Annotated in this window: 37 protein-coding genes and 1 tRNA gene; 18 read left to right on the top strand and 20 right to left on the bottom strand. The window is 66.4% G+C overall.

Going from position 1 to position 46,543, the window contains the following annotated elements; all coding sequences use genetic code 11:
• Positions 1-61: 61 nt before the first annotated feature.
• From pepQ to rph, 7 genes are all read right to left on the bottom strand, one after another.
• The gene (gene pepQ, locus N5E02_RS07130; RefSeq protein ID WP_065185332.1) at positions 62-1,393 is read right to left on the bottom strand and encodes a Xaa-Pro dipeptidase; all 1,332 of its coding nucleotides are present in this window, start codon (positions 1,391-1,393) and stop codon (positions 62-64) included.
• A gap of 75 nt (positions 1,394-1,468) precedes the next feature.
• Positions 1,469-1,843: a PilZ domain-containing protein gene (locus tag N5E02_RS07125; protein WP_005418979.1), complete on the bottom strand. Its 375-nt coding sequence runs from the start codon at positions 1,841-1,843 to the stop codon at positions 1,469-1,471.
• Positions 1,840-4,119: a DUF1631 family protein gene (locus N5E02_RS07120; protein ID WP_164230433.1), complete on the bottom strand. Its 2,280-nt coding sequence runs from the start codon at positions 4,117-4,119 to the stop codon at positions 1,840-1,842. The genes N5E02_RS07125 and N5E02_RS07120 overlap by 4 nt, the downstream gene beginning before the upstream one ends.
• A gap of 202 nt (positions 4,120-4,321) precedes the next feature.
• Complete coding sequence (gene hemW, locus N5E02_RS07115; RefSeq protein WP_164230431.1) at positions 4,322-5,548, bottom strand: radical SAM family heme chaperone HemW; 1,227 nt, start codon at positions 5,546-5,548, stop codon at positions 4,322-4,324.
• Positions 5,549-5,604: 56 nt separating this feature from the next.
• Positions 5,605-6,201, bottom strand: a complete 597-nt coding sequence (gene rdgB / locus N5E02_RS07110) for an RdgB/HAM1 family non-canonical purine NTP pyrophosphatase (protein ID WP_164230429.1) — start codon at positions 6,199-6,201, stop codon at positions 5,605-5,607.
• Entirely contained in the window at positions 6,198-6,587 is a 390-nt protein-coding gene (locus tag N5E02_RS07105; RefSeq protein WP_065185328.1) for a VOC family protein, read from the bottom strand. The genes rdgB and N5E02_RS07105 overlap by 4 nt, the downstream gene beginning before the upstream one ends.
• Positions 6,584-7,309 (bottom strand): ribonuclease PH, encoded by a 726-nt coding sequence (rph, locus tag N5E02_RS07100; protein WP_053461298.1) that lies wholly within the window; start codon positions 7,307-7,309, stop codon positions 6,584-6,586. The genes N5E02_RS07105 and rph overlap by 4 nt, the downstream gene beginning before the upstream one ends.
• Before the next feature lie 124 nt (positions 7,310-7,433).
• Here rph and N5E02_RS07095 point away from each other — a divergent pair, with 124 nt between their 5' ends.
• The gene (locus N5E02_RS07095) at positions 7,434-8,294 is read left to right on the top strand and encodes a YicC/YloC family endoribonuclease (RefSeq protein ID WP_005418965.1); all 861 of its coding nucleotides are present in this window, start codon (positions 7,434-7,436) and stop codon (positions 8,292-8,294) included.
• Between the two features lie 57 nt (positions 8,295-8,351).
• On the opposite strand, the gene selD is transcribed toward N5E02_RS07095, so the two are convergent.
• The 9 genes from selD to fdnG all read right to left on the bottom strand — a co-directional run bounded on the left by selD (position 8,352) and on the right by fdnG (position 19,028).
• Entirely contained in the window at positions 8,352-9,431 is a 1,080-nt protein-coding gene (gene selD / locus N5E02_RS07090; protein WP_164230427.1) for a selenide, water dikinase SelD, read from the bottom strand.
• Positions 9,432-9,457: 26 nt separating this feature from the next.
• Positions 9,458-9,553, bottom strand: a tRNA-Sec gene (locus N5E02_RS07085).
• A gap of 24 nt (positions 9,554-9,577) precedes the next feature.
• Positions 9,578-11,509, bottom strand: a complete 1,932-nt coding sequence (gene selB, locus N5E02_RS07080) for a selenocysteine-specific translation elongation factor (protein WP_164230425.1) — start codon at positions 11,507-11,509, stop codon at positions 9,578-9,580.
• Positions 11,506-12,930, bottom strand: coding sequence for an L-seryl-tRNA(Sec) selenium transferase (gene selA / locus N5E02_RS07075; protein WP_164230423.1), 1,425 nt, complete (start codon positions 12,928-12,930; stop codon positions 11,506-11,508). The genes selB and selA overlap by 4 nt, the downstream gene beginning before the upstream one ends.
• A gap of 3 nt (positions 12,931-12,933) precedes the next feature.
• Positions 12,934-13,917 carry a formate dehydrogenase accessory protein FdhE gene (gene fdhE / locus N5E02_RS07070; protein ID WP_065185325.1) on the bottom strand — a complete coding sequence of 328 codons (984 nt, stop codon included), beginning with the start codon at positions 13,915-13,917 and terminating at the stop codon, positions 12,934-12,936.
• Complete coding sequence (locus N5E02_RS07065) at positions 13,898-14,113, bottom strand: hypothetical protein (protein ID WP_134955450.1); 216 nt, start codon at positions 14,111-14,113, stop codon at positions 13,898-13,900. The genes fdhE and N5E02_RS07065 overlap by 20 nt, the downstream gene beginning before the upstream one ends.
• A 274-nt stretch (positions 14,114-14,387) precedes the next feature.
• A complete protein-coding gene (locus N5E02_RS07060; RefSeq protein WP_005418959.1) occupies positions 14,388-15,035 on the bottom strand; it encodes a formate dehydrogenase subunit gamma in 648 nt (215 codons plus the stop codon).
• Entirely contained in the window at positions 15,032-15,949 is a 918-nt protein-coding gene (fdxH, locus tag N5E02_RS07055) for a formate dehydrogenase subunit beta (RefSeq protein ID WP_053500839.1), read from the bottom strand. Before fdxH ends, N5E02_RS07060 begins: the two co-directional genes overlap by 4 nt.
• 10 nt (positions 15,950-15,959) lie before the next feature.
• The gene (fdnG, locus tag N5E02_RS07050; RefSeq protein WP_139727597.1) at positions 15,960-19,028 is read right to left on the bottom strand and encodes a formate dehydrogenase-N subunit alpha; all 3,069 of its coding nucleotides are present in this window, start codon (positions 19,026-19,028) and stop codon (positions 15,960-15,962) included.
• Between the two features lie 290 nt (positions 19,029-19,318).
• Here fdnG and gmk point away from each other — a divergent pair, with 290 nt between their 5' ends.
• The 15 genes from gmk to N5E02_RS06975 all read left to right on the top strand — a co-directional run bounded on the left by gmk (position 19,319) and on the right by N5E02_RS06975 (position 39,759).
• On the top strand, positions 19,319-19,984 hold the full coding sequence (gene gmk, locus N5E02_RS07045; protein WP_005410878.1) for a guanylate kinase: 666 nt from the start codon (positions 19,319-19,321) through the stop codon (positions 19,982-19,984).
• Between the two features lie 110 nt (positions 19,985-20,094).
• The gene (rpoZ, locus tag N5E02_RS07040; protein ID WP_005410877.1) at positions 20,095-20,394 is read left to right on the top strand and encodes a DNA-directed RNA polymerase subunit omega; all 300 of its coding nucleotides are present in this window, start codon (positions 20,095-20,097) and stop codon (positions 20,392-20,394) included.
• A gap of 106 nt (positions 20,395-20,500) precedes the next feature.
• The gene (locus N5E02_RS07035) at positions 20,501-22,663 is read left to right on the top strand and encodes a bifunctional (p)ppGpp synthetase/guanosine-3',5'-bis(diphosphate) 3'-pyrophosphohydrolase (RefSeq protein WP_005418955.1); all 2,163 of its coding nucleotides are present in this window, start codon (positions 20,501-20,503) and stop codon (positions 22,661-22,663) included.
• 180 nt (positions 22,664-22,843) lie between these two features.
• Positions 22,844-23,230 (top strand): RidA family protein, encoded by a 387-nt coding sequence (locus N5E02_RS07030; protein WP_005418954.1) that lies wholly within the window; start codon positions 22,844-22,846, stop codon positions 23,228-23,230.
• A gap of 7 nt (positions 23,231-23,237) precedes the next feature.
• Positions 23,238-25,349, top strand: a complete 2,112-nt coding sequence (recG, locus tag N5E02_RS07025) for an ATP-dependent DNA helicase RecG (protein WP_005418953.1) — start codon at positions 23,238-23,240, stop codon at positions 25,347-25,349.
• Between the two features lie 331 nt (positions 25,350-25,680).
• The gene (locus N5E02_RS07020; protein ID WP_065179092.1) at positions 25,681-26,619 is read left to right on the top strand and encodes a nucleoside hydrolase; all 939 of its coding nucleotides are present in this window, start codon (positions 25,681-25,683) and stop codon (positions 26,617-26,619) included.
• A gap of 88 nt (positions 26,620-26,707) precedes the next feature.
• Positions 26,708-26,950, top strand: a complete 243-nt coding sequence (locus N5E02_RS07015; RefSeq protein WP_005418951.1) for a type B 50S ribosomal protein L31 — start codon at positions 26,708-26,710, stop codon at positions 26,948-26,950.
• 296 nt (positions 26,951-27,246) lie between these two features.
• Positions 27,247-28,524 carry a citrate synthase gene (locus tag N5E02_RS07010; RefSeq protein WP_005418950.1) on the top strand — a complete coding sequence of 426 codons (1,278 nt, stop codon included), beginning with the start codon at positions 27,247-27,249 and terminating at the stop codon, positions 28,522-28,524.
• Positions 28,525-28,762: 238 nt separating this feature from the next.
• Entirely contained in the window at positions 28,763-29,125 is a 363-nt protein-coding gene (locus tag N5E02_RS07005; RefSeq protein ID WP_005418949.1) for a NirD/YgiW/YdeI family stress tolerance protein, read from the top strand.
• Positions 29,126-29,404: 279 nt separating this feature from the next.
• Positions 29,405-29,902: a CS1 type fimbrial major subunit gene (locus N5E02_RS07000; RefSeq protein ID WP_134970379.1), complete on the top strand. Its 498-nt coding sequence runs from the start codon at positions 29,405-29,407 to the stop codon at positions 29,900-29,902.
• A gap of 58 nt (positions 29,903-29,960) precedes the next feature.
• Entirely contained in the window at positions 29,961-32,687 is a 2,727-nt protein-coding gene (locus tag N5E02_RS06995; protein ID WP_279946119.1) for a TcfC E-set like domain-containing protein, read from the top strand.
• Positions 32,684-33,817, top strand: a complete 1,134-nt coding sequence (locus tag N5E02_RS20935) for a CfaE/CblD family pilus tip adhesin (RefSeq protein WP_345782200.1) — start codon at positions 32,684-32,686, stop codon at positions 33,815-33,817. The genes N5E02_RS06995 and N5E02_RS20935 overlap by 4 nt, the downstream gene beginning before the upstream one ends.
• 18 nt (positions 33,818-33,835) lie before the next feature.
• Complete coding sequence (locus N5E02_RS06985; protein WP_111128210.1) at positions 33,836-34,546, top strand: pilus assembly protein; 711 nt, start codon at positions 33,836-33,838, stop codon at positions 34,544-34,546.
• A 65-nt stretch (positions 34,547-34,611) separates the two neighbouring features.
• Positions 34,612-38,943 (top strand): ESPR-type extended signal peptide-containing protein, encoded by a 4,332-nt coding sequence (locus N5E02_RS06980; RefSeq protein ID WP_279946117.1) that lies wholly within the window; start codon positions 34,612-34,614, stop codon positions 38,941-38,943.
• Between the two features lie 69 nt (positions 38,944-39,012).
• Entirely contained in the window at positions 39,013-39,759 is a 747-nt protein-coding gene (locus tag N5E02_RS06975) for a hypothetical protein (protein WP_279946116.1), read from the top strand.
• Positions 39,760-39,804: 45 nt separating this feature from the next.
• On the opposite strand, the gene N5E02_RS06970 is transcribed toward N5E02_RS06975, so the two are convergent.
• The 4 genes from N5E02_RS06970 to N5E02_RS06955 form a co-directional block, all read right to left on the bottom strand.
• Positions 39,805-40,665 (bottom strand): IS3 family transposase, encoded by an 861-nt coding sequence (locus N5E02_RS06970; protein WP_065179067.1) that lies wholly within the window; start codon positions 40,663-40,665, stop codon positions 39,805-39,807.
• Entirely contained in the window at positions 40,662-40,955 is a 294-nt protein-coding gene (locus N5E02_RS06965; protein WP_065179068.1) for a transposase, read from the bottom strand. The genes N5E02_RS06970 and N5E02_RS06965 overlap by 4 nt, the downstream gene beginning before the upstream one ends.
• 400 nt (positions 40,956-41,355) lie before the next feature.
• Positions 41,356-42,000: a hypothetical protein gene (locus N5E02_RS06960; RefSeq protein WP_049411389.1), complete on the bottom strand. Its 645-nt coding sequence runs from the start codon at positions 41,998-42,000 to the stop codon at positions 41,356-41,358.
• Between the two features lie 189 nt (positions 42,001-42,189).
• Positions 42,190-44,613 carry a penicillin-binding protein 1A gene (locus N5E02_RS06955; protein WP_111128205.1) on the bottom strand — a complete coding sequence of 808 codons (2,424 nt, stop codon included), beginning with the start codon at positions 44,611-44,613 and terminating at the stop codon, positions 42,190-42,192.
• A 219-nt stretch (positions 44,614-44,832) separates the two neighbouring features.
• Between N5E02_RS06955 and N5E02_RS06950 the strand changes: the two genes are divergently transcribed.
• Both N5E02_RS06950 and N5E02_RS06945 read left to right on the top strand, forming a co-directional pair.
• A complete protein-coding gene (locus N5E02_RS06950) occupies positions 44,833-45,891 on the top strand; it encodes a pilus assembly protein PilM (protein ID WP_014038321.1) in 1,059 nt (352 codons plus the stop codon).
• Positions 45,891-46,543, top strand: a 653-nt coding sequence (locus N5E02_RS06945; protein ID WP_279946115.1) for a PilN domain-containing protein, incomplete at its 3' end; no start/stop codon positions are given. The genes N5E02_RS06950 and N5E02_RS06945, both read left to right, overlap by 1 nt.

The raw sequence follows: 46,543 nt of genomic DNA, 5'->3' as shown, positions 1-46,543 counted from the left end.
TGCATGGCCCACCCGCCCCACCAAGCGCGGCTTTTGCTCCAAGCGTCAAACCACGAGGGGCTCAGCCGTTCGCCGCCGCAAACGCCGGCCGCGTCAGGTTGTCCGCCTCGCCATCAGTGCACAGCACTTCGTCTTCGATGCGGATGCCGCCATACGGACGGAAGAAGTCCACGCGGTCCCAGTTGATCGCATCGCCGTGGCCGGCGTCCTTCACTTCGTTCAACAGCATGTCGATGAAGTACAGGCCCGGTTCGATGGTCACCACCATGCCCGGTTCCAGCACGCGGGTCAGGCGCAGGTACGGGTGGCCCGCCGGGCGCTCGATGCGGCCGCCTTCGTCGCTGGCCGCGAAACCGGCCACGTCGTGCACCTGCAGGCCGATCAGGTGGCCGATACCATGCGGGAAGAACGCGGCGCTGACGCCGGTCTCCAGCGCGGTCTGCGGCGAGACCTTGATCACGCCGAAGTCCTTCAGTACGCCCATCAGCGAAAGATGTGCGTCCACGTGCAGCTGCTTGTAGTCGCAGCCCGGGCGCACCGCTGCGCACATCCGCTGCTGGGCGGCGTCGACGGCGGCGATCATCGCCGCAAACTCGTCGTGGCTCTGCGCGGCGTAGGTACGGGTGATGTCGCTGGCGTAGCCGTGGGCACTGGCGCCGGCATCGATCAGGAAGCTGCGCAGCGGCTGCGGTGCCTTGCGGCCCAGCTCGGTGTAATGCAGCACAGCGGCATGTTCATTCAGCGCCACGATGTTGCCGTACGGCAGCTCATTGGCATCCTGGCCGACTGCCTGGCAGTACGCCATGTGGATGCTGAACTCGTCGGCGCCATTGCGGAATGCGGCCTCCGCAGCGCGGTGGCCGCGCACGCCCAGCACCTGGGCCTGGCGCATCAGTGCGATCTCATACGGTGTCTTGCTGCCGCGGTGCCATTCCAGGTAGTTCACCACCGGCGCCGGGTTGTTCGGTACGTAGTTGCCCAGCGCGCTCTGCGGCTCGCCGAGGATCGCGCAGCGCGATGGATCGGCCGGCAGCAGCGCCAGCGCGTCTTCCGGCTTGCGGATGATGTGGATGTCGAAGTGATCCACCCACCAGCCGCTGGGGGCATCCGGCACCACGTGCCAGTAGTCGAAGGGCTGGTGGAAGATCACCGCCGGGCGCTTGCCGGGGCTGAACACGATCCAGCTGTTGGGCACGCGGGTCAGCGGCAGCCAGGCCTTGAACTGCGGATTGACCGCGTACGGGTAGTCGCGATCATCGAACACCTGGTAGTGCAGAGTGCCGCTGGGCACCACCAGGTGGTCGAAGCCGCCGCGGGCCAGCGCCTGTTCGGCACGTCGGCACAGCACGGCCAGGTGGTCGGGATACAGGGCGCCGGGGTCTTGCTGGATCATTGCGGTGGCTCGACACGGAAAACGGCCCTAGATTCTGCCGCATAGCGGGAAAAACCGCTGTGCTGGAACCGGCACTCAGGCCGTCGAAACCGGCCCCTCGTCGCTGTCTTCGCCCACCCACTGGCGCAGCAGCTGCCGATGCTCGCGCGACAGGGTGAGGAAGCGGAAGCCGGTCCAGCTCTGTCCGGGGGCGTGTGCGGGTTCGCTCCACAGCAGGTGCACGCCCACGTCGATGTCCTGGTGGCGGCCATCGCCCAGCGGCAAGGGGAAGCGCAACTGGTACAGCGCATCCTCGCGCAACGGTGCGCTGGCCAGCATCAGCATGCCGGTTTCGGAGATATTGCCGAGCCGGCCGACCACGCTTTCGCGCATCTGGTCGGTGACCGGTACCAGGTCCGAGACCTGGCGGCGCGGCGCGCGGCGGGTATCCTGCGGCGGTTGGGTGATCATGCGGAAGTCTCCTGCGTATGGCCGGCCGCCAGTGCACGCAATGCGCCAAGGCTGGCCTCCCAGGCACGGTCAACCAGCCGGGCCTTGTCCTCAGTGACCAGCTGCGCCTGGCCGGCACTGATCTGCCGGGCCAGCGTATCCAGGTCGGTATCGGCGATCTTCTGCCCGCGCGGATTGACCAGCAGGGCGTGGCCGGTCAGCAGGCTGTACCAGGACAGGCGCTGGCGGCGCAGTGTGCCATCGCCGGTATCGATGTCGAACCAGCTGCCGAAGGGCAGGGAGGACAGCTGCTGGTAAGCGGCTTCCTCGGCACTGCTGCGCGGTGTGGCCGGCGTCGTGCCGGCGGCCGTACCGGCGTGCTCGCCCAGGCGCGCGCGTGCCTTCAGGCGGGCACTGAGTTCGGTACGCGAGGTGCTCTCGTCCTCGCCGCCAGGCGTGGCCAGCCTGCGTGCGACGGCGGCGGCTTCCTCGGCGTGGTAGCCGACCTGCAGCAGGGCGGCCTCGACCTCGGCAGCAAGCGTTGCATCGGTGCCGCCGGGTGCATCAACGGGTTGCGCGGTGATGGCGGCGATGCGTTGGGTCTGCTGCAGGCGTTCCTGCCACTGCGGTGAATCGTCGCCGTGGCGCAGGCGGGTCAGGGTGAGGGCATCGGCCCAGGCCTGACGCAGCAGGGTCTGCACGAAGCGGGGCGGCTCCTGCGCGTCGCAGCACTGGTCGATCTGTGCACTGGCCTGTCGCCGCGCGAGTTCCAGCCGCTCCTTGCCGCGTGCAGCTTCCACATGGCGGCGCTCGGCCAGCTCGGCGCGATGCGCTGCGGCACGCTGATGCTGCTGCACGTCCTCGTTCGCGCTGGCGAAGGCCTCCGGCGCCCGCGCATCCTGGCCCAGCAGGCCCTGCACGCTCTGTGCCATGCGCTGCAGCAACTGCGGGTCGACATCATCGTCGGCCAGCCAGTTGGCGCCGACTTCGGCAATCTGGTTGAGCAGTTCGCGCGCGGGGTGCTCGTCGCGCACGAAGAAGCCGGGGTCGGCCATTGCCGCACGTGCCAGCGGCACCTGCAGGCGCGCCAGCAGGGCGGCCGGCACCGGGTCCGGACGCTGCTGCTGCTGCACCTGCTGCATCAGCATGCGCAGCAGGTCGAGGCTGTCGCGGTCGTGGCTGCCCAGCTGGGCCTGCGTGCCATGCTCGCTGCGCAGTTGCGCCACCACGGCTGCCTGCAGGTCGGCTACGCCGGTGGCGGCGCTGGACTGCGCCTGCAAGCGTGCGAGGACCGCATCCACGGCCGCGCTCGGCACTGCATCGCGATCCGCAGGTGCTGCGCTGGCATGGCGTGCCTGCTGCAGCAGCGCATGCAGCGCGCTGCCCGTGGAGGTGGTCAAGCCCGGCAAGGCCGCGCCGGCCGTGCTGTCATCCTGGAAAGCGTCCTGCACCAGGCTCGACCAGGAGCCGGCCGGTGCCGATCCGTTCCAGCCGGTCAGTGGCGCGGCGGCACGCTTTGCCGGCTGCGTGGCGCGACCACCGCCCACCGACTGGGTGATGATCCGCCGGGTGCTCGATGAACGCGCCAGATAGGGGGTGTAGACCAGGCCGGGCAGCACGCCATGCTGGGCCAACAGGGCATTGGCACGGTCGAGGATGTCGCCCAGGCGTTCCAGCACCTGGCGTTCGAAGCTGCGGTACAGCGCCAGCTGAACGTCGACAGTGAGCGAATCCTGTTCGGCAATCCGGCGCAGCATGGCGCACAGTGCCTGTGGTGCCAGCGGCAGGGTGTCGGCCTCGAAGGCCGGTGCCGCCGCCAGTACGCCCAGGCGTTGGCCCAGCAGGTTCAGCGTGTTGGTCGAACGCAGCGTCTCCCGCCGCACCATCTCGGTCAGCAGCAGGTCGCGGTCCACTTCATGTTCATCGACCAGCGACAGCCCGAGCATGCCGGGCAGCGGCGGCGGCGTGGAACCTGGGTTGAAGTGGGCCGTGGGTTCGCGCAGCCGTATCAGCGCATCGGCCACGGCATCAAGCATGCGGTCAGCGAAATGACCGGAAAAGGCATGCAACTGGCCGCGCTGGGCCATCAGCTCCGCCTGCAGCTGCGGATTGCGCGCGCGATCCGCGTCGTGCAGCAGCGTCTGCTCCAACGCTTCGACGGTCAGGATCAGCGGCGCGGCCAGCGTTTGCCGGCACAGGCCGATCAACGCGCCCAGCAGCTCACGCACCCGCGGTGGCAGGTCGCTGGCGGCCAGGCGGGCTTTGTCGGCAGAGGTAATGGAAAAGACAGCTGACATCGGCGAGCGGTACCCGGATTCCCGCGGATCGATCTTGTGAATCTACCGTGTCGGCCGCAGTCGGCGCTACTTTAGGGTGAACGTGTCTCGCGTCCGCTGGGGAGGGGCGACGGATGAACGGTGGTGCCGGTCGCGGGCCGGCAGCGCTGTCTCCACCGGAGTGCCGACCAGCGGCCGGCACTACCCGCTACGGCGGGAAGGTCTATTCCTCCAGGAACAGGCTGACCACATCGTTGGTGAATCGACGGCCCAGCTCGGTTGGCTTTACGTGGCCGTCCGCCACATCCAGCCAGCCGCGCTGCACGGCCTCGGCCAGGGGCGCATCCAGCACGCTGCGCGGCAGCCCGGTGCGCGACTCGAAATCGCGCAGGCCGAAACCTTCGTGCAGGCGCAGCAGGTTGAGCATGTACTCGAACGGCAGCCGCTCCGGCGCGATCACGTCGTCACCACCGAACGAGGCCGGGGTGCCCGCGCTGTCTAGGTAGGCCTGCGGGTGCTTCAGTTTCCAGCGGCGCAGCACGTGTTCCTCGGCACCGGAGCTGATCTTGCCGTGCGCGCCAGCGCCGATGCCCAGATAGTCACCGAAGCGCCAGTAGTTCAGGTTGTGCGCACTCTGGCGGCCAGGGCGTGCGTAGGCGCTGACTTCGTACTGGCTGAAACCGGCCTGCGCCAGCAGCGCCTGGCAGTGCTCCTGCATGTCCCAGGCATTGTCTTCATCGGGAATGCCCTGCGGCGGCCGCGCGAAGAACACCGTATTCGGTTCCAGGGTCAGCTGGTAGTGCGAGATATGGGCTGGTTGCAGTGCAAATGCACGTTCCAGATCGGCCTCGGCACCGGCCAGGGTCTGTTCCGGCAGCGCGTACATCAGGTCGATGTTGAAGTTGTCGTAGCCCGCGTCCTGCGCCATCTTCACCGCGCGCTCGGCTTCGCCACTGTCGTGGATGCGGCCCAGGCGCTTGAGCATGGAGTCGTCGAAACTCTGGATGCCGAAGCTGAGGCGGTTCACGCCGGCCGCGCGGTAGCGGTCGAAGCGGCCATGCTCGGCGGTGCCCGGGTTGGTTTCCAGGGTGATTTCGGCATTGGGCGCGAAGCGCAGGCGTGCGCTGGCCTGCTGCAGGAAACGGTCGATTGCTTCCGGCGGGAACAGGCTGGGGGTGCCGCCGCCGAAGAACACGCTGTGCACCACCCGGCCCCAGACCAGCGGCAGGTCCTGGTCGAGATCGCGCAGAAGCGCATCGATGTAGCCATCGAACGGCAGCTCGCCCTTGGCCTGGTGCGAATTGAAATCGCAGTAGGGGCATTTGCGCACGCACCACGGCAGGTGCACGTACAGCGACAGCGGTGGTGGCACCAGTCGCGGCGGGCTGTCGTGGTCAGCGGAGCAGGCTTCGCCCGGCAGGTGGTTGCAGTGGTCGTGGTCGTGCGGCATGGGCTTGTTCGGTAGTGCCGGCCACTGGCCGGCTTCCCTGGTTCGATCGGGTGGCGTCAGTACAGCGTCGCCAGCTGCTGCTTGAGCTGGTGCAGGGCAATGGCACGGTGGCTGATGGCATTCTTCAGTGCCGGCTCCATTTCCGCGGCGGTCAGGCCGTGGGTGGTGTCCAGGAATACCGGGTTGTAGCCAAAACCATTCGTGCCACGCAGCTCGCGGATGATCTGTCCTTCCCAGCGGCCTTCACAGATCAACGGCTGCGGGTCGGTGGCGTGGCGCAGCAGCACGATCACCGCATAGAAGCGGGCGCTGCGCTGGCCGTCGGGAATGTCGGCCATCGCGTCCAGCAGCTTGGCGTTGTTGGCCGCGGCGTTGGTCGGGTGGCCGGCATAGCGCGCGCTGTACAGGCCGGGCGCGCCGCCGAGTGCGTCGACGATCAGGCCCGAATCATCGGCCAGTGCCGGCAGGCCGGTCGCTTCGCAGGCCGCGCGTGCCTTCAGCAGCGCATTCTCGACGAAGGTCAGGCCGGTCTCTTCCACGTCGCCCAGGCCCAGTTCGGCGGCCGAGGTGATCTGCAGCGGCAGGCCGGCGAGGATCTCCTGCATCTCCACCAGCTTGCCGGCGTTGTGGCTGGCCAGTACCAGTTTCTTCATTGACGGGGCTCCAGCAGGTCCCAGGTGTTGCCATACAGATCGCGGAACACCGCGACCGTTGCATAGGGTTCTTCGCGCGGCGCTTCCAGGAATTCGACTCCCGCGGCAAGCATCGCCGCGTGGTCGCGGTGGAAGTCGTCGGTGTTGAGGAAGAAGGCGACGCGGCCACCGGTCTGGTTGCCGATGCGGCTGCGCTGCGCCTCGTCGCTGGCACGGGCCAGCAGCAGGGCGGCGGCGCTGCCGTCGGTCGGGCCGACCACCACCCAGCGCTTGTGGCCCTGGTCGATGTCCTCCAGCAGCGCGAAGCCGAGCTTGGCGGTGTACCAGGCAATGGCTTCGTCATAGTCGGCCACCACCAGGGTGGTCAGGGCAAGGCGCCGGTTCATGCCGACAGCGCCGCCTGCTGCGCGGCCAGCAGCTCGGCCACGCCCTTTTCGGCCAGGCCCAGCAGCGCGTCCAGTTCATCGCGACGGAAGGCGTGGCCTTCGGCGGTGCCCTGCAGCTCGATGAAGCCGCCGCCGTCGTTCATCACCACGTTCATGTCGGTGTCGCAGTCGCTGTCTTCGGCGTAGTCCAGGTCCAGCACCGGGGTGCCGCGGTACACGCCCACCGACACCGCCGCCACTGCGCCCAGGATCGGGTTGCGCTTGATGTCGCCGCGCTTGATCAGCACGTTCACTGCATCGACCAGGGCCACGTAGGCGCCGGTGATGGCGGCGGTGCGGGTGCCACCGTCGGCCTGCAGCACGTCGCAGTCCAGGGTGATGGTGCGCTCGCCCAGCGCGTTGCGGTCCACGCAGGCACGCAGGCTGCGGCCGATCAGGCGCTGGATCTCCAGCGTGCGGCCGCCCTGCTTGCCGCGGGCCGCTTCGCGATCACTGCGGGTATGGGTGGCGCGCGGCAACATGCCGTACTCGGCGGTGACCCAGCCTTCGCCCTTGCCGCGCAGGAAGCCCGGCACGCGGTTCTCGACGCTGGCGGTGCACAGCACGCGGGTTTCACCGAAGCACACCAGCACCGACCCTTCGGCGTGGCGGGTGAAGCCGCGTTGGATGACGACCGGGCGGAGCTGGTCGGGCTGGCGGCCGCTGGGGCGGGAATCGGACATGGTGCGGGTTCCGTAATGGCGAGGGAGTACGCCGCCACGCCCGCGGCCTTCACGGTGCGGGCAAGGGGGCTCTGGTGAGGGCGCTAGGGTACCATTCCCCCTTTGCACGCACCGGACACATTCCATGATTCGAAGCATGACCGCCTATGCCGGCGGCGAGCGGGTCACCCCGTGGGGCACGCTGGGCTGCGAGCTGCGCTCGGTCAACCACCGCTTCCTGGAGGTCGGCACCCGCCTGCCCGAGGAACTGCGGGCGCTGGAACCGCAGCTGCGCGAGCGCATCGCCGCGCGCCTGAGCCGCGGCAAGCTGGATCTGGTGATGCGGTTGCGTGCGCCGGAAGCAGCGGCCAACCTGCAGGTGGACGAGGCCCTGCTGGGCCAGCTCGGCCGCCTGGCGCACCGGTTGACCTCCGATTTCCCCAACCTGCAGGTCAGCTTCACCGAGCTGCTGCAGCTGCCCGGCGTGACCCGTGGCGAGGCCACCGATGCCGCGGCCCTGCAGGCCGAGGCACTGGCCCTGCTGGACCAGGTGCTGGACGGCTTCGTCGAGGCGCGTGAACGCGAAGGCGGCAAGTTGTCGGCGGCCATCAGTGAGCGCGTGGACGGCATCGAACGCATCGCCACCGAAGTGCGCACCTTGATTCCGGCCATTCGCGACGGCCAGCGCGCCAAGCTGGCTGCACGCCTGGCCGACCTGCCGCACCCGGTCGACCCCGGCCGCGCCGAGCAGGAACTGGTGCTGTGGCTGCAGAAGCTGGACGTGGATGAGGAGCTGGATCGCCTCGGCAGCCACATTGTCGAGATCCGCCGCGTGCTCAGGCAGCGCGAGCCGGTCGGCCGCCGCCTGGACTTCCTGCTGCAGGAGTTCAACCGCGAAGCCAATACGCTGGGCTCGAAGTCGGTGGACAGCCGTACGTCCAATGCCGCGGTGGAGCTGAAGGTGCTGATCGACCAGATCCGCGAACAGGTGCAGAACATCGAGTGATGTTGCATCCAGCATTACAGCCGGGGCGCCTTCGGGCGCCCTTCTCATTACAGCGTCTCAGCGGACGCTGACACCCGGCAGGCCCGCGCTCAATCGCCCCACGACGGCTGCCTGGCCGAACCCTGCGTCGTGGAAGCAGGCCAGCACCGCGTCCACCGCTTCCGGGGCGCAGGACACCAGCAGCCCACCGCTGGTCTGTGGGTCGGTCAGCAGCGGCTGCCAGTGTGCCGGCAACCCATCGGCGAAACGCACCTCCGCACCATACGAGGCCCAGTTGCGGTTGGACGCGCCGGTCAAGCAGCCGCGCTGCAGCAGCTCCAGGGCCTGAGGCAGCAGCGGCACCTGTGCGCTGTCCACCTCCGCAGCGACACCACTGGCGCGACACACTTCCAGCAGGTGGCCGAGCAGGCCGAAACCGGTGACATCGGTCATCGCGTGCACACCGTCCAGCGCGGCCAGGGCCACGCCCACGGTGTTCAGGCGGGTGGTCGACGCGATCATCTGCTGGTAGCCGTCGGCGTCCAGCACTTCTTTCTTCAGCGCCGACGAATACACGCCCACGCCCAACGGCTTGCCCAGCACCAGCACATCGCCGGCGCGGGCATCGGCATTGCGCCTGAGCCGCTGCGGGTCGAGCACGCCGATCGCGGCCAGGCCATAGATGGGTTCCACCGAATCGATGCTGTGGCCTCCAGCGACCACGATGCCGGCATCGGCGCAGGCACGCTCGCCGCCCTGCAGGATGCCGCGGATGGTCTCCTGCGGCAGCGTGTTGATCGGCATGCCGACGATGGCCAGCGCGAACAATGGTCGTGCCCCCATCGCGTACAGGTCCGACAGCGCGTTGGTGGCGGCGATGCGGCCGAAGTCGAACGGGTCGTCGACAATCGGCATGAAGAAATCGGTGGTGGCGACGATTGCCTGGCGGTCATCGAGGCGGTACACCGCGGCGTCGTCGCTGGTCTCGCGGCCGACCAGCAGTTCGGCCGGTGCCGGAAGCGCTGGCACGCCGCGCAGCAGTTCGGACAGCACGCCCGGCGCGATCTTGCAGCCGCAGCCGCCGCCGTGTGCCAGCGAAGTCAGTCGTTGCGGGGAATCGGCCGTTGAAGGGGCGGGGGACTGCGCGTGCGTGGCCATGCCGACATCTCCTGCGGAAACACCAATGGCGGAAGGCAGCAGGAGTCGAACCTACCAGGGAACGATCGACGCCCCCTACTGGGTTTGAAGCCCAGCCGCATGCCCGGACGCGCATGCCTTCCGAAAGTACGGCGGCACCGGTGGGCTCAGTCGCGGGCTGCGTTCCACTGCAGGTCGCCGCGCGGCCGATGCTGGTCACCGACGCGTCGAGTGTAGCCAACGCGGTTGAAGAACTCCAAGATCTGGATGCTGCGCTTGCGGCCCAGGCCGATGGCATCGCGGAAGGTGGCCGCATCCACCGTGCCGGTGGCCTGCGACAGCTGCGCGACGATCGCGGCCAGCTCGGCAATGCGGGCCGGTGCATAGAACAGGTCCGGCACTACCTGGAACAGTTCGCCACGCGCGGTAGCGCGGCGCAGGACGGCGCGGACCTCGTCTTCGGCCAGACCAACGTCGGTGGCCAGCGTGCGCACCCACGGTGGATCGAAGCGACCGGCGTGCAGCTGCGGCAGCACGCATTCGAGCAGAAGTCGTTCGCGTTCCGGTGGCGCATGGTCATGGCCGGGCAGGCGCCACCAGGCGCCCACGCGCTGCACGCTGCCGTCGTCCAGCAGGCCTTGCAGCAGGGCATTCCACAGGCTCGCTGCAAGCGCGGGCAGCGTACTGCGCTGCAGGCGCCCGCTATCAACACCGGGTTCGTCCGGACGTCGCTCGTGCCAGCTGCGCAGCGACGTGATCACCTGTTCGCGAAGCGCCTGCCAGTGCGAAGCAAGGATGACCACCGTGTCTTCGCGGGTGACGATGCGCCGCGTGCCCGCAGGAAGATCGATCCGGTCGGCCGCGCGCCGGCAGTAGCGTTGCAGGGCGGCCATGGCTATGCCGAAGGAAGCCTGCTGCAACAGCGGGCCGATTCCCGCACCTGTGGCCAGCTGCTCCAGTGCGCCCAGCCAAGCGAGCCGTGCCTGGCTGCGCCGGCGCCGCTGTGGCGGGTCCGGATCGAGCACGATGCCACCACCCAGCGTGCGGATGGCCGCTGAATCACGGGCGATGAAGCGATCACCGCACATCGCGCAGACCGGTGCATCGAACACCAGTTGCACCAACTGTCCGTCGCCGTGATCGACGTCCTCCAGCAGCACCACATGGGCCTGCCGGTGCATCGTGCCCCAGTGGATGTGCAGCGGCGCCCAGTCGCGCAACGGTGTTGCCAGTGCGGAAAGCCGCAGGCGTACGTCGACGCGACGGGTCGCCAGCAAGGCGCGCGGGTCGGCGATCCAGTCGCCACGGTGGATGTCGTCGCGGGCGATGGCAGCCAGGTTCAACGCACAGCGCTGCCCGGCCATGGCGTGTTCGCTGGCCTGGTTCTGCGCGTGGATGCTGCGTACGCGCACGTCAGTGGCGGCCGGCATCAGCTGCAGATGCTCACCCACGGCAGCGATGCCGCCGTGCACTGCGCCGGTCACCAGCGTGCCGTGGCCGGCCAGCGAGAACACGCGGTCCACCGGTATGCGGAACAGCTCGCTGCGCAGTTCGGCCTGGCGCGTGCTGGCGTTGTCCGACGCCCACGCGTGCAGCTGGGTACGCAGCGCGTTGATGCCAGAATCGTCGGGTGCGGTGCTGTTGCAGGCGAATACGGGGGAATCCTGCAGCGGCGTTCCGGCCAGCAGCGCGGCGATCTCGATCTCGACCCGGGCGATGCGCGCGGCGTCCACGCGGTCGATCTTGGTCAGAGCGACTGCACCGCGATCCACGCCCAGCAACTGCAGGATCGCCAGGTGCTCGCGAGTCTGCGGCATCACACCGTCGTCGGCGGCGATCACCAGCAGGGCGACATCGATGCCGGTGGCGCCGGCCACCATCGTATGCACGAAGCGTTCATGGCCCGGCACATCGACGAAGCCCAGCGTCGCCTCGGCACTCCCGCCGCCTGTGCTTTCCACCGGGACATAGGCATAGCCCAGCTCGATGGAGATACCGCGCGTGCGTTCTTCCTGCAGGCGATCGGTTTCGATGCCGGTCAGTGCGCGCACCAGGCTGGTCTTGCCATGGTCGATATGCCCGGCGGTGCCGACGATCATGCCTGCAGCGTGCTCCATTGCGCGAGGAAGGCGGCTTCGTCGGTGGGTTCCAGGCAGCGCAGGTCCAGCCACAGCGCGTCATCGGCAATGCGGCCAAGCACCGGCCGCGGCAGCTGGCGCAAGCGCTTGGCCAAGCGATCCAGCCCGCCGCGGCGCGCGCTGGTAACGCGCAGTCCGGCGCTGGCCAGCTGCGCCTGCGGCTGCGCGCCGCTGCCGATCTGGCTGTACATCGAGGCCCGTTCAAGCGCGTAGCCGGCGGTCAGCGACGCGCGCATCGGCTGCAGCAGGCGGTGTGCCTGCTCGTCGATGTCATCCCGCAGGCGCGAAAGGCTGCGCAGGGTCGGCAGCCGCAGTGCCAGCCGTTCCGGTTCGCGGTACAGGGCCAGCACGGCTTCCAGTGCGGCCAGGCCCATCTTGTCCATGCGCAGCGCCCGCTTGAGCGGATTGCGGTTGATCCGCGCGATCAGGTCGGCGCGGCCGGCGATGATCCCGGCCTGGGGGCCGCCCAGCAGCTTGTCGCCACTGAACGAAACCAGATCGGCGCCGGCCGCCAGTGCTTCCTGCACGGTCGGCTCGTGCGGCAGGCCGAAGGCCGCCAGATCGCACAGGCTGCCACTGCCCAGGTCCACCACCAGCGGCAGGCCGTGCTCGTGCGCGATCGCAGCCATCGCCGCAGTGTCGACCTTGGCAGTGAAGCCGGTGATCGCGTAGTTGCTGGCATGCACTTCCATCAGCAACGCGGTACGTGCGCCGATGGCATGGGCGAAGTCGGCCGGGTGGGTACGGTTGGTGGTGCCCACTTCCAGCAGTCGCGCGCCGGCGCTGCGCATCACATCGGGAATGCGGAAGGCACCGCCGATCTCCACCAGTTCGCCGCGCGACACCACCACCTCGCGGCGGTTGGCCAGGCTGTTGAGCAGCAGCAGGACCGCCGCCGCATTGTTGTTGACCACGGTGGCGGCTTCGGCGCCGGTCAGTTCGCAGACCAGCGCCTGCACCCGTGCATCGCGGTCGCCGCGGCGGCCGCGGATGATGTCGAATTCCAGATCGACCGGCGCTGTCATCGCGCGGGTGACCGCCTGCACGGCGGCATCGGGCAACAGCGCGCGGCCCAGGTTGGTGTGCAGCACGGTGCCGGTCAGGTTGAACATCGGCTGCAGCTCCAGGCGTGCGTCGGCCGCCAGTGCGGCGCCGAGCGCCGCGACCAGCGACGGGCCGTTGATGGCCTGTTCGAGGCGTTCGGCCGAGAGCTGCGCGGCGCTGATACGGTCGCGTAGTTCCTGCAGGTGCGCGCGCAGCAGTTGGGTGATGCGGCTGCGGCCGTGGCGTTCGATCATGGCCGACAACGCAGGCAGGCGCAGCAGCCGGTCCAGCGAAGGCAGGGCGGCGGCCGATGCCGGCGTGGCGTGCGTGCGTGGCATAGGTCAGTCGCCGTCGGATTGCCACAGCAGCGGGTTCTGGCTGGCGCGCGCATAGCCTTCCTCGGCCAGCAGCAGGTCCAGCGCCAGCGTGCCGAGGTCATCGGCCACCGGCTCCAGTGACGGATCTTTCTCCAGGTACAGGATCTTGCGATAGCTGTGGCAGTGGTCGCAGGTCTCGGCGCGCACCGCACTCTCGCGCACTGCCTCGCCGCTGTCACCGTCCACCTCGGCCAGGGCGCGATAGGCAATGTCCTTGCCGGCGGCGCCGCACTGGCTGCACTGCACGCGCACGTAATGCCACTGGCAGGCACACAGCGAGCACGACAGGTAGCGATAGGCGGCGTAGGGCGGGCGCGCCTGCACCACGCTGGCCACCGGCAGCGTGCCACAGAGCGGGCACAACTCTGGCGCATCGGCCAGCGGCTTCAGGTCGGTCGGATGGAAGCTGGCGGCGAGCACCGCCCAGTACACCTGCAGCGCGTTCATCACCAGCAGCGCAGCGACGGCGTCGACCGAGGGCGCGTCATCGCGTTCCAGCACCGCATGCGCCTGTGCATCCAGCCACGCATCATCAGCGGCGGCGACGCGCTGTAGTTCCTGCCGGGTTTCCACAGGCAGCCCGGTTTCGTCGGCACAGTGCCGGCACAGGGTGCGCAGCCAGTCGCGCCAGCGCCCATCCAGTTGCAGTGTGTTGGCCGGCCGCAACGGCATGCCGGCGCTAGCCGCCGCGCTCGACTGCTGCGCGCGCGCCTGTGCCTGAAGCCCCTCGCGTTGCTGCGGCGTCAACTCATCCAGCAGTGCCTGCTGCGCATCGGCCAGCGCCGCCAGCAGCTGCAGGTAGCCACCGATGGCACTGTGCGCGGCCAGGCTGCGCAGGCGTGCCGCGCGCGTAGCGAACAGTGACCCGGTATCAGGCAGGATGATGCGCGGCACATCGCGCGAGGCGAGCGTCTCGATCTCACCGGGTTCAAGGATGCGTTGCGCCATGTAGGGCCAGCCAGAAGAACCAGGCTCCATCCTCGCTGTTGTCGGCGCTGGCGTCCAGCGTGTTGCCGGCCATTTGAAAGGTTGGGGTCAGATCCGTTTTCCACAGGAAAACGGTTCTGACCCCATCGGTTGGTTGAAAGTGGATCCCGAGCGTTGGTCGGGATTCGATCAGTGCCGACCAACGGTCGGCACCCACCGACAGATCGCGGCCAACTGTCGAAGGCGGGGTGGGTCCGGTTGCGGGAGCGTGAGCCGCATGGATGCGGCGACCGAGCTTACATGGGTGAGGGCGCTTTGCTTGCGAAGCACTGCTTCGCAAGCGCCCGAACGCACAGCCGCCAGCGGCTGGGCCGGGCCCCGGAGGGGTATTTGCAGCGTCTCCCGCAACCGGATCCACCCCGCCATCCCACGGATAGCCGCTGTTGCTGTTGCCTTGGCTTGAAGCAGGTGCAGGGCCGCAGGCCCTGCAGCTACCCCTGTTCCCGCCGCCCGCGCAGGATGTCCCGGAACCACTGTCGGTGGTGCTTGTACGCCCACCCATAGGTCACCTTGCCCTGGGTCATCGCCCGCACCGACCCCTTGATCCAGATCGCCGCATAGATGTGCACCACGATCGCGCAGATCAGCACCCAGCCGAACAACGCATGGGCGAGCACCGAGAAGCGGATCACCCCGATCGGGAAAAAATGGCTGAAGTACTGCCGCCAGATCACGAAGCCGGTCAGCAGCAGTGCCGACAGGCAGCCGATGATGGCCCAGAACAGCAGCTTCTGGCCGGCATTGAAGCGACCGACCGGCGGCAGCTTTTCATCCTCGTTGCGCAGTACATCGCGCATGCCGCGCATCCACGCGCGGTCGTCGGCGGTCGGCAGATTGTCGCGCCACATGCGCAACGCCAGCAGCGCAAAGCCCACCACCATGGCCAGGCCGATGAACGGATGCAGGATGCGCGTCCACGGTCCGCCACCGAACAGCTGGGTCAGCGGGAACAGGGCAGGGTGGAACAACGCCAGCCCGGACAGCGCGGTCAGCACGAAGCAGATCGCCACGATCCAGTGGTTGATGCGGGTCGGCGCGCGGTAACGGATGATCTGCCGCGGGTGCGGGGCGTACTTCATGGCCGCTGCTCCTCTTCGATCTTCTTCGCCTCGTGCTCGGCTTGTTCTTCTTCCTCGTCATTGACCGTGTTGCGGCCGATGCCGATGTAGTGCAGGAAGCCAGCAAAGGCCGTGGCGGCGATCGCCAGCACGCCCAGTGGCTTGGCTACGCCCTTCCAGACTTCCACCATCGGGCTGATGCGCGGGTCCTTGGGCAGGTCGGCGTAGAGCTCGGGCTTGTCCACATGCTGCAGCACGTACATCACGTGGGTACCGCCGACGCCCTGCGGGTCGTACAGGCCGGCGTTTTCATAGCCGCGTGATTTCAGGTCTTCCACGCGTCCGGCGGCGTGCTCGGTCATCGCCTGTTTGCTGCCGAAGGTGATCGCCCCGGTCGGGCAGGTCTTCACACAGGCCGGTTCCTGGCCGACCGCCACCCGGTCCGAACACAGCGTGCACTTGTAGGCCTTGTGGTCCTTCTTGGAGATGCGCGGTACGTCGAACGGGCAGCCGGTCACGCAGTAGCCGCAGCCGATGCAGTTCTCTTCCTGGAAGTCGACGATGCCGTTGGCGTACTGGATGATCGCGCCGGGCGACGGGCAGGCCTTCAGGCAGCCCGGGTCGCTGCAGTGCATGCAGCCCTCCTTCCGGATCAGCCACTCCAGCTTGCCCTTTTCGTCCTCGTACTCGCGGAACTTCATCACCGTCCACGACTGTTCGCTCAGGTCGGGCGGGTTGTCATAGCTGCCAACGCAGCTGCCCACTTCGTCGCGCAGGTCGTTCCATTCCATGCAGGCGACCTGGCAGGCCTTGCAGCCGATGCACTTGCTCACATCGATCAGCTTGGCGACCTGGCCGGTGTGCGCGCCCCGCGCCTCCGGCGAGGGCGTGGTGGTGGCCGAGCGGCGGATGATGTCCAGCGATTGCAGTGGCATGGCGTGTCTCCTACACCTTCTCGACCTTGACCAGGATGCACTTCGACTCGGGCGTCTGCGAGTTGCCGTCACCGATGGCATTGGTCAGCGTATTGGCGATATATCCGGGCTTGGCCGCACCGAGGAAGCCCCAGTGGATCGGCACGCCCACCTGATGCACGGTCTTTCCATCGATCTGCAGGGCCTTGATCCGCTTGGTCACCATCGCAACGGCTTCGATATGGCCACGCTTGGAACTCACGCGCACGCGGCTGCCGTTGGTGATGCCCAGCTCGTCGGCCAATGCCGCACCGATCTCGACGAACTGCTCGGGCTGGATGATGGCGTTGAGCTTGCCGTGCTTGGTCCAGAAGTGGAAATGCTCGGTCAGGCGGTAGGTGGTGGCCACATGCGGGAACTCGTCCGGCGAACCGATCTGTGCACGGTCGCTGGCGAACACGCGTGCCGCGGGGTTGTTCAGCGTCAGGGCCTGGCCGGGGCTGAGCGGATTGCTGCGCAGCGGGGTATCGAACGGTTCGTAGTGCTCCGGGAACGGGCCTTCGGCCATGCCGGCCTTGGCGAAGAAGCGGGCGATGCCTTCCGGGTTCATGATGAACGGGCCCATCCCGCCGGCAGGATCTTCATCGGCCTTGAAGTCCGGCACGTCCACGTTGCCCCAGTTCTTGCCGTTCCAGGCCAGCAGCGTGCGGCGTGGATCGAACGGTTGGCCAGCCACGTCGCACGAGGCGCGGTTGTACATCACGCGGCGGTTGGCCGGCCACGCCCAGGCCCAGCCCAGCGTGTTGCCGATGCCTGTCGGGTCACTGTTGTCACGCCGCGCCATCATGTTGCCGGTCGGGCCCCAGGCGCCGATGTAGATCCAGCAGCCGGAGGACGTGCTGCCATCGTCGCGCAGCTCGCCGAACGCGGCCAGTTGCTCGCCGGCCTTGCGCACCAGCTTGGTCGGGTCCTTCGGATCGAACACGTCGGCCAGCGCCTTGCCGTTGTATTCCATCGCCAGTTCTTCCGGCGTCGGCAGCTCCGGGTTGGAATACTTCCAGGCCAGGTCGCGTACCGGCTCCCACCACGCACCGCCATCCTTCTCGTACATCGCTTTGATGCGATGGAACAGCTCGGACATGATCTCGATGTCGCTGCGCGCTTCGCCCGGCGGGTTGGCCCCCTTCCAGTGCCACTGCAGCCAGCGCGAGGAATTCACCACCGCGCCGTTCTCCTCGGCGAAGGAAGTGGTGGGCAGGCGGAACACTTCGGTCTGGATCGTGCTCGGGTCGACGTCGTTCAGTGCGCCGTGGTTCTGCCAGAAGGCGATGGTCTCGGTTTCCAGCGGATCCATGCTGACCATGAACTTCAGCTTGGAGAACGCACTGATCAGCTTGCCCTTGTTCGGCGCCGAGGCCAGAGGATTGAAGCCCTGGCAGATGTAGCCGTGGATCTTGCCCTCGTTCATCAGCTCGTACGCCTGCAGCATGTCGTACGGCTTGTCGAGCTTGGGCAGGTAATCGAAGCACCAGTTGTTGTCGGCGGTGGCGGCATCGCCCCACCACGATTTCATCAGGCTGACGTGGAACTTCGGGTAGTTCTGCCAGAACGACATCTGGTTGGCGCGCAGGGGCTTCTGCGTGCGCTTGGCGATGTAGGCGTTGTAGTCCTGCTCATCCTGTTTCGGCAGCGTCAGGTAGCCGGGCAGCAGGTCGGACATCAGGCCGATGTCGGTCAGGCCCTGGATGTTGGAGTGCCCGCGCAGCGCGTTCATGCCGCCACCGGCCACGCCGATGTTGCCCAGCAGCAGCTGCACCATGGTGCCGGCACGCACGTTCTGTGCGCCGATCGAGTGCTGCGTCCAGCCCAGCGCGTACAGGATGGTCATCGCCTTGTCCTTGCCGGCGGTGGACGCGATCATGTCCCACACCTGGCGGATGCTGTCGGCCGGCGTGCCGCAGATGCGCTCGACCATCTCCACGGTGTAACGCGCGTAGTGTTGTTTCAGCAGGTTGTAGACGCAGCGCGGATCCTTCAGCGTCGGGTCGCTGCGCACGAATCCATCGTCACCGTAGGCATAGTCCCAGCTGGAACGGTCGTAGCTGCGCTTTTCTTCGTTGTAGCCCGAATACAGGCCGTCCTTGAAGGCGAACTCGTCCTTCACCAGGAACGACATGTCGGTGTAGTTCAGCACGTACTCGTGCTGGATGCGGTCCTCGGTCAGCAGGTAGTTGATCAGGCCGCCCAGGAACACGATGTCGGTACCGGTGCGGATCGGCGCGTACACATCGGCAACCGCGGCCGAGCGGTTGAAGCGCGGATCGACCACGATCAGCCGGGCCTTGTTGTGGGCCTTGGCCTCGGTCACCCATTTGAACCCGCACGGATGCGCCTCGGCGGCGTTGCCACCCATGATCAGGATCAGGTCGGCATTCTTGATGTCGACCCAGTGATTCGTCATCGCACCACGGCCTAGCGTCGGGGCAAGACCTGCCACCGTCGGGCCGTGTCAGACACGTGCCTGGTTGTCGAATGCCAGCATGCCGAGGGAGCGGACGACCTTGTGGGTCAGCACCGCGGTCTCATTGCTGGTGGCCGAGGCCGCCAGCATGCCAGTGGTCAGCCAGCGGTTGACCGTCTGCCCGGCTTCGTTCTTCTGCACGAAGTTGGCATCGCGGTCTTCCTTCATCAGCCGCGCGATGCGGTCCAGCGCATCGTCCCAGCTCAGCCGCTTCCACTCGTTCGAGCCCGGCGCGCGGTACTCGGGGTAGAGCAGGCGCGACTTGCTGTGGATGATGTCGGCCAGGCCGGCACCCTTCGGGCACAGCGTGCCGCGGTTGACCGGATGGTCTGGGTCGCCCTCGATGTGGAAAATGCTCGGCTCGGCGTTCTTGGCGCCATCGCCGAGGCTGTACATCAGGATGCCGCAGGCCACCGAACAGTAGGTACAGGTGTTGCGGGTCTCGGTCGCGCGGGTCAGCTTGTATTGCCTGACCTCCGCGAGCGCGATGCCGGGCGCGAAGCCCATCAGTGCCAGGCTGGAGCCGACCAGGGTTGTCCCGGTCACTTTCAGGAACTGGCGGCGGCTCATCGATGGCATGCCGTTCTCCTGGGATGGCGGGGAGGCGCAGGCCTCCGGGCTGTCGTTGGGTACGGGCCGGTTATAGCACAGGCCCCCGGATGCCCATGTGGCACAAGGCGCGGCGCCTGCCGGACGGGCCCGGAAAGGGCCTGCTCTGGTAAAGTTGCGTGCCCGCCCCCTGGGGAAGCGTCTGCCGGGCCTGGTTCCAGGATGTTCCGCGCAGCCCCCGCCGTCCTGGCGCGATCCTCCGCGCCGGATCTGGAACACCGAGGAAAAATTTTGCGAAATCAACCAATTGGGTTCCGCGCATGAGCGCCCCGTCGAAGCCGTCGGACGCCGTTGCGCGCGGCACGCTGTACATCGTGGCCGCCCCGTCCGGCGCCGGCAAGAGCAGCATCGTCAATGCCACCCTGGCCCGTGACCCGCAGATCGCCCTGTCGATCTCCTTCACCTCGCGCGCGATGCGCCCCGGTGAGGTGAACGGCCAGCATTACCACTTCGTCAGTGCCGAGAAGTTCGAGCAGATGATCGCCGCCGGCGACTTCTTCGAGCACGCCTGGGTGCACGGCGACTGGAAGGGCACGGCCCGGCAGTCGGTGGAGCCGCAGCTGGCCGCCGGCCAGGATGTGCTGCTGGAGATCGACTGGCAGGGCGCGCAGCAGGTGCGCCAGCTGGTGCCGGGCACGGTCACCGTGTTCATCCTGCCGCCGTCCAAGCAGGCCTTGCAGGACCGCATGCGCAAGCGCGGCCAGGACAGCGAGGCGGTCATCGCCCAGCGCCTGGGCGCGGCCCGCGATGAAATGCTGCACTTCAACGAGTTCGACTACGTCATCGTCAACGAGGTGTTCGACACTGCCGTGGACGAGCTGTGCGCCATCTTCACTGCCAGCCGCCTGCGCCGGGAGGCCCAGAAGGTCCGCCACGCCGGCCTGATCCAGGCGCTGCTGACCCCCGATCCGGGTGCAACTGACTGATTCCAAAAGAATCGGGTAGGGGTTGGCTTGATTTTGTCCAGCCCCTGCCAGTACACTCCGTCCCCTTTCCCTCATTCGACTGAGCGGCCGACCGGTCGCCGGGAGCCCGTATGGCCCGCATCACCGTAGAAGATTGCCTGGAAGTCGTTAACAACCGTTTCGAACTGGTCATGATGGCTTCCAAGCGTGCCCGTCAGCTCGCCAACGGCGTGCAGGCCACGCTGGACAACAGCGAGACCGAGGACAAGCCGACCGTGCTGGCGCTGCGCGAAATCGCCGCCCGCAAGATCGACAACGCCCTGATCGACGAAGTCGAGAAGGCCGAGCGTGAGCGCGCCGAGCGCGAAGCACTGGAGTGGGCTGCCGCCGAAGTGGTGGCCGACGAAGACATGTCCAAGAACGACGATTGATCGCATCGATCAACGTAATCGTTGGATACACCGAACAGCCCGCCCCGTGCGGGCTGTTTCGCATTCAGGATTTGCCGTAAACGTCGCGCTGGAATAGGCTTCGGGCATGAACCCAGGCCCCACTGCCAAGGTCGCCGCAGCCCCCACTGCCGCCGTACCCGACTACGTCCTCCAGCTCGAACGCGCCGCCCATTACCTGCCGCCGGAACAGCTGCCGCTGTTGCGCCGTGCCTGGGAAGTCGGGGCCTCCGCGCACGCTGGGCAGACGCGCAAGTCGGGCGAGCCCTATATCACCCATCCGGTGGCCGTGGCCCAGGTGCTGGCCGAACTCGGCCTGGACGTGGAAGCGCTGATCGCCGCGATCCTGCACGACACCATCGAAGACACCCCGCTGACCCGCGAGGCGCTGGCCGCCGAGTTCGGCGAAGCCGTGGCCGAACTGGTCGACGGTGTCACCAAGCTGGACAAGCTGAAGTTCCGTGACCGCCAGGAGGCGGCCGCCGAGAGCTTCCGCAAGATGCTGCTGGCGATGTCGCGCGACCTGCGCGTGATCATGATCAAGCTGGCCGACCGCCTGCACAACATGCGCACGCTGGGCGCGCAGAGCCGCGAAGCGCGTGGCCGCATCGCCCGCGAGACGCTGGAGATCTACGCGCCCATCGCCCAGCGCCTGGGCATGAGCCTGGTCAAGAGCGAGCTGCAGAACCTCGGGTTCAAGGCGCTCTACCCATGGCGCCACGCCATCATCGAAAAACACATCCGCAGCCAGCCGGTGGTGCGCCGCGAAGCGATGGCGCAGGTGGAAGTGCAGCTGTCGCAGCGCCTGGCCAAGGAGGGCATCGAGCATCGGCTGATCAGCCGCATCAAGACCCCGTGGAGCATCTACAACAAGATGCGCGACGAGAACAAATCCTTCGACCAGGTGATGGATGTGTTCGGCTTCCGCCTGGTCGTGCGCAGCGTGCCCAGCTGCTATCACGCGCTGGGCTCGGTGCACGCCACCTTCAAGCCGCTGGATGGGCGCTTCCGCGATTTCATCGCCATTCCCAAGGCCAACGGTTACCAGTCGCTGCACACCGTGCTGTTCGGGCCGTATGGCTCGCCGATCGAAGTGCAGATCCGTACCGAGGAAATGGACCTGATCGCCGAACGCGGCGTGGCCGCGCACTGGACCTACAAGTTCGGCGGCGATTCGCCCAACAGCGCACAGAGCCGTGCCCACGCGTGGATCGTCGAGCTGATCGACTCGCAGCGCGCCGCCGGTTCCTCGCTGGAATTCCTCGACAACGTCAAGGTCGACCTGTTCCCGGACGAGGTCTACCTGTTCACCCCGAAGGGCAAGATCCTGGCCCTGCCGCGCAACTCCACCGCGCTCGATTTCGCCTACGCCGTGCATACCGACGTGGGCAACATGGCGGTGGCTTCGCGCGTGGACAAGAAACTGGTGCCGCTGCGCACCAAGCTGGTGTCGGGCCAGTCGGTGGAGATCATCACCGCGCGCTCGGCCACGCCGAAACCGCAGTGGCTGGAATTCGTGGTGACCAGCAAGGCACGCACCGCCATCCGCCACCAGCTCAAGCAGCTGGAGCACGAAGATGCCGTGCAGCTGGGCCACCGCATGCTCGACCGCGCGCTGGAAGCGATGGATTCGTCGCTGGAGCGCCTGCCGAAAGGCCGCTTGGATGCGTTCCTGGCCGAACACCGCTTCCCGCGCCTGGAAGCGCTGCTGGCCGAGGTCGCACTGGGCAACTGGATGCCGACCCAGGCCGCGCAGGCGCTGATGGCCTACGCCGAACTGCGTGGCGGCCCGCATTCGCGCCACCACTCGCAGGAGAAGATCCTGATCAACGGCAGCGAGCGCGGCGTGGTCACCTTCGCCGGCTGCTGCCAGCCGATTCCCGGCGACGAGATCATGGGCTACCACACCGCCGGCAAGGGCATCGTGGTGCACCGCATGGACTGCCCGAACCTGGCCGAGCTGCGCAAGTCGCCCGAGCGCTGGGTGCCGATTGGCTGGGACACCACCGTCTCCGGCGACTACGACACCTCGCTGGTGGTGGAAGTGGAGAACGGCACCGGCGTGCTGGCGCAGCTGGCCGCCGCCATCGCACAGAGCCATTCCAACATCGAACGCGTGGACTACCTGGACCGCGACTTCAACGCCGCCGTGCTGGCGTTCAACATCCAGGTGCGCGACCGCAACCACCTGGCCGAAGTGATGCGCCGCCTGCGCCGCCTGTCGGTCGTGCAATCGGTACGCCGCCAGTAGGTCCTGCGCGTACCGGTAGTGCCGGCCGCTGGCCGGCAACCCATGGATCCGCGACGGCATCGCGATTGCCGGCCAACGGCCGGCACTACCGAGGCGGCGCGGTAGATCCACGCCATGCGTGGATGCACCCCCAGCCGGTACAATCACCGCTCTGTTTTCCCCCAAGCACCGGAGCGACCCATGTCCCGCCAGATCATCAACACCGAAAAGGCCCCCGCCGCCATCGGCCCGTACTCGCAGGCCGTGCGCGCCGGCAACACCGTGTACTTCTCCGGCCAGATCCCGCTTGACCCGGCCACCGGCGACATCGTCGGCGCCGGTGACGTCGAAGCACAGGCCCGCCGCGCCTTCGACAACCTCAAGGCCGTGGCCGAAGCGGCGGGTGGCTCGCTGGACAAGGTCGTGCGCCTGGGCCTGTACCTGACCGACCTGGGCGAGTTCGCCAAGGTCAACGCGGTCATGCAGGACTACTTCCAGGCCCCGTACCCGGCCCGTTCCACCATCGAAGTCTCCGGCCTGCCGAAGGGCGCCAGCTTCGAGGTCGACGCGGTGATGGTCATCGACTGACCGCCACGTGGCACGCAAGGCGGCGGTCACCCCGGTCCTGTCACCGTCCGGCGAAGCATCCCTGGCGATGCTTGCCGGCGTCGGTCCGGCCGTGGCCGCCAAACTGCAGGCACGTGGCCTGGCCACCCTGCAGGATCTCTGGCTTCACCTGCCGCTGCGCTATGAAGACCGGACCCGGCTGACCCGCATCGAAGACCTGCGCAACGGCGTGCCGGCGCAGGTGGAAGGGCGGGTGGTCGCGGTCGAGCGTGGCATGCGCTACCGGCCGATGCTGAAAGTGGCGGTGGAAGACGAAGGGCAGGGCACCCTGGTGCTGCGCTTTTTCCACTTTCGCCAGCAGCAGGTCGGGCAGTTCGCGGTCGGCACCCGGCTGCGCTGCTTCGGCACGCCCAAGCCCGGCCACCTCGGCCTGGAAATCGTCCATCCCAGCTACCAGGTGCTGGGCCGCAACGACGATCCCGAACTCGGCGACCGCCTCGACCCGGTGTATCCCACCGTCGAAGGGGTCGGCCCGATGACCATGCGCAAGCTGATCGGCCAGGCGCTGGACCGCCTGCCCGAGGAAAGCACGCTGGAACTGCTGCCCAACGGTTGGCTCGATGGCCTGGGCCTGCCGCCGCTGCGCAGCGCGCTGCTGACCGTGCACCGGCCACCGCCGGATGCCGATCTGGCCGCGTTGGCGGCTGGTACCCACCCGGCGCAGCGTCGCCTGGCGATGGAAGAACTGCTGGCCCATCACCTCAGCCTGCGTCGCCAGCGTATTGCATTGCAGGCGCACCATGCGCCGCCGCTGGCCGGCCCCGGAAAACTGGCCAAGGCGCTGCTGAAGCAGTTGCCGTTCGCGCTGACCGGCGCGCAGGCACGCGTGTTCAAGCAGATCCGTGAGGACCTTGCGCGGCCCAGCCCGATGCTGCGGCTGGTGCAGGGCGACGTCGGCTCCGGCAAGACGGTGGTGGCCGCGCTGGCCGCCATGCTGGCGGTGGAGCAGGGCAAGCAGGTCGCATTGGCCGCCCCCACCGAGTTGCTGGCCGAGCAGCACCTCAACAATCTGCGTGGCTGGCTGGAACCGCTCGGCGTGCGCATCGCCTGGCTGGCCGGCAAGGTCACCGGCAAGGCGCGCGCCAAAGTGATGGAGCAGGTCGCCAACGGCGAAGCGCAGGTGGTGGTCGGAACCCACGCGCTGATGCAGGAGGCGGTGGTGTTCCAGGACCTGGCGCTGGCCATCGTCGACGAGCAGCACCGCTTCGGCGTGCACCAGCGCTTGGCGCTGCGCGACAAGGGCGCGGGCGGCAACAGCGTGCCGCACCAGCTGGTGATGACCGCCACGCCGATTCCGCGCACGCTGGCGATGTCCGAATACGCAGACCTGGATGTATCGGCCATCGACGAACTGCCACCGGGCCGCACCCCTGTGCAGACCGTGGCCTTGAACAATGACCGTCGCCCGGAACTGATCGAGCGCATTGCGCTGGCCTGCCAGGAAGGGCGGCAGGTGTACTGGGTGTGCACGCTCATCGAGGAAAGCGAAGAACTGGATGCCACCCCGGCGCAGGCCACCTATGAATCACTGCAAGCGCTGCTGCCGGGCGTTCGCGTGGGGCTGGTGCATGGCCGCCTGAAGGCTGCTGAAAAGCTGGCGACGATGGTGGCGTTCAAGGCCGGCGAGATCGACCTGCTGGTGGCGACCACGGTCATCGAAGTCGGTGTGGACGTGCCGAATGCTTCGTTGATGGTGATCGAGAACGCCGAGCGCCTCGGCCTGGCCCAGCTGCACCAGCTGCGTGGCCGCGTGGGCCGCGGTTCGGCGGTGTCGCGCTGCGTGCTGCTGTACCAGGCACCACTCTCGCAGATGGCGCGTGAGCGCCTGCAGACCATGCGCGAAACCAACGATGGTTTCGTCATCGCCGAGAAGGACCTGGAACTGCGCGGCCCCGGCGAACTGCTCGGGACGCGCCAGACTGGCCTGGCCGGTTTCCGCATTGCCGACCTGGCCCGCGACGCTGGCCTGCTGCCCGGCGTGCATGAATTGGCCGAGCGCCTGCTGGCCCAGCAGCCCGCGTTGGCCGATCGCGTGGTGCAGCGCTGGATCGGCACCGCTGTGCGCTACGCCTCGGCGTAGGCACCCCGGGGTCGGAGCCCTTTGCGCAGCAATGGCCTCTGACCCCATTTCCGGGACGCTCATCCACGCACGGCGTGGATCCACTGTAGAGCCGAGCCCACGCTCGGCTGCTGTGCGCGCTGCGCGCGGGAGTCGAGCATGGCTCGACTCTACAGAGAGCTCTTCCCCGCCAGCCGCGGGAAACCCGTTTTTGACGTTGCTGTCGAAGTTGCCGGCCAGCGGCCGGCACTACCGCGGGTGCAGGGCGCAGCCCTGCCAGAACCCCAACCCCCGTACTTGCAACGGTCATCATCCCGGTCCACACTTCGTTGCCGATCTGAAGACGGCAACGATGACCCACAAGATCCCCCTGTTGATCGACACCGATCCCGGTGTGGACGACGCCCTGGCCCTGCTGATGGCCTTTGCCGATGAACGGCACGACGTGGTCGCCCTGACCATCGCCGCCGGCAATGTCGGCCTCGAATACACCGTCCGCAACGCCCTCAAGCTCTGTGACATCGTCGGCCGCCCCGACGTACCGGTGTTTGCCGGCAGCCCGGATCCGCTGCTGCATCCCTCCGTTGACGCTGCCCACGTGCATGGCCGTGATGGCTACGGCGACGTGGACCTGCCGCCGCCGAGCCGCCAGGCCGAGGCCGAGCACGCTGCCCTGGCCATCCTGCGCCTGTCGCACGAACACGCCGGCGAACTGATGCTGGTGATGTTGGGCCCGCTGACCAATCTGGCGCTGGCACTGAAGCTGGACCCGACCCTGCCCCAGCGCATCAAGCGCATCGTGGTGATGGGTGGCGCGGTTACCTGCCACGGCAACATCACCCCGGCAGCCGAATTCAACATCGCCTTCGATCCTGAAGCCGCGCACGTGGTGTTCACCTCGTTCAAGCACCTGCTGGTGTCGGACTGGGAGGCGACCGTTGCCCACGGCCTGCCGCTGGAGGGCGCCGAGAAATGGCTGCAGGCCGATTCCGACCGCGCCCGCTTCTACGAACTGATCTCGCGCAAGACCCGCGCGCTGTCGGAAGATGCCAAGGGCGGCCGCTGGTATACGGCCGATGCGGTGGCCATGGCGTGGGCGCTGAATCCAGAAGGGCAGCTGCAGGTCGAGTCACGGCCGCTGAACGTGGAACTGAATGGCACGTTCAGCCGAGGCGCCACCATCGTCGACTGGAACCGCCAGACCGGCCAGCCGGACAACTGCGATCTGCTGATGGCCTACGACCAGCAGCGTTTCGAGGCCCTGGTGCGCCAGGCCCTGGGCGCGGACTGACCTCGATTGACCGCCACCGGTTGCCCCGAGCGGCAACCGGTGCTTATAATGCCGCTCTTGACCACCAGCCCATTTACGGTGTGAGCCCATGAAGGCCGATATCCATCCGAACTACCGCGACGTCGTCTTCCATGACGTCACCTCCGATTTCAAGTTCCTGACCCGCTCGACCATGGGCACGAAGGAAACCATCCAGTGGGAAGACGGCAACGAATACCCGCTGGTCAAGGTTGAAATTTCCTCTGCTTCGCACCCGTTCTACACGGGCAAGCACAAGGTCATCGACACCTCGGGCCGTATCGACAAGTTCCAGAAGCGCTACGCGCGCTGATCTGTCGATCCAGCTTCGAACCGACGGCCGCGCTCTGCGCGGCCGTTTGTTTTTCCCCAACGCCAACCCAACGGGCGTTTGGATGGACGGAACACTGCGTTCGTGTGACAACGCTTTTGCCGATCCGGGCCGCTCAACGGCCGGTGTCCGGCCGCCTGTCGTATACGACTTCCGTCTAGCACCCGACAAATGCTGCTGTGCGATAATGATGTGATCCCCGGCACAGGCCGAGGACGTCATTCACGTGCCTGACCAATGCGCTTGGGCAGGCGCCTTCCCATGAAGGAGCGCACACAGTGTCCGATCTTGATCAGGTCACGCTCAACGCCGGCGATAAGTCCGTCGTTCTGCCCGTCATCAAACCCACCCTTGGCAACGACTGCGTCGACATCGCGAAGCTGACCAAGGAAACGGGGTTCTTCACCTACGATTCCGGCTTCACCGCGACGGCCAGCTGCAAGTCCGCCATCACCTACATCGACGGCGACAAGGGCGTGCTGCTGTACCGCGGCTACCCGATCGAACAGCTGTCGGAAAAGTCGAGCTACGTCGAAGTGGCCTACCTGCTGATCAACGGCGAGCGCCCGAGCGCCGAGCAGCTGAAGGCCTTCACCGATGAGCTGACCGCCGAAGCCAACGTCGACGATTCGATCAACACCCTGATCGGCAGCTTCGCCAAGGATGCCCACCCGATGGCGATCCTGGCGGCCGCGATCGCGCAGCTGTCGGCCATCTACCACGACTCGCTGGACCTGTCCGACGCCGAGCAGCGCCGCAAGGCCGCCGTGCGCCTGATTGCCAAGGTGCCGACCCTGTCGGCGCTGATCTATCGCCACGGCAAGGGCCTGCCGGCCAACAAGCCGGACACCTCGCTGGACTACGTCAGCCGCTTCCTGAAGCAGACCTTCGAGTCCGCTGACGGCCAGTACGACCTGAACCCGGACGTGGTGAAGGCGCTGGACCTGCTGTTCATCCTGCACGCCGACCACGAGCAGAACGCCTCGACCTCGACCGTGCGCCTGGTCGGTTCGACCGGCGCCAACCCGTACGCGTCGGTCGCTGCGGGCGTCACCGCGCTGTGGGGTCCGGCCCACGGCGGTGCCAACGAAGCCGTGCTGAAGATGCTCGAAGAGATCGGCAGCGCCGACAACGTCGAGTCCGCCGTGGTCAAGGCCAAGGACAAGACCTCCGGCTTCCGCCTGATGGGCTTCGGCCACCGCGTCTACAAGAACTTCGACCCGCGCGCCAAGGTCATCGGCGAGATGACCAGCAAGGTGCTCAAGCAGCTGGGCGTGCAGGATCCGCTGCTGGACGTGGCCGTGAAGCTGGAACAGGCTGCGCTGCAGGACGAGTACTTCGTCGCCCGCAAGCTGTACCCGAACGTCGATTTCTACAGCGGCATCATCTACAAGGCACTGCAGATCCCGACCGAAATGTTCACCGTCATGTTCGCCCTGGGCCGTACTTCCGGCTGGGTGTCGCATTGGCTGGAACAGCAGGTCGATCCGGAAATGAAGATCGGCCGTCCGCGCCAGGTCTACACCGGCAGCGACGTGCGCGACTACCAGGGCTGATCGCCCGCAGCAGATTCTGCTGAGAACGCCCCGCATCTGCGGGGCGTTTTTTTTGTGCCCTGATCGGCTTCGGCGGATGGCAACCGCGGAACGTTGGTCCGCACGATAAGAGCCCGCTTCCGGATCTGAACGCGTTCTGACAATGAATGTCGCATTCACATCTTTTCGGATCTATTGCATGGGTATCACGTCGAAGGCGATAGAACCTGTGCGTACTGATCCCTGTGTGGAGAACGCCATGAACCGACTGATCGCCATCGCTTTCATCGCCACGCCGCTGGCCCTGCTGAGCCCGCAGGCCTTCGCGCAGTACACCGGGCCGGGGGCAGGGGCCGCTGCCAGCACCGTCGCTGACGCACGTGCGCAGCGCGATGACCATCCGGTGGTGCTGCGTGGCACCCTCACCGCCAAGATCGGTGACGAGCGCTACCAGTTCCGTGATGCCAGCGGCCAGATCGAGGTCGAGATCGATGACGAAGACCTGCCGCCGCAGGCCATCGGTGCCGACACCGTGGTCGAGCTGCGTGGCAAGGTCGACACGCATCGCTTCAAGCCCACCGACATCGATGTCGATCACGTCACCGTCGTGCCTGCAGGTTGAAGCCAACGGTAGCCGAGCGTGGGCTCGGCTCTACAAATTCAATGCAATGAGGTTTGTTGCATTGAACCGATGAGGGAAATTGCATAACCCTCGAACATTGAGCGAATTCAAGAATTCTCCTTAACACTCAGTGTTTTAGGAATGCTTGAATGGCCTGCATGGCAATGGATTTCTAACATTCTCTCCGTCGCCCGCATCCATCCCCGCGGGCGATGCTTCCCTCCCTTTTCTCCTTGGGGAGGGGAGCTTTCATATTCCCCCTGTCCGAGAGAGACACCCATGCACGCCATCATCAAGAAGGCCGCGCTTGCTGCAGCGCTGGCCACCGCTTCGCTGTCCGCGCACGCGCTGGAAACCAAGATCTCCGTCTATGCCGACGTCGACCCGACCCTGGCACTGCTGCGCGACGATGGCACCCCGCTGCCGGACACCGTGCAGCTGACCCACGATCCGCTGCGTGGCCTGCTGCCGTCGACGCAGCAGGTGCGCATCCATTCCAATGACGAAACCGCGGACATCGAGGTGCGCCTCGGCCATGATCCGGTGCTGACTAATGGTGCCACGCGCGTGCCGCTGGCCGTCAGCCTGAACACCGACGCGCTGACCACCGCGGTCACCGAGTTCAAGGCGGCTGACCTGTTCAACGGTGCCAGCTCGACGCCGGGTGCCTCCATCTCGATGCCCCTGACCATCGCCCAGGCGGGTGCCGGTGGCCCGCTTACGGTCAGCGGCCGCTATGAAGGCATGGTCTACATCGTCATGAACCAGAAGCCCTGATCCACGGCTTCCCGCGCCGGCCCGCACTCCGGGCCGGCCGCTACCCCAGCGTACCCCCATGACCCCACACGCCCCCGCTGTTACCCGGCTGGCGGTCGCGCTCGCCCTGGCGTTGTCCACTCCGCTGGCGGCCGCGCGCGGCGTCCCGCCCGGTTTCGAAGATCTGGTCGAAGGACAGACCGAACAACTCGACATCCAGCTGTTCGGCCGCTCGGCCGGGCTGTCGCCGGTGCGCGTCACCCTGGAGCATGTGCAGCTGGAAGATCCCGCGCGCGTGCTGCAGGCACTGGACCTGTCCGCCGAGGCGCAGGCCGCGCTGCTGCCGGCACTGTCGCAGCCGCTGCCACGCAACAGCCACCTGGCCTGCCGCTTCGGTGGCGCCGAGGCCGGTTGCGGCTATCTGGATCCCCCGGAAGACCCTGCGGCCGCGCGCGCGCTGTATGACGAAGGCGAGGGCGCCGTGCGCCTGTTCGTGGCGCGCAAGTGGATCGGTGGCGAGCCCGCCGCGGAACGCTTCCACGCGCTCAGCAGCAATGCCGAGAACGCTTTCCTGCACCAGCAGGTGCTCAACCTTACCGGTGGGCGCGACTACCAGTCGTTCAGTGCGCGCGGCACCGGCGTTCTGGGCCTGTTCCAGCGGGGCCATATGTCCGCCGACTGGTACTTCACCCAGCATCGCTACCGCAGCAGCGGTGGCGATGCGCATTTCGAATTCGACAACGTCTATTACCGCCATGACCTGGGCCAGCAGTACTACCTGCAGGCCGGGCGCATGGACCGCCGCAACCTGTCCAGCCCACAGGGTGGCACCTTCGGTTTCAGCATGCTGCCGCTGGACCGCTTCGACGGTGCCCGCGTGGGCACCACCCAGGCTTACGTGGACAGCGATGCTGCCGTGCAGGCCTCGCCGTTGACGGTGCTGCTCGCCCGCGATGCGCGCGTGGACGTGTTCGACGGCGAGCGCCTGCTGCAGACCTACTACCTGCAGGCCGGCATCAACCAGATCGATACCCGCAACTTCCCGTTCGGCAGCTACCTGGTGCGCATGCGCATCTACGAGGATGGCGTGCTGGTGCGTACCGAAGAAGCCCCCTTCGACAAGGGCGGCGACTGGACCGACAGCCAATGGCAGTGGTTCGTGCAGGGTGGCCGCCGCAACGAGCGGCGCAGCGATCGCTTCGACAGCGAACAGGTGGCGGTGGCCGGCATGCGCGTGCCATTGGCACGCGACCTGGCCGTTACCGCGGGCGTTGCCCATCTGGGCGGGCACAGCTATGGCGAACTGCGCGTCGACCTGCGCCGCGTGCTGGCCACGCAGGAAATGCGCGCAACGTTCAGCGGCATGCGCGGCAGCGATGGCAGCCACGGCCAGCAGCATCAGCTGTCATACCGGCGCAAGGCGTCCTGGAACATCTACCAGCAGCGCATGCGTGGCAAGGCCTGCCAGTTCGACGCCGATGCGCGGGACCGCCTGGGCTGCACCAACTCGCTCAGCGGATCGGTCTCGCTGCCGATCGCCGGTGGTACGGCGTACCTGGGGTATACCCGGCGCCAGACCTGGCGCACCGGTTGGAGCCGTCCTGGTGACCATGATCCGATGGCGCCACTGGATCCGTTCCTGCCGCCGCAACCGCTGCAACCGCACCGCGAGCCGCAGCTCAGCCGCACCTGGCAGGCCAGCTTCAGCCGCAGCCATCGTTGGCAGGATTTCAGCGTCTCCACGCGGCTGGGCCTGTGGCAGCAGCACAGCCACGACAGTGCCCGTGACACCCGCACGCGCGACCGTGGCATCTACCTCAACGTAAGCTTCACCCGCCTGCAGCGCAGCCATGTTGGCAACGGCCAGCGCCGCTATGCGGTGGACATGCGCCAGCCGCAGCACCAGCGGCCGGAGATCAACTACAGCGTCGGCCAGAGCTATCGCCAGGAGGTGGACGCGCAGTTGCGTGAGCTGACCTCCGAGCTGCGCGCCAACAACAGCGACCGCTACAGCGCATCGCTGGGCGGGCAGCTGCAGAACCGCTACGGAGAGACCGGCGCCACCGTGGCGTACTACCAGCAGCATGGCCGCAGCGAGACTGCCTACAGCGGCACGCACAGCTCGGCCTTTGCGCTGGGCCGGCGGGGCGCGTACTGGGGCGCAGGCAGCGGCGCCGACGCCGGGCTGGCGGTACAGGTAGGCGCCACCGATGACCTGGACCTGCAGGGCGTGGCGGCCGAACTGCAGGTGAGCGGCGCGGGCCGGCAACGGTTGCAGATCGGCGAGCGCCGGCTGCTGCCGTTGGCCGCCTACCAGTCGCACCGTGCCGAACTGCAGGACGCCAGCAACGACGCCAGCATGGCCGCCATCCGCGTGAGCGGCGTGGGCGGTGCGCGCCCGATGTTCCTGGCCCCGGGGCGGCTGATGCGCATGCCGGTGCCGATCGAAGTGACCTACACCTTCATCGGCACCGCCCGCACGCTTGCCGGCGCGCCGCTGGGTGGCGCCCGCATCCTCAACGCGCCGGTGCCCGGCACCAGCGCCAACGGCGGCTTCGTCGCCGACTTCCCGCGTCGCGAGACAACGCTCTACCTGCTGCAGGACGACCGCCTGCTGCACTGTCCGCTGCAGGTGCGCGAGCGCCGCCAGGTGGTGCTGCTGGTCGGTGCCGTGCACTGCGAACCGCTGGCCGTGGCCCAGCTGCCGGCGGAGATCCGCCAGCAGGCCCGGGTAACCCGGCTGCTGCAGGAACGCGCGCTGATCGCCGCCACGCCCCAGACCGCTGCTGCAGGAGGAACGCCATGAGCCGGCGTGTGTTGTTCGTGTTGATGCTGGTGTGCGCGCTGGCCGTGCTGATGCCACGAGCGTGGGCGCAGAAGTTTCCGGAAATACATCCGACAGATGAGACCCGTCGAGTCACCGAAAGCTGGGACCGATCAGCTGTCCCAGCCGAAGTCGTGCTCTGGTCGCCGATGACATTGTTGGCCTTTCAGGAAGGTCCAGATTCCCCTTATGAAGTTTCTCACCTTGTCTGCCTGTCCGATACCGATGCATCCCGCGGACGCTGTCCAGTGATTGGAAATCCGGAAGCACGTGGCAATGCGCTCCCCGTTTGGTTTTACATGACTGATCAGCGAACTGGACTTCGCACGGAGATTCATGCACTCGGCTACATCAAGAGGCCGTTGAATGGCCCTAACTGCTCTTCGGATCACTGGGGCTCACTGATCTATCCGATCTGGTCATCTGTACCAGATGTATGCCGACCGCTGATATCCGGCGGAATAGGTGTCTCTCTTGCCATTCGGAGCTCTGAACTGAAGCGCTTGGTTGCAGGGGCGTGGGCAGGGCGGATTGAACTCCAATTGCGTCAAACCCGTGGCGGTCCGCTGTTGGCGACCTATGTCTTCGATCTTGCATTCACCGTCACCGATTACGACGCGATCTCGATCTACTTTCCGGCCTTCGACACCATTGCGCCGCTGGTCAACATGGACCTGCGCTACGACCCCATCAAGCAGATGGTAGGCGGCCGCAAGCAGCTGGAGATGTGCCTCTACGACGGCCTCGGCTCGCAGAGCGAGTTCCTCGGCGTCACCGTGCGCGACAGCGGGCCGCGCCCGCCACCCGGCAGCGACTTCGCGGTCTGGCATCGCGATGGTGGCAGCGACGACCGCCAGCGCCTGGACTACCACGTCAGCCTGAACTACGGCGGGCGCGATATCCGCATGCGGCATGGCGTGGAAGAGCTGCTGCATGGCATCGAGAGCGCCGAACTGCGCCTGGTCATGCTGCCCGGCATCAGCCAGCCGGTCTATTGCGTGCCCACGCCGCTGACATTGCTGACACCTCCCACCCCTATCGCCAGCAAGCGCCCCGGTCTCTACGAGGGCGAGCTGACGGTGGAACTGCGCGTCCCCACCGCCAAACCCTGATCCCACACGGAGCCTGCCATGAACAAACTGATCGTCTGGATGCTGCCGTTGAGTGCGCTGCTTGCGCCATCAGCACACGCCAACCTGTCCATCCATCCCATGCGAACCGCGATGGATGCCAAGCGCGGTGCGCAGATCCGCGTCTACTCGCAGTCCACCCGCCCGCAGTATGTACAGGCCAGCCTGCGCCGCATCGACAACCCGGCAACGCCCCGCGAACAGGAGCAGGATATCGAGGTCGCCGATTCGGCCATTGCCATTACGCCGGGCAAGTTCGCGCTGTCAGGCGGTGGCAATCGCCTGATCCGGCTGATCCCCCTGCAGCCGGTGCAGAAGGAAACCGCATACCGCGTGTACTTCGAAGGCGTGCGCGGTCCGGAAGGCACTGAACTGGAAAGCAGCGAAGACGCTGCGCACGCCGACGTCGGCGTCAGCCTGGTGTGGGGCGCGCTGGTGAACGTGGTGCCCACCGACGGTGTGGTCAGCCTGAGTGTGCGCGGCAACACGCTGCACAACAGCGGCACGCTACGCGTGGGCATTGTGCATGCGGCCGAATGCACGGCGGCCGGCGTCTGCACGCCGCACGACCTCTCGCACAGCCTGTATCCGGATGCCGATTTCACCCTGCCGTTCCAGCCGCAGCCGGGCAATTCGCTGCGCCTGCGCTACCGGCTCAGCCAGGACGGCTATCGCGAGCACGTCCAGGACGTGGCCATCCAGTCCAGTTGACCCCCTCCCTGCGTCCCGCGCATGGCGCGGGATGTCTTTTCCGTAAACTGCTAAGGAGAAAGACCATGAATCGAATCTATCGACGTATCTGGAATGCTGCACGCCAGTGCTGGGTGGTAGCGAGCGAGCTGGCTGTCGCAAGGCAGTGTTCCTCATCGCCGAGAAGACTCCGGCTACTAGTCATTCCACTATCGATGTCTGCGGCCGGCTCCATTTCCGCGAACGCGGGCAGCATGTACTGGGGATGTTCGCCCTTCGATTGGGACAAGGCGGACGTCTATTGCGTGCCCATGTCAGGACAAAGTGAGGATGGAAAAACCTCTGCCAATGCAAAGATCTCCACCTCCAAGGACTATCTGATCATGGGGGGAGGTTCGTACAACGACGGCTCCTGGAACGCTACCTTTGGTCCCAAGGCCCAGATCATTGGCAACTACAACGCGGCATTGGGCCACAAGGCCAACATCAACGGCGTAGACAGCGTTGCCGTGGGCTACAACGCCAGTGCCCAGCTGGGGCACAGTACGGTGGTCGGTGCCAACGCCTATGGCAAGGGCATCGGCTCTACCGCGTTCGGAAACAAAGCCTCGGCCACACGGCAGAACTCGATCGCCATCGGTAGCGGATCGCTCTCGCAGAGCGAGAATTCAGTGGCGATCGGTGCAAATTCCCTTGCCAGTGAAGTGAACACCGTCTCCGTCGGCAGCGACAAGGAGAAGCGGCGGATCGTCAACGTAGCCGATGGGCGGATCACCGCTGCCAGTACCGACGCCGTCACGGGCAAACAGTTGTACGCGACCAACAGCAAGCTGGGTGCGGTCGAAGCAAACGTCGGCACCATGAAGAATGATCTGACAGCGGTTCGGACGCTTGCGCAGTCCGCCACCAATCGCATCGATGCCACTACCCTGGCACTGGGCAAGGGCGCGGTCGCAGAATCGGGCAGCTACGGCATCAGCACCGCCATCGGCAACAATGCCAAGGCCTACAACGGCCGCAGTGTCGCACTCGGATTCGATGCGCTGGCCGGCGTCGATGCGGAGGGCAATCGAGTGACCGGCCAGAATGCCGGCGTTTCCATCGGTGCAAACACGCGCAGCGCGAACGGCGCGGTCGCGACCGGATTCCGGGCCATTGCCAGCGGAAACTTCTCCATTGCCGTAGGCGGTGACGCCAATGCGGCCGCCGAACATGCCACTGCAATCGGGTACCTGAGCAAAGCCACGGCAAAGCAGTCCACGGCGCTGGGGCGTGGCAGCGAGGCCAAGGCGCAGTTCGCCACCGCGCTGGGCAATCTTGCGGTATCGGCCAATACCAGTGCCGTGGCACTGGGTGATCGGGCCAACGCCCGCCATGACAATGCGGTGGCACTGGGTGCCGGCGCTGTCACGGCGTCGGTCAACTCCGTTTCGGTGGGCAGCGCTACGCTCAAGCGCAAGATCCAGTACATTGCCGATGGCGTGGTCAGCAATGGCAGCACCGACGCGATCACCGGCAATCAGCTGTTCGCGACCAACCAGGCCCTATCCGCTGCCCAGAGCACGGCCACGAGCGCGCAGACGGCGGCCAACGCGGCCAAGGCCGACGCCGCCAAGGCGCTGACCGAGACGACCGCGCTCGCCGGCCTGGTCTCCCAGACAGGCGCCACCCGCAATGTCCGCCTGGGCGGGAAGAACAGCGGCACCGTACTGGACGTGCGCAACAGCGCCAACGCCAGCCGAAAGGTTGCCGGTGTGGCGGATGGCGACTTGGATGACAGCAGCAACGAGGCTGTGAACGGCAAGCAGCTCAATGCCACCAACGTGCAGGTCGCTGCCGTGGAGAAAGCGGCTACGGCCGCGCAGGCGGATGCAACGGTTGCGAAGGCAGATGCTGCCAAGGCGCTGGTCAGCACCACCGCTCTGGAAGGACTGGTCAGCCAGATCGCCGCCAACGGCAATGTCCGTCTGGGTGAGAAGAACAGCGGAACGGTGTTGGATGTGCGTAACAGCTTGGGCACTAATCGTAAGATCACTGGAATTGCCGACGCAGACGTTGGTGCGGGCAGCAGTGATGCGGTGAACGGCGGGCAGTTGTTCTCTTCCAATCTGAAGATAGCAGTGCTCGAGGAGAAGAGCCGTCTCTTTGGGGCAGGCAATGAAGCTGGTGCGGCCTCAGCACGCGCCGGTGAGTTCGGGGTGGCGATAGGCAACGGTGCTGTGGCATCAGTCGATTCCGAAGGAGGGGTCGCCTTGGGTGCATTCGCTGGCGCACTCGCCAGGAACTCCGTTGCCCTTGGGCGCGCGGCCAGCGTGGAAGCCGGAGCGGTTGCCGGATTTGCACTTGGCGCGGGCGCCTATGTGGCTGCAACTGACGGAATTGCGATTGGCGCCGGTTCGGAAGTTGAGGCTGGTGCAGATGGGGGCGTTGCTCTCGGCGCTGGTTCCGTTGTGGCTGAGAGCGACACTGTTTCTGTTGGCAATGACAGTCTCAAACGTCGAATTACAAATCTTGCCCGCGGCACCGCTGATCACAACGCCACGACCGTCTCTCAGCTGAAGGACTCCCTTGCCACCCTCGGTGGCAGCGCAGGGATGGACGCCAACGGCAACATCATTGCCCCGACCTATTCGGTGCAGGGTGGTACGCAGAACACCGTGCAGGACGCGCTGATGGCGCTCGATGGAGCTGTCACCACCGCAGGCCGCCGTGCGGACATGGTGGAAGGCCAGCTCAACTCGATCTTCCAGGATTCACCCTCGGCCCGTGGCGATGGCAGGAGCCAGATCGCGCTGAGTGGCGCGAACGGCATGGTGTTGACCAATCTGGCTGACGGTCGGGTGGCGCCAGGAAGCCGTGATGCCGTAACCGGCAATCAGCTGTACGCCGCGGAGCAGAAGATCTCGCAGAATCGAAATGATCTGGAGGCGATGCGCAAGGAGAGGGAGATGGGCGAGCGGGCCATGCGTGGATTGGATACGAGCGGCCCGATCGATTTTGGCGGTGCGCGTTTGACTGGAGTGGCCGAGGCTAAGCTGTCGGCTGACAGCTCGGATGTTGTGCGGGGCAGCCAGCTCTATGAGACCAACAGCCGTGTTTCGGCCATGGAAGGCATCAGCCAGTACGTCAGTGTGGGTGCCGCTCCAGGCTATGGTCCTGCTCAGGCTGGACCGGTTGGTCTTGCAATTGGGAACTTCGCTAAGACCGGCAACGATGGAGGAACTGCAGTGGGAACCCATGCGAAGGCACTGGGCAGAAATTCCATAGCCCTTGGTCGCGCTTCGGTCGTGCATGAGGATTCCGATAGCGGATTTGCGCTAGGTACTGGAGCGGAGGTAGGCATTGCCGGAGGTGGTGCACGAGGAGGCATTGCTATCGGTGCTGGAGCAAAAGTGGGTAAAGGAGCGAATGGTTCGCTGGCAATAGGCGAAGGCTCTCAGGCGAATGAGGCCGGAGTGGTTTCATTTGGAAGTGCAACTACTTATCGCCGCCTCATAAACATCGCCAACGGCACCGCCAACCACAACGCCGCCACCGTCGGCCAGCTGCGCGGCGCGCTGTCCGCGCTCGGCGGCGAAGTCGATGCCAACGGCAACATCGTCGGCCCCAGCTTCACCGTGCAGGGCCAGTCCCAGCCCACGCTCAATGGTGCATTGGAAGCGCTCGACGGCGCAGTGGTCAGCACCACCTCGCGCGTAAACCACGTCGAGTCCCAGCTGCGCAGCGTGTTCCAGGACACCCCCTCGGTCCGCGCCGACGGTCTCAACCAGCTCACCCTGGCCGGAACCCACGGCATGGTCATCTCCAACGTGGCCAATGGCCTGGTCGCCGCCGGCAGCCGCGATGCGGTCAATGGTGGCCAGCTGCATTCGATGCAGCAGCAGCTCAACGGCCGTATCGATGGCCTGGAAGAGCGCATCGATGCGCCGCAGCCGCGGGCAATGGCCGTCGCTTCGGCGCCGGAGCCGGAAGCACCGGTGCCGCAGGCCGAAGGCGGCCAGCAGGTGGCGTCGGTCGGCGAGGGTGAGAAGCCCGCGCCGCAGCCGAAGTCGAAGCAGGACGACACGCCCAAGCCGCAGGTCGATACCGCTGAATTGGAGAAGATGCTGGCCCGCGCCAACGAGTACACCGATGGCGCGATCAGCAATTTCGAACGTCGCCTGGACAAGATGGACAAGCGTTTCAACCGCATGGCGGCGATGAGCAGCGCACAGACCGCGATGGCGATGAACACTGCGGGCCTGGCCACCTACAACCGCCTCGGTGCGGGCGTGGGCTACAGCGAGGGTGAGTCCGCGATGGCCGTGGGCTACCAGCGCGTGCTCAACGAGAAGGGCTCGGCCACCTTCAGCCTCAATGGGGCGTTCACCAACAGCGGTGAACGCAGCATGGGCGTCGGCGTGGGCATCGGCTGGTAAGCGATGGAGCCCCGGCGTGACGCGCGTAATCCGCCCCGCCGCGCCGGGGTCCTTGCCGAGGAGATGGCAATGTATCGATGGGTAAGCCGGTTCATCAGCTACCGCACGTTCTACCTTTGGCGGGCACGTTTTTACTACTACACCCGCAATCTGGACCGCTGGCTGCTGTTCGCCCTGCTGTGCGTGGCGGGCATGGGCTTGGCGGTCTGGTACACCTGGCGGGTATCGCGCGTGCCGCCGCCGCGCGTGCATCCGGAGGCGGCCGCACTGCGCGTGGAGAACATCACCCAGGAGGCGATCCACCGCATCGTGCTGGTGCGGCATGGCGGCCCAACCCCGGGCGAGCCGTTCACCACGCCGGAGGATGTCCGTGCCGGCACGCTGCGCACACTGCGGGTGCGGCAGCTGCTGGACAGTGCGGTGGTGTGGCAGCTGAAGGCTCACATGCTGGCCGACATCGCGACGTACATCGATGCCACGGGAAGCTGCTTCCCTTTCCCGTGCTGGCAGGTGAGCCATCGGCTGGAACTCATGCGTGCGGCGGAGGCGGAGAACGCGGCCATCAACCGGGCGCTGGAGCCGGTGCTGGAGGTGCCGCTGGACAGGATGCCCAACCTCAACGGCGGTGAGCGCGCGCGGATACAGACGGCGTGGTCCGATCCGTTCGGCGATGTCTACAACCAGACCTGGTTGTTGGGCGATCTGCAGAACATGCACGCGCGGATGATGATGGCGTACCCGCAGCGGGCGGGAGCCCCCTGGCTGATGCGCCTGCTTGGCGATGAGACGGAGGAGCAACACCATGATGTCTGGTAGGGCAACGTGATCTGGCCCCCTGAAAACGGACGCCATGAAGCCGTTTCAGGCGGCAGCCCGGAGCTGCCGGGCGTAGTTGTTAGGCGAGTGGTAGCCCAGCGCCGAGTGTAGCCGGGCTGGATTGTAGAAGCCGTGGATGTAAGCAGCGATGCACTGGCTGGCTTGTTCCCTACTGGCGTAAGGCTCGGCAGCCTCTTCTGTCTTGAGCGTCGCAAAGAAGCTCTCGGCCACCGCGTTGTCCCAGCAATTGCCAGGCCGGCTCATGCTTTGGACCACGTCATGGGACTGCAGCAGCTGGCGAAACTCGTTCCCCCAGTACTGCCCACCACGATCTGAATGGAAGATCAGGCCGGGTCGTTGTGGATGCAGAGCCCAGGCATTGGCAAATGCTTTCACCACCAGCTCTTCAGTCAGACGCTTGGAAACGCTGTAGCCCAGCACCTGCCGGGTCTGGACGCTGATGACCACGGCCAGATGCAGCCATCCCTGGCGGGTGGGGACATACGTGATATCCCCGACCCACGCCGTCGGTCCGGTTCCGGGGGCAAATTGCCGATCCAGCAGGTTGGGGGCGAGCTGAGATGAGCCGCCGGAGGACTTGGGTCGGAATCGGCCTTTGGTCTTGCCCTGGATTCGCTCCTCGGCCATTAACCGTGCCACGCGCTTGTGGCCGACTGGATGATTCCTGACTCGTAAGGCCCTGACCAGCCGACGTCGCCCATAACTGCGCTTGCTGGTCACATGAATGGCCCGAAGCTCGGTACGCAGGGCCGAATCGGCATCGCACGCTTGGGCACATTGCCGACGCAGGTAATCATGGAATCCAGAGACAGAAACCCCAAGAACCCGACACAACAACCTGGTCGGGTAGTGAGTCCTTTGACTGGCGACGAAGGCGTACCTCACTTGGACTCTCTGGCAAAGAACGCCGCCGCTTTTTTTAGGATTTCCCGCTCCATCTTCAGATTGGCGTTCTCGGCCCGAAGGCGGCTGATCTCGCTTTCCAGGTCGGTGGTTGGCCTGCGAGCCTCAGAGGTCAACGACCGGCCAGCACGGACCGCCTCAAGCCAATTTGCCAGCGTCTTGACCGACATCTCCAGCTGACGGGCTGCTGCGGCAGGCCCGAGCGACTCGGCCAACTCCACGGCTTGGTGCTTGAACTCATCGGTATAGCTACGACGGGTGATACGGGACATAAGGGACCTCCAGGTGCGATCAAAGTATCGCTTCTTGGCGTCCGCTGACGGGGGGGCAGATCAACGCACCTCCTGTAGAGCCGAGCCATGCTCGGCTGCTCTTCGGTCAGCTATCCGGATGCCTGAAGCACCGTGCGGACCAACGGTCCGCACCTGCCAGAAGAAGGAAGCAGGCAACGCGTCTTCTGTAGAGCCGAGCCATGCTCGGCTGCTCTTCGGTCAGGTGTCCGGATGCCTGATGCATCGTGCGGACCAACGGTCCGCACCCACCAGAAGAAGGAAGCAGGTAGCGCGCTTTCTGTAGAGCCGAGCCATGCTCGGCTGCTCTTAGGCCAGGTGTCCGCACGCCTGATGCACCGTGCGGACCAACGGTCCGCACCCACCAGAACCCGCGCAGCTGTCACCCGCCGATATACGCGGTGATCTCCGCTTCGGCCAGCAGCTGCCGCAGCTGTGCGACAGACGCGCGTCGCATCGGCTTCTCATCCACCGGCGACAGCGGCGCCTGGCGCAGCGCATCGTACGGCAGCACGGCCAGGTCAAAGGTCAGCTCCTCGGCACTGAACACCCACACCGGCACGTCCAGGCTGCGTTCGCGGTCCATGCGCAGCCGGCGCGTCCGCGATTCGGCGGGAATGCCGTGCTCGTCCAGGAAGCGATGCACGGCTTCCGGGTCGTCGCTGTGCAGGTGAAGCTGCACCGGGCTGTTGGCATCGGCGGTGCCTTCCAGTACCGGGCCGGCCAGCCGTGGGGCGAAGCCGTGCAGGAACTCCAGCGCGCGCATCGCAGCCTCGCGGCGGCGCTGCAGTTCATTGCCGTGCTGGGGCCCGGCGAACAGCCGCTGGTACTCGCGCAAGGCGTCTTCGATCTCGGTGTTGCGCGGCAGGGAGGCATCGTCGTGGATGCCGAGCCGGCTGGCGGCCTTCAACTTGGCCTGGTGGTAGTCGCGGATGCCGCCTTCAGCCATCAGGCGGGCGGCTTCGTGGGCGAGGCGGTGGCGCCGCTCGCGGGTCTGGCTGGCAGCATGCTGACGGGCGCGATGCATGCGATGACTCCTGTTGCGACCTGGCTACAGACTAGCGCACGGATGTGACATCCGCGTAGGTATTTCACGGAGGGGATGCAGAGCCGAGCCCACGCTCGGCTGCTCTACGCGGGGCCCGGAGCCGAGCATGGGCTCGGCTCTACAGTCGCATCGGTGCCAACCCACGGTTGGCACCCACTGCACCCTTCCTCAGAAGATATCGAACGCGGCGGCGTCGGCCTGCGGCGTATTGAGGTTCAGGTCGTAGTCGGTCAGGCGATCCATGTCTTCCACCTTCACCCACTCGGTCGCGCCGTTGAGCGTGGCCTGGACCATGCCGCTGGGCGGCTCGTTCTGCGCGATCGGGGTGTCCTTCAGCGCGGTGCGCATGTAGTCGATCCAGATCGGCAGCGCCGCCTTGCCACCGTACTCGCGGTAACCCAGCGAGCGGAAGTCGTCGCGGCCCACCCACACGGTGGTCACGTACGGGCCGCCGAAGCCGGAGAACCAGGCGTCACGATGGTCGTTGGTGGAGCCGGTCTTGCCGCCCACGTCCTCGCGGCCGAGCACCTTGGCCTGCACACCGGTACCGCGCTGGACCACGTCGCGCATCATCGACACCAGCTGGTAGGCGGTGCGGGCGTCGATCGCGCGCGGAGCGGTGCGGGCATCCGGGTTGGCCGGAGCGGCGGCAGTTTCGGTCTTGGCTTCGGCCTTGGCCGCAGCGGCCGGGTCCACCTTCGGGGCCGGGGCGCCGAAGTTGAAGCCATCCACCACCTGGTTGACCGGCTGATCGCTGCTGCCGGCGCAGTCGCGGCAGGCCAGCGCCGGGTTTTCCTTGAACACCAGGTTGCCGTCGCGGTCATTGACCTGGTCGATCAGCCAGGTATCCACGCGCGAGCCGCCATTGGCGAACACCGCGTAGCCACGCGCCACCGACAGCGGGGTCAGCGATGCAGTGCCCAGCGACATCGACAGGTTCGGCGGCAGCTCCGATTCGGCAAAGCCAAACTCGCTGATGTACTTGCGCGCGTAGTCCACGCCCATGCCATCAAGCAGGCGTACCGAGACCAGGTTGCGCGACTGCACCAGCGCTTCACGCAGGCGCATCGGGCCGCGGAAGCCGCCGCCATCGTTCTGCGGGGCCCAGGTCTTGCCGCGGCGATCGCGGAACACGACCGGGGCGTCGAGCACGATCGAGGCCGGGTTGTAGCCCTTGTCGAAGGCGGCCGCGTAGACGAACGGCTTGAAGCTCGAACCCGGCTGGCGGCGGGCCTGGGTGGCGCGGTTGAACTTGTTGCCGGAGAAGCTGAAGCCACCCACCAGCGCCTTCAGCGCGCCGCTGTGAGCATCCAGCGAGACCAGCGCGGACTGGCCGCGCGGGATCTGGTCCAGCAGCCACTCCCCGTCCTTGGCACCGGCGCGTACGCGCACGATGTCGCCGCGCTGCACCAGCTTGCCCGGGGTCTTGTTGGTCCACTTGGCGGCGCCGGCCGGCAGCACGATCTCGGTGCGGTTGGCCAGCACCACCGTGGCGCTGCCATCGGCCGCGGTGCTGGCGACGATTGCCGGCAGCAGGCCGGCCTGGCCGTACATGCCGCGCAGGTGCTCGGCCAGCGCGGCGGTATCGTCGCCGGCGCCCAGCTGCACCTGCTTCTCCACGCCGTGCCAACCGTGGCGGTGGTCGTACAGCAGCAGGCCATCACGGACGGCCAGGTTGGCGGCGGTCTGCAGGGTGGAGTCGATCGTGGTGGTGACGTGGTAGCCCTTGTTGACCACGTCGCCGCCGAAGCGGGCGATCATTTCCTGGCGCACCAGCTCGGCCACGTAGGGTGCATCGACCTGCACCGGCGGCTCATGCGCGGTGGCGTGCATCGGCACGGCCTTGGCCGCGTCGGCTTCGGCCTGGCTGACGAACTTCAGGTCGGCCATGCGCTGCAGCACGTAATTGTCGCGGCGCTGGCGGGCACGTTCCGGGTTGGAGATCGGGTTGCCCGACGACGGGAACTTGGGGATACCGGCCAGCGAGGCCATCTCGTCCAGGTCCAGCTCGTTCAGCTTCTTGCCGTAGTAGAACTCGGCGGCGGCCGCCACGCCGTAGGCGCGGTTGCCGAAGAAACTCTTGTTCAGGTACAGCTCGAAGATCTCGTCCTTGCTCAGCTCGGACTCGATCTTGCGCGCCAGCAGGATCTCGGCCAGCTTGCGGGTGTAGCTGTACTCGGAGCTGAGGAAGAACTGGCGGGCAACCTGCTGGGTGATGGTGGAGCCACCCGGCACGCGCTTGTCGTTGGTGGTGGCCAGCAGCCAGACCGCACGGCCGATGCCCATGTAGTCCACGCCGCCATGTTCGTAGAAGCGGGCGTCCTCGGTGGCCAGGAAGGCCTGCTTCAGCCGCTCGGGCACGTCCTTCATGGTGACCGGGGTGCGCCGGGTCTCGCCGAACACCGCCATCAGCTTGCCGTCGGCAGCGTAGACGTACATCGGCTCCTGCATTTCCACGTCGCGCAGGGTCTGCACGTCGGGAAGCTTGGAGGAAACGGCATAGTACAGACCGCCCACGGCGGCCGCGCCGATCAGCGCCAGGACCAGGACAATCAGGAAGATCCAGCGCAGCCAGCGGCGGAGTCGAGTCATCGGGTTCAGATTCCGATTGCGAATTTCGTGGTCGCAGAGTATAGATTACGCAAGGTGGCGGCTGGGGTCGGCACCGGGGAGCGCAAGGGGAACAGTCAGGGGCTGCATGGTGAATCCGTGAGGGATTTCACAGCAGGGCCGTTGCCATTTGCTAAGAATACGTTATTAATGCTCGGACGCAGGTCTTGCGTCCAAGTGCCCGTCGGCAGGGGAGAAACCGTGGGGCTCATCCCAAAAAGTCAGTCGCCGCTTGTAGGCGTCGACATCAGTTCGACTGCGGTAAAGCTTTTGCAGCTGTCCCGCAGCGGCAATCGTTTCCGCGTGGAACATTACGCTGTGGAACCTCTTCCGCCGAATGCGGTGGTGGAGAAGAACATCGTCGAAGTGGAGGCCGTCGGTGAGGCCATCCGCCGGGCGATGAACCGTTCAGGCAGCAAGGCCAAGTTGGCCGCTGCCGCCGTCGCGGGGTCGGCGGTGATCACCAAGGTGATCCCGATGCCGGCCGATCTCGACGAAAACGACATGGAAGCCCAGATCGAGCTGGAAGCGGTCAACTACATTCCGTATCCGATCGAGGAAGTGAACCTGGACTTCGAGGTGATCGGGTCGATCCCGAACAACCCGGAGATGGTCCAGGTGCTGCTGGCCGCGTCGCGTTCGGAGAATGTCGAGCTGCGCCAGTCCGCGCTGGAGCTCGGTGGCCTGCAGGCCAAGGTGATGGACGTGGAGGCCTTTGCGGTCGAGAACGCCTACGCCCTGGTCGCCAGCGAGCTGCCGGTGTCCATCGACGGCGTGGTTGCGCTGGTCGACATCGGCGCCACCATGACCACCCTCAATGTCCTGCGCGGCGGTCGTAGCCTTTACAGCCGCGAGCAGGTGTTCGGTGGCAAGCAGCTGACCGACGAGATCATGCGCCGCTACGGCCTGAGCTACGAGGAAGCCGGGCTGGCCAAGCGCCAGGGCGGCCTGCCGGAAAGCTACGAGATGGAGGTGCTGGAGCCGTTCAAGGAAGCCACGGTCCAGCAGATCAGCCGCCTGCTGCAGTTCTTCTATGCGGGCAGCGAATTCAACCGCGTCGATCACATCGTGCTGGCCGGCGGCTGCGCCGTGCTCGGTGGCCTGCCGGAGATGGTCGAGGAACAGCTGGGTGTGCCGACCGTGGTCGCCAACCCGCTGGCGCAGATGACCCTGGGGCCGAAGGTGAACGCGCATGCGTTGGCCCAGGATGCCCCCGCGCTGATGATCGCGACCGGTCTGGCGCTGAGGAGCTTCGACTGATGGCACGCATCAATCTATTGCCCTGGCGCGCCGAGCGGCGCAAGCAACGCCAGCGCGAGTTCTACGCAATGCTGGGCATGGCCGCTGTCGGTGGCCTGCTGTTGTCGCTGATGATCTGGTTCTATTACGACCGCCAGGTGAGCGGCCAGATGGACCGCAACGCCTACCTGGAAGCCGAGATCGAGAAGGTCAAGGAACAGAACAAGGAGATCGATCGCCTCGACGCGCAGAAGGAACGCCTGCTGGCCCGCAAGAAGGTGATCGAGGAACTGCAGGCCAAGCGCTCGCAGATGGTCCACCTGTTCGACGCGCTGGTACGCACCATTCCCGATGGCGTGGTGCTGACCGCGCTGAAGCAGGAAGGGGATGTGCTGACGCTGGAAGGCCGCACCCAGTCCAACGCCCGCGTTTCGGCCTACATGCGCAACCTGGAGACCTCCGGCTGGATGACCAATCCGGAGCTGTCGATCATCGAAGCGCGTGACCCGGAGAAGGACAAGGATGGCAAGGTCGGTCCGCTGGCCGACATCAAGGCGCTGCCCTACGTGTTCGTGGTCAAGGTGAAACTGCCGGCACAGAGCGAAGAGGTCTCGGCGACGCCGGGCCTGAACGCCGATGGGTCGGTGGCGACGGCTCCGCCGGCACCGGTGGC

Source organism: Stenotrophomonas sp. GD03777 (genome assembly GCF_029842485.1).
Taxonomy (GTDB): Bacteria; Pseudomonadota; Gammaproteobacteria; order Xanthomonadales; family Xanthomonadaceae; genus Stenotrophomonas; species Stenotrophomonas sepilia.
Note: the sequence above shows the minus strand (reverse complement) of the source record. Positions and strands in the feature narration are given on the sequence as shown.

Bases quoted from the DNA above. Each gene is read 5' to 3' on its own strand.
- pepQ (WP_065185332.1), bottom strand. From the start codon at position 1,393: ATGATCCAGCAAGACCCCGGCGCCCTGTATCCCGACCACCTGGCCGTG.
- N5E02_RS07125 (WP_005418979.1), bottom strand. From the start codon at position 1,843: ATGATCACCCAACCGCCGCAGGATACCCGCCGCGCGCCGCGCCGCCAG.
- N5E02_RS07120 (WP_164230433.1), bottom strand. From the start codon at position 4,119: ATGTCAGCTGTCTTTTCCATTACCTCTGCCGACAAAGCCCGCCTGGCC.
- hemW (WP_164230431.1), bottom strand. From the start codon at position 5,548: ATGCCGCACGACCACGACCACTGCAACCACCTGCCGGGCGAAGCCTGC.
- rdgB (WP_164230429.1), bottom strand. From the start codon at position 6,201: ATGAAGAAACTGGTACTGGCCAGCCACAACGCCGGCAAGCTGGTGGAG.
- N5E02_RS07105 (WP_065185328.1), bottom strand. From the start codon at position 6,587: ATGAACCGGCGCCTTGCCCTGACCACCCTGGTGGTGGCCGACTATGAC.
- rph (WP_053461298.1), bottom strand. From the start codon at position 7,309: ATGTCCGATTCCCGCCCCAGCGGCCGCCAGCCCGACCAGCTCCGCCCG.
- N5E02_RS07095 (WP_005418965.1), top strand. From the start codon at position 7,434: ATGATTCGAAGCATGACCGCCTATGCCGGCGGCGAGCGGGTCACCCCG.
- selD (WP_164230427.1), bottom strand. From the start codon at position 9,431: ATGGCCACGCACGCGCAGTCCCCCGCCCCTTCAACGGCCGATTCCCCG.
- selB (WP_164230425.1), bottom strand. From the start codon at position 11,509: ATGATCGTCGGCACCGCCGGGCATATCGACCATGGCAAGACCAGCCTG.
- selA (WP_164230423.1), bottom strand. From the start codon at position 12,930: ATGCCACGCACGCACGCCACGCCGGCATCGGCCGCCGCCCTGCCTTCG.
- fdhE (WP_065185325.1), bottom strand. From the start codon at position 13,917: ATGGCGCAACGCATCCTTGAACCCGGTGAGATCGAGACGCTCGCCTCG.
- N5E02_RS07060 (WP_005418959.1), bottom strand. From the start codon at position 15,035: ATGAAGTACGCCCCGCACCCGCGGCAGATCATCCGTTACCGCGCGCCG.
- fdxH (WP_053500839.1), bottom strand. From the start codon at position 15,949: ATGCCACTGCAATCGCTGGACATCATCCGCCGCTCGGCCACCACCACG.
- gmk (WP_005410878.1), top strand. From the start codon at position 19,319: ATGAGCGCCCCGTCGAAGCCGTCGGACGCCGTTGCGCGCGGCACGCTG.
- rpoZ (WP_005410877.1), top strand. From the start codon at position 20,095: ATGGCCCGCATCACCGTAGAAGATTGCCTGGAAGTCGTTAACAACCGT.
- N5E02_RS07035 (WP_005418955.1), top strand. From the start codon at position 20,501: ATGAACCCAGGCCCCACTGCCAAGGTCGCCGCAGCCCCCACTGCCGCC.
- N5E02_RS07030 (WP_005418954.1), top strand. From the start codon at position 22,844: ATGTCCCGCCAGATCATCAACACCGAAAAGGCCCCCGCCGCCATCGGC.
- N5E02_RS07020 (WP_065179092.1), top strand. From the start codon at position 25,681: ATGACCCACAAGATCCCCCTGTTGATCGACACCGATCCCGGTGTGGAC.
- N5E02_RS07015 (WP_005418951.1), top strand. From the start codon at position 26,708: ATGAAGGCCGATATCCATCCGAACTACCGCGACGTCGTCTTCCATGAC.
- N5E02_RS07005 (WP_005418949.1), top strand. From the start codon at position 28,763: ATGAACCGACTGATCGCCATCGCTTTCATCGCCACGCCGCTGGCCCTG.
- N5E02_RS07000 (WP_134970379.1), top strand. From the start codon at position 29,405: ATGCACGCCATCATCAAGAAGGCCGCGCTTGCTGCAGCGCTGGCCACC.
- N5E02_RS06995 (WP_279946119.1), top strand. From the start codon at position 29,961: ATGACCCCACACGCCCCCGCTGTTACCCGGCTGGCGGTCGCGCTCGCC.
- N5E02_RS20935 (WP_345782200.1), top strand. From the start codon at position 32,684: ATGAGCCGGCGTGTGTTGTTCGTGTTGATGCTGGTGTGCGCGCTGGCC.
- N5E02_RS06985 (WP_111128210.1), top strand. From the start codon at position 33,836: ATGAACAAACTGATCGTCTGGATGCTGCCGTTGAGTGCGCTGCTTGCG.
- N5E02_RS06980 (WP_279946117.1), top strand. From the start codon at position 34,612: ATGAATCGAATCTATCGACGTATCTGGAATGCTGCACGCCAGTGCTGG.
- N5E02_RS06975 (WP_279946116.1), top strand. From the start codon at position 39,013: ATGTATCGATGGGTAAGCCGGTTCATCAGCTACCGCACGTTCTACCTT.
- N5E02_RS06965 (WP_065179068.1), bottom strand. From the start codon at position 40,955: ATGTCCCGTATCACCCGTCGTAGCTATACCGATGAGTTCAAGCACCAA.
- N5E02_RS06960 (WP_049411389.1), bottom strand. From the start codon at position 42,000: ATGCATCGCGCCCGTCAGCATGCTGCCAGCCAGACCCGCGAGCGGCGC.
- N5E02_RS06955 (WP_111128205.1), bottom strand. From the start codon at position 44,613: ATGACTCGACTCCGCCGCTGGCTGCGCTGGATCTTCCTGATTGTCCTG.